Annotated in this window: 45 protein-coding genes (1 of these 45 cut by a window edge); 24 read left to right on the top strand and 21 right to left on the bottom strand. The window is 62.1% G+C overall.

Annotated elements, in window-relative coordinates:
- Nucleotides 1-631: 631 nt before the first annotated feature.
- From KUV45_RS03255 to KUV45_RS03235, 5 genes are all read right to left on the bottom strand, one after another.
- Complete coding sequence (locus KUV45_RS03255) at nt 632-3,502, bottom strand: FAD-binding and (Fe-S)-binding domain-containing protein (RefSeq protein ID WP_224851884.1); 2,871 nt, start codon at nt 3,500-3,502, stop codon at nt 632-634.
- A gap of 161 nt (nt 3,503-3,663) precedes the next feature.
- Nucleotides 3,664-5,757 carry a hypothetical protein gene (locus tag KUV45_RS03250; protein WP_206942554.1) on the bottom strand — a complete coding sequence of 698 codons (2,094 nt, stop codon included), beginning with the start codon at nt 5,755-5,757 and terminating at the stop codon, nt 3,664-3,666.
- Nucleotides 5,758-5,906: 149 nt separating this feature from the next.
- Entirely contained in the window at nt 5,907-6,563 is a 657-nt protein-coding gene (locus tag KUV45_RS03245) for a lactate utilization protein (RefSeq protein ID WP_222162123.1), read from the bottom strand.
- Nucleotides 6,560-7,990 (bottom strand): LutB/LldF family L-lactate oxidation iron-sulfur protein, encoded by a 1,431-nt coding sequence (locus KUV45_RS03240; RefSeq protein ID WP_206942552.1) that lies wholly within the window; start codon nt 7,988-7,990, stop codon nt 6,560-6,562. Before KUV45_RS03240 ends, KUV45_RS03245 begins: the two co-directional genes overlap by 4 nt.
- Nucleotides 7,987-8,742: a (Fe-S)-binding protein gene (locus tag KUV45_RS03235; protein ID WP_206942551.1), complete on the bottom strand. Its 756-nt coding sequence runs from the start codon at nt 8,740-8,742 to the stop codon at nt 7,987-7,989. The genes KUV45_RS03240 and KUV45_RS03235 overlap by 4 nt, the downstream gene beginning before the upstream one ends.
- A 410-nt stretch (nt 8,743-9,152) precedes the next feature.
- On the opposite strand from KUV45_RS03235, the gene KUV45_RS03230 reads away from it, so the two are divergent.
- The 3 genes from KUV45_RS03230 to KUV45_RS03220 are packed head-to-tail and all read left to right on the top strand — an operon-like array spanning nt 9,153 to nt 13,236.
- Complete coding sequence (locus tag KUV45_RS03230; RefSeq protein WP_206942550.1) at nt 9,153-9,929, top strand: GntR family transcriptional regulator; 777 nt, start codon at nt 9,153-9,155, stop codon at nt 9,927-9,929.
- Nucleotides 9,930-9,932: 3 nt separating this feature from the next.
- Nucleotides 9,933-11,855: an ATP-binding protein gene (locus KUV45_RS03225; RefSeq protein ID WP_224851885.1), complete on the top strand. Its 1,923-nt coding sequence runs from the start codon at nt 9,933-9,935 to the stop codon at nt 11,853-11,855.
- A complete protein-coding gene (locus KUV45_RS03220; RefSeq protein ID WP_206942549.1) occupies nt 11,848-13,236 on the top strand; it encodes a sigma-54 dependent transcriptional regulator in 1,389 nt (462 codons plus the stop codon). Before KUV45_RS03225 ends, KUV45_RS03220 begins: the two co-directional genes overlap by 8 nt.
- On the opposite strand, the gene KUV45_RS03215 is transcribed toward KUV45_RS03220, so the two are convergent.
- From KUV45_RS03215 to KUV45_RS03205, 3 genes are all read right to left on the bottom strand, one after another.
- Nucleotides 13,200-13,883, bottom strand: a complete 684-nt coding sequence (locus KUV45_RS03215; protein ID WP_206942548.1) for a metal-dependent hydrolase — start codon at nt 13,881-13,883, stop codon at nt 13,200-13,202. The two genes, KUV45_RS03220 and KUV45_RS03215, sit on opposite strands and share 37 nt — an antisense overlap.
- Before the next feature lie 154 nt (nt 13,884-14,037).
- Nucleotides 14,038-14,643 (bottom strand): gamma carbonic anhydrase family protein, encoded by a 606-nt coding sequence (locus KUV45_RS03210; protein ID WP_224851886.1) that lies wholly within the window; start codon nt 14,641-14,643, stop codon nt 14,038-14,040.
- 66 nt (nt 14,644-14,709) lie between these two features.
- Nucleotides 14,710-16,050: a sodium-dependent transporter gene (locus KUV45_RS03205; protein ID WP_206942546.1), complete on the bottom strand. Its 1,341-nt coding sequence runs from the start codon at nt 16,048-16,050 to the stop codon at nt 14,710-14,712.
- 109 nt (nt 16,051-16,159) lie between these two features.
- On the opposite strand from KUV45_RS03205, the gene prlC reads away from it, so the two are divergent.
- From prlC to KUV45_RS03185, 4 genes are all read left to right on the top strand, one after another.
- A complete protein-coding gene (gene prlC / locus KUV45_RS03200) occupies nt 16,160-18,208 on the top strand; it encodes an oligopeptidase A (RefSeq protein WP_222162124.1) in 2,049 nt (682 codons plus the stop codon).
- 60 nt (nt 18,209-18,268) lie between these two features.
- Nucleotides 18,269-18,517 (top strand): YheV family putative zinc ribbon protein, encoded by a 249-nt coding sequence (locus tag KUV45_RS03195; RefSeq protein WP_206942541.1) that lies wholly within the window; start codon nt 18,269-18,271, stop codon nt 18,515-18,517.
- Nucleotides 18,518-18,910: 393 nt separating this feature from the next.
- On the top strand, nt 18,911-19,903 hold the full coding sequence (locus tag KUV45_RS03190; protein WP_206942540.1) for a TAXI family TRAP transporter solute-binding subunit: 993 nt from the start codon (nt 18,911-18,913) through the stop codon (nt 19,901-19,903).
- Between the two features lie 72 nt (nt 19,904-19,975).
- Nucleotides 19,976-22,162, top strand: coding sequence for a TRAP transporter permease (locus KUV45_RS03185; RefSeq protein WP_206942539.1), 2,187 nt, complete (start codon nt 19,976-19,978; stop codon nt 22,160-22,162).
- A 210-nt stretch (nt 22,163-22,372) separates the two neighbouring features.
- On the opposite strand, the gene metF is transcribed toward KUV45_RS03185, so the two are convergent.
- On the bottom strand, nt 22,373-23,218 hold the full coding sequence (gene metF, locus KUV45_RS03180; protein ID WP_206942538.1) for a methylenetetrahydrofolate reductase [NAD(P)H]: 846 nt from the start codon (nt 23,216-23,218) through the stop codon (nt 22,373-22,375).
- A 260-nt stretch (nt 23,219-23,478) separates the two neighbouring features.
- Here metF and KUV45_RS03175 point away from each other — a divergent pair, with 260 nt between their 5' ends.
- On the top strand, nt 23,479-24,414 hold the full coding sequence (locus tag KUV45_RS03175) for an AEC family transporter (protein WP_222162125.1): 936 nt from the start codon (nt 23,479-23,481) through the stop codon (nt 24,412-24,414).
- Here KUV45_RS03175 and KUV45_RS03170 read toward each other — a convergent pair.
- On the bottom strand, nt 24,411-25,076 hold the full coding sequence (locus KUV45_RS03170; RefSeq protein WP_222162126.1) for a glutathione S-transferase family protein: 666 nt from the start codon (nt 25,074-25,076) through the stop codon (nt 24,411-24,413). The genes KUV45_RS03175 and KUV45_RS03170 overlap by 4 nt on opposite strands.
- A gap of 137 nt (nt 25,077-25,213) precedes the next feature.
- On the opposite strand from KUV45_RS03170, the gene KUV45_RS03165 reads away from it, so the two are divergent.
- On the top strand, nt 25,214-25,798 hold the full coding sequence (locus KUV45_RS03165; protein WP_222162127.1) for a TetR/AcrR family transcriptional regulator: 585 nt from the start codon (nt 25,214-25,216) through the stop codon (nt 25,796-25,798).
- Nucleotides 25,799-25,898: 100 nt separating this feature from the next.
- Here the strand turns inward: KUV45_RS03165 and KUV45_RS03160 are convergent, their stop codons facing one another.
- The 5 genes from KUV45_RS03160 to metK all read right to left on the bottom strand — a co-directional run bounded on the left by KUV45_RS03160 (nt 25,899) and on the right by metK (nt 31,228).
- Nucleotides 25,899-26,702, bottom strand: a complete 804-nt coding sequence (locus KUV45_RS03160; protein WP_222162128.1) for a UDP-2,3-diacylglucosamine diphosphatase — start codon at nt 26,700-26,702, stop codon at nt 25,899-25,901.
- Nucleotides 26,703-26,791: 89 nt separating this feature from the next.
- Nucleotides 26,792-28,789 (bottom strand): NAD-dependent DNA ligase LigB, encoded by a 1,998-nt coding sequence (gene ligB, locus KUV45_RS03155; RefSeq protein ID WP_222162129.1) that lies wholly within the window; start codon nt 28,787-28,789, stop codon nt 26,792-26,794.
- Between the two features lie 260 nt (nt 28,790-29,049).
- Nucleotides 29,050-29,172 carry a hypothetical protein gene (locus KUV45_RS20265; protein WP_261315831.1) on the bottom strand — a complete coding sequence of 41 codons (123 nt, stop codon included), beginning with the start codon at nt 29,170-29,172 and terminating at the stop codon, nt 29,050-29,052.
- Nucleotides 29,169-29,390 carry a hypothetical protein gene (locus KUV45_RS03150; protein ID WP_206942530.1) on the bottom strand — a complete coding sequence of 74 codons (222 nt, stop codon included), beginning with the start codon at nt 29,388-29,390 and terminating at the stop codon, nt 29,169-29,171. Before KUV45_RS03150 ends, KUV45_RS20265 begins: the two co-directional genes overlap by 4 nt.
- 617 nt (nt 29,391-30,007) lie before the next feature.
- Nucleotides 30,008-31,228 (bottom strand): methionine adenosyltransferase, encoded by a 1,221-nt coding sequence (gene metK, locus KUV45_RS03145; protein WP_206942528.1) that lies wholly within the window; start codon nt 31,226-31,228, stop codon nt 30,008-30,010.
- Between the two features lie 368 nt (nt 31,229-31,596).
- Here metK and tkt point away from each other — a divergent pair, with 368 nt between their 5' ends.
- Entirely contained in the window at nt 31,597-33,588 is a 1,992-nt protein-coding gene (gene tkt / locus KUV45_RS03140; protein WP_206942526.1) for a transketolase, read from the top strand.
- 193 nt (nt 33,589-33,781) lie between these two features.
- Here the strand turns inward: tkt and KUV45_RS03135 are convergent, their stop codons facing one another.
- The 3 genes from KUV45_RS03135 to KUV45_RS03125 form a co-directional block, all read right to left on the bottom strand.
- The gene (locus KUV45_RS03135) at nt 33,782-34,204 is read right to left on the bottom strand and encodes an Hsp20/alpha crystallin family protein (RefSeq protein WP_222162130.1); all 423 of its coding nucleotides are present in this window, start codon (nt 34,202-34,204) and stop codon (nt 33,782-33,784) included.
- Nucleotides 34,205-34,229: 25 nt separating this feature from the next.
- Complete coding sequence (locus KUV45_RS03130) at nt 34,230-34,727, bottom strand: Hsp20/alpha crystallin family protein (protein WP_222162131.1); 498 nt, start codon at nt 34,725-34,727, stop codon at nt 34,230-34,232.
- 187 nt (nt 34,728-34,914) lie between these two features.
- On the bottom strand, nt 34,915-35,967 hold the full coding sequence (locus tag KUV45_RS03125; protein WP_206942525.1) for a class I fructose-bisphosphate aldolase: 1,053 nt from the start codon (nt 35,965-35,967) through the stop codon (nt 34,915-34,917).
- A gap of 177 nt (nt 35,968-36,144) precedes the next feature.
- Here KUV45_RS03125 and KUV45_RS03120 point away from each other — a divergent pair, with 177 nt between their 5' ends.
- The 5 genes from KUV45_RS03120 (at nt 36,145) to fba (ending at nt 40,767) form a co-directional block, all read left to right on the top strand.
- Complete coding sequence (locus KUV45_RS03120) at nt 36,145-36,534, top strand: CidA/LrgA family protein (RefSeq protein WP_222162132.1); 390 nt, start codon at nt 36,145-36,147, stop codon at nt 36,532-36,534.
- Nucleotides 36,531-37,247: an LrgB family protein gene (locus KUV45_RS03115; protein ID WP_206942521.1), complete on the top strand. Its 717-nt coding sequence runs from the start codon at nt 36,531-36,533 to the stop codon at nt 37,245-37,247. The genes KUV45_RS03120 and KUV45_RS03115 overlap by 4 nt, the downstream gene beginning before the upstream one ends.
- Nucleotides 37,248-37,361: 114 nt before the next feature.
- Nucleotides 37,362-38,387 (top strand): type I glyceraldehyde-3-phosphate dehydrogenase, encoded by a 1,026-nt coding sequence (locus KUV45_RS03110; RefSeq protein ID WP_206942519.1) that lies wholly within the window; start codon nt 37,362-37,364, stop codon nt 38,385-38,387.
- 70 nt (nt 38,388-38,457) lie between these two features.
- A complete protein-coding gene (locus KUV45_RS03105; protein ID WP_206942517.1) occupies nt 38,458-39,636 on the top strand; it encodes a phosphoglycerate kinase in 1,179 nt (392 codons plus the stop codon).
- Nucleotides 39,637-39,702: 66 nt separating this feature from the next.
- The gene (gene fba / locus KUV45_RS03100; RefSeq protein WP_206942515.1) at nt 39,703-40,767 is read left to right on the top strand and encodes a class II fructose-bisphosphate aldolase; all 1,065 of its coding nucleotides are present in this window, start codon (nt 39,703-39,705) and stop codon (nt 40,765-40,767) included.
- 148 nt (nt 40,768-40,915) lie between these two features.
- Here the strand turns inward: fba and KUV45_RS03095 are convergent, their stop codons facing one another.
- Both KUV45_RS03095 and KUV45_RS03090 read right to left on the bottom strand, forming a co-directional pair.
- Nucleotides 40,916-42,001, bottom strand: coding sequence for a hypothetical protein (locus tag KUV45_RS03095; RefSeq protein ID WP_222162133.1), 1,086 nt, complete (start codon nt 41,999-42,001; stop codon nt 40,916-40,918).
- Between the two features lie 588 nt (nt 42,002-42,589).
- Nucleotides 42,590-42,871 carry a DUF4235 domain-containing protein gene (locus KUV45_RS03090; protein WP_222162134.1) on the bottom strand — a complete coding sequence of 94 codons (282 nt, stop codon included), beginning with the start codon at nt 42,869-42,871 and terminating at the stop codon, nt 42,590-42,592.
- A gap of 282 nt (nt 42,872-43,153) precedes the next feature.
- Here KUV45_RS03090 and KUV45_RS03085 point away from each other — a divergent pair, with 282 nt between their 5' ends.
- The 9 genes from KUV45_RS03085 (at nt 43,154) to KUV45_RS03045 (ending at nt 52,524) form a co-directional block, all read left to right on the top strand.
- Nucleotides 43,154-43,846, top strand: a complete 693-nt coding sequence (locus KUV45_RS03085; RefSeq protein WP_222162135.1) for an HAD family phosphatase — start codon at nt 43,154-43,156, stop codon at nt 43,844-43,846.
- 379 nt (nt 43,847-44,225) lie between these two features.
- Entirely contained in the window at nt 44,226-45,272 is a 1,047-nt protein-coding gene (locus KUV45_RS03080; RefSeq protein WP_206942509.1) for a LacI family DNA-binding transcriptional regulator, read from the top strand.
- Nucleotides 45,269-46,240, top strand: a complete 972-nt coding sequence (locus KUV45_RS03075) for a sugar kinase (RefSeq protein WP_222162136.1) — start codon at nt 45,269-45,271, stop codon at nt 46,238-46,240. Before KUV45_RS03080 ends, KUV45_RS03075 begins: the two co-directional genes overlap by 4 nt.
- A gap of 117 nt (nt 46,241-46,357) precedes the next feature.
- Nucleotides 46,358-47,338 (top strand): D-glycerate dehydrogenase, encoded by a 981-nt coding sequence (locus tag KUV45_RS03070; protein WP_206942507.1) that lies wholly within the window; start codon nt 46,358-46,360, stop codon nt 47,336-47,338.
- Nucleotides 47,339-47,425: 87 nt separating this feature from the next.
- Nucleotides 47,426-48,439, top strand: a complete 1,014-nt coding sequence (locus tag KUV45_RS03065; RefSeq protein WP_206942506.1) for a TRAP transporter substrate-binding protein — start codon at nt 47,426-47,428, stop codon at nt 48,437-48,439.
- Nucleotides 48,440-48,496: 57 nt separating this feature from the next.
- Nucleotides 48,497-49,102, top strand: a complete 606-nt coding sequence (locus KUV45_RS03060) for a TRAP transporter small permease (RefSeq protein ID WP_222162137.1) — start codon at nt 48,497-48,499, stop codon at nt 49,100-49,102.
- Entirely contained in the window at nt 49,099-50,406 is a 1,308-nt protein-coding gene (locus tag KUV45_RS03055; protein WP_222162138.1) for a TRAP transporter large permease, read from the top strand. The genes KUV45_RS03060 and KUV45_RS03055 overlap by 4 nt, the downstream gene beginning before the upstream one ends.
- A 52-nt stretch (nt 50,407-50,458) precedes the next feature.
- Nucleotides 50,459-51,139: an HAD-IA family hydrolase gene (locus tag KUV45_RS03050; RefSeq protein ID WP_222162139.1), complete on the top strand. Its 681-nt coding sequence runs from the start codon at nt 50,459-50,461 to the stop codon at nt 51,137-51,139.
- A gap of 209 nt (nt 51,140-51,348) precedes the next feature.
- Nucleotides 51,349-52,524: an acetyl-CoA C-acetyltransferase gene (locus KUV45_RS03045; RefSeq protein ID WP_222162140.1), complete on the top strand. Its 1,176-nt coding sequence runs from the start codon at nt 51,349-51,351 to the stop codon at nt 52,522-52,524.
- Nucleotides 52,525-52,612: 88 nt separating this feature from the next.
- Here KUV45_RS03045 and KUV45_RS03040 read toward each other — a convergent pair whose 3' ends face one another.
- Nucleotides 52,613-54,052, bottom strand: the 3' portion of a protein-coding gene (locus tag KUV45_RS03040; protein WP_222162141.1) for a sodium:solute symporter. The gene runs 60 nt beyond the window's last position; only the last 1,440 of its 1,500 coding nucleotides appear in the window; its start codon lies off the right edge, out of view; its stop codon occupies nt 52,613-52,615.

Below are 54,052 nucleotides of genomic sequence, written 5' to 3'. Positions count from 1 at the left end.
TCAAACGTCTCGTTTGACGAGTCGCTTGCCTTGATATTTCAGTGACATTGTCACTGACTCATCGGCAAGCGCCCACATGAATTACCTGATCAATTTTTAAAGAGCGTGCTCTTGACTCTGGTGAGCTCAATGAGCGCCTCACTGTTGCCGAGCGCTTTGCTCAGCGCCCTGCGAGGAAGACGTATTCTACAGAATCGAAGCGTTTCGTCAAGCGCTTTCTTTTGCGTCCTGCAAGCGATGCTTTCAGACTTCAAAAGAGAGCGAAGCGTGCCTCAGCGCATCCAACGATGCCCTGTCGGCGGCTCCGATCAAGTGGCGAGCATTTTACCGATTTCTCGTTGCTCGTCAAGCAGTGATTTTTCCGAGAAGCTTAAAAAAGCCTTTTCAAATCAACTACTTTCACCACTCTTCACCGCCTGTGACGTTTGCTCGTCGCCGGCAGCGGATACGTACTTTACGGATCTCGAGGCAGCTTGGCAATAGCCTGAATCAAAAAAGTTCATCGCCCTGTCTCTTGTTTGTCACACACCCGGTCATACGCTCCTGCACACGCGCTCTATCTACACCCCATTGGCGCCTTCTATCCGGGCGCCAAGCCGCACCTCTACCCATGAAGGCGCGCAGCAGTGTGCTATGAGTTGACGCCCCTCGGCTGGCTGGCACGATCAAGCAGCTCAAGGATTGAGTGGTACGTCAGGCCTGAGTGCTCGGTCATCCCCATTTCACAGGTTCGCGAATTGGAGACACCAAATTCGCAGCCCACCACTTGCCCCGCAAGGTCCTGCAGGGACGATGCGGTCAGCTCTGGCACCCGTAAACCCTTGTCACCGGCAAAACCACAGCAGCTGATGCCCTCTGGAACGACAACGTCCTTGGCACACGCACGAGCCAGCGCGATAAACGCCTCAGTCAGGCCTTTGCGATGACTGGAGCAGGTCACATGAACGGCGACCTTGCTTTCCACCGGGGCGATGTCCAGGCGAGGCAGCAGATAGTCATGGGCAAACGCGACCGGCTCCTGAATCTTCAAACGCGCATCAAGGTGCTGCTCCACCTGCTGACTGCAGGGGCTGGTATCAAAGAGGATCGGCACCCTGCCGTTATGGCTTGCGGCCAAGAGCTCTCGGTTCAACTCCCTCGCCTTGTGCATGGCCTCATTCGCCATCCCCTTCGAGGAAAAGGGCATGCCACAGCACAGATGACCCGGCATTTCAGGAATGATCACGTCATAGCCGGCCTTGTCCAGAAGCGCCAGTACCACTTCCATTACCGCCCGCGCACTGCTGTCGCGCTTGTCTGCGCCGAAGACTCGCGTAGCACAGGAGGGAAAGTACACCACTGGGTCGCGCCCCTCGCCCACCTGGGCCACGGATGACAACACGCGAATGGGGGCGGCCGCGGGAATCGACGGAATCCACTGGGGAATCCTCTTGTTGCTGACCTGGTGCAAGCCCTGGCTTGCCGTCGCCATCAGCCTGTCGCCGATCACCGCCCTTGCGACGCTTGCCCCTCGCAGGCCACTTCGTGCGACTCGGGTCACACCGGAAAAATGCCGTCCGATGCGTCTCGCCAACTGCTGCTTGCCGACATGCCGCTCTTCACGCATGGCAAGCACCAGCTCGCCGGTATTGATGCCGACGGGACAGCGGGTACCACACATACCATCTGCCGCACAGGACGTATCGATGTCATAAAGTGCTGTCCGACCAAAGGCTTCCGACCGCTCCCTGTCTGCATCGGTGGGTTGCTCAAGGTTGGCCAGCCTGGCCTGCTCACGCGTCAGCACGATGCGCTGGCGGGGTGTCAGCGTCAGTTCCCGGGAGGGGCACACCGCTTCGCAGAAGCCACATTCGATGCAGCGATCGACGATGGCGTCAGCCTCGGGTAGAGGCTTCAAGTTCTCGAGGTGCAAGGTTGGATTTCGGGTCAGCATGACCTCGGGATTCAACAGATGGTCCGCGTCGAACAGCGCCTTGATCTGCCACATCAGGTCATACGCTTCCTTGCCCCATTCCAGCTCGACAAAGGGGGCCATGTTGCGGCCTGTGCCATGCTCCGCCTTCAGGGAGCCACCGAACTCAACCGCCACCAGTTGGGCGACGTCAGCCATCAAGGCCTGATAACGCTCTTTTTCGCCCGCGCGCTCGAAACCCTGTGGGAAAACAAAATGCAGGTTGCCCTCAAGCGCGTGACCAAACAGCAGGGCATCGTCATAGCCATGGCGCTTGAACGCGGCGGTCAGCGCGGCAACGCCCTCCTCCAGCCGCTCGATCGGAAAGGCAACGTCTTCGATGATCACCGTCGTCCCCAGGTCGCGAACGGCACCCACCGCCGGGAACAACCCCTTGCGAACTTTCCAGTAGAGGGCGTAGCTGACGGGATCTTCAGTGAAGGTGACAGGCTCCAGCGTCATGATGCCCTCAAGGGCCTGATTGACGTCATCGATACGCGCAGCCAAGGTGTCGCCATCCTGCTCACGTACATCCACCAGCAGCGCGGTGGCACCTGACGGCAGATCACGAAGGTGCTCGGGCATCCCTGGCTGCCGCTCCACCGCGCGGAGTCCGGCACGATCCATCAGCTCTACTGCCGCAACCCCCGTACCCTTGAGCGCGATGGTCGCACGACAGGCACTGCCCAGGTCGGGGAAGAAGATCATGGCCGCTGCACGACGGGGTGGTTCTGGCACGGTGTGATACGTAATGCGCGTGATACAACCGAGAGTCCCTTCAGACCCGATCATCAGGTGGGCCAGGATGTCGACGCCATCACGGTAATCCAGCAGACTGTTCAGCGCGTAGCCGGTGGTATTCTTGAGCCGGTACTTGTGGCGAATACGCCTTGCCAGTTCGACATCGGTACGCACGCCGGCGGCCAGCCGCTCCAACCCGTCCAGCAGCACCGCGTGACTCTTGCGGAACGCCTCGACACTGGCCGTATCAGCGGTATCGAGCACAGCACCATCCAGCAGCACCACGCGGATACTGTCGAGCGTCATATAGGTATTCTGAGCGGTGCCGCAACACATGCCGGATGCGTTATTCGCCGCGATACCGCCGATCATGCAGCTGGCAATGGACGCAGGGTCAGGGCCGATCTTGCGATCGAAGGGCGCCAGCAACTCGTTGGCCCTGGCACCAATGACAGCGGGCTGCAGGTCGATGCGAGCCCCATTGTCGAGCACCTCGGCACCCCGCCAACCACGGCCGAGCTGAATCAATACACCGTCGGTGATGGCTTGCCCGGACAATGACGTGCCGGCCGCGCGAAAGGTCATCGGCCAGTGCCCCTCGCGGCAGGCCTCAATCACAGAGCGCAGCTCCTGCTCGGTCTGCGGCCGCACCACCAGGCTTGGCACCAACCGATAAAAGCTGGCATCCGTCCCATAGGCCAGGCGTCGCAATGGGTCGGTGACCAGGCGCGCTTCCGGCAGATGCTGCTTCAATCGCTCGACCAGCGAGTCCATGGAGATGCTGGGGGGTGTGGTGGAAATGGCCGTCATGATGCTCTCCCTGTCCGATGGCTAGTATTGCAGCTGTTCAGATGCAAAAACGCCACTCCTAAGAGTGGCGTTTGGCGCTTCGGGGTTAGTCAGCAGGCCTGTGTCGCGCAGAGGCGCAGCCCCGCCCTCCACAAGTAGGCCTGCTATCCTGGCACCGGTTATCAGGGCCTGACATCGACGCGAACAATGCCGCCATTGCCACCGTAGCCGGTGACCGAGACCTGGTACTCACCAGGCTCCAGCGTGGTCTCGATCAATGACCCGAGGTCGGTGCTGCCGCTGTCGTCATCCTGAAAGAAGACGCCATTACCCTCGAGCTCCAGCAGGGTATCCACGGCCTCCGACTGGGTCTCGACGCTGACCACACCAGCCTCCTCGACGACCAGGGTATAGGTCAGCTCGCCATTGACCTCAAGCTGGCCATACACCGTTTCGCCAGTGCGAATCTCACCACCGGTGCGGAAATCGCCGCTGAACGGCTGCTGTGTCAGCCTCAGTGAATAACTGCCGCTGCCACTGAAACTTTGCGCGTTCACCTGATACGTACCCGGCTCCAGTACGGCATGGATGCGCGAATTGGTGCCAGAACCGCCATCGTCGTCACTGGTGTCGACACTTCCTCCGCTCAAGCCCAGCAAGGCATCGAAAGCACTGGAGTTCAGTTCCAGCGTCACTTCAGCCGCCTCATCAAGCGTAAAGGTGTAGCCATTGCTGCCGCTGCTTCCCAGCATGCCTCGCACCGTCTCGCCTGACTGCAGTTCGCCGCTGTTTCGCAACTCACCGTCAAAGGCATTGACGCTGGACTCGAGCAGGAAGGTCCCGGCTGACGAACCCGAGTAGCTGCTGACTTCGACCCGGTAGCTGCCCGGCTCCAGCACGGTATCGATGCGGGAGTTGGTGCCACCACCGCCGTCATCATCGCTCAAGGCTACCCCGTTGCCCTCCAGATAGAGCTGGGTATCAAACGCCGAGGACGACACTCCGATCGATACTTCGGAGGCCTGTTCGATGGTCAGGGTGTAGGTATTGGGCTGCATACCACCCGCCATGCCCTGCACGGATTCGCCAGGCACGAGCTCGCCCTCGTTCTTCAACTCGCCATCAAACGGCGTCGTGTCGAGCTCAAGTGCATAGGCTCCGGACTCTCCGCCATAGCCAGTGACCACCACGCGGTAGTCGCCTGGCATGAGAACGCTTTCAAGCAGGGAATTGGTGCCGCTGCCAGTGTCATCGACATCGATGTTGGTCTGGCCGCCGCGCACCTGCAGAACCGTATCGAAGTCATCTGAGCTGAGCGACAGAGTGACGTTGGTGGGCTCTGCAATAGAAAGCTCGTAGGTGTTGCTGGAAGAGGCGTCATCCAGCGTGCCGGTAATGCTGTCACCAGAACGCAGCGGACCGCTGTTGCGCTCGCCACGCGACAGGTCAGCCTGTTCCATCGTCAGACGATAGCCGCCGCCCACGCTGACGAAGTCATCTTCACAGGCAACATCCACCCGCTCCTTCACCGGCTGACCGGGCACCAGACGCACCTCATAATCGCCAGGCGTCAGGAAGGCCTCCAGCGTCTGCTGATCATCGCCACAGCGGGCTGCCTTGTGGGATGCTTCGTTGCCTTCGAGTACCAGCGCGGCACTGGACGCGCCGGCCAGCGTCAGAGTGACCTGACGGGTGTCGTCCAGGCTGATGGGGTAACTGGCCGTCTCTTCGCCCAGAACGCCGACGACAGCCTCTCCATCCGTCAGCGACTCGGCGCCCTGTTGCTGGGAAGGTGTCAATGCGTAGGGGCCAAAGCCGGACATGTCGGTGCTGTTGACGACCACCAGCGAGCAACCTTCTGACGGCCCCAGCAGCAGCGATGCCGGCGCCTGCTCCGAGCTTTCCGCCCCGCCCTGCCAACGGCCACGTTCGTCATAGACCGAGAGCGTGGCGGCGAACGGCGAATCCAGCTGATATAGCTCACCCGCACCTTCGCTGCCGCAGACCCAGTGGCTTCCAAAGCGCGACCCGTTGTTGAGGTTGACGCCACTTTGCGATGTCAGCTCGCCTTCGATCGGTTCGCCGGCCGCACTTTCCGGTGCCTCGATAAAACGGCCCTGGGCAGATGAGCTGGCCTGGCCATCATTCGCGGACTCTCCGTCCGCTCCTTCCTGACAGCCCGCCAGCAACACTGCCAGCGACAATCCGCCGACCAGCACCACTGGGGAAAAGGAAAGGAATATCGGGCGCTTTTCGCCCAGCGGTTGTTTCGACATGCCTGCCTCCATGTAACGGGTTGCACTCCGTGCACCGACAACTATGCGATATCGGAAGCACAACACTATAGCCAACTTATATGACAAACGTCAGGGTCATCCGCGCAGGCCGACTCGGTAGTGTCGTACTTTCTTCGCGTATCGGTGCGTCAACCGTCGCGCAGAATAACTACCAACTCGCGAGGGCCGTGCACCCCGTAGGCCAGGGTCTGCTCGATGTCCGCCGTCTTGCTGGGACCAGAAATCAACAGAGCGTTGGTCGGCATGCCACTCGCCCACCCTTGATGAGTGATGACATCGAACAGCGTATCCTCGATGGCGTCGACATCCAGCACCGCAATATGCAGAGGTGGCACGAGGCTCAGCAGGCGCGGCTCGTCCGCGTCGGGCCATAGCCACAGGCTGCCCGTCTCAGCAATCCCGCCACGAGTTGACGTCAGCCCCGCGTCGACATGCTGAAACAGCTCCTCCTGCCAGGCCTCGATGTCGCGATCGGCATCGATCAGCTCCACCTGGTGGCTTGCCAGGGCATCGCGCGCGGCCAGGGCCACCGGATGCTGTCGCCCCAGCGCCAGCCGGCGAATCTGCTTTTCTGCCAGCACACCTGCAAGCGCATCGGTCCAATCCGCCGTGTTGCAGCGGACCACCTCGCCATGCACCGAGGTAATCCAGCGAGTGAACCGCTCCGCCCGCTCTTCACGGGACCAGCCCCGCCCTGTCACGACAGCGAAGTCACTTTCCGGTGCCACCAGAGCGCTGCCTTGGCGATCTCGCAGGCGAGCCAGGATACTGTCTCTTGCACTCATGAATCCTGCTCCTTGCGGTGACGCTTGATCAGCGTATGAAGCGACGACTTTGCTGGTTTGGGAGCCGTGCGGTACTCCGTCCATGGCCCCAGGTGAGACGGTGCCAGCCCCCTGAAACTACCGGCGATCAGACTGGCGCCGCGCCAGGCATTGGGATGCGTCGCCAGCCACTGCCAGCTTTTCCATGCGGCCACTTCCTTGCGCGACCGTTTGACGCCGGCTCCCGGCACATTACCAACTCCGTCACCGACCGCTTCACGACGCAACCGCACCAGCAGGTCGGGAATGGGGATCTTGACCGGGCAGACCTCACCACAGGCACCGCACAAACTCGATGCCGACGGCAGGTCCTTGGTGGCTTCCAGCCCCATCAGGTGAGGCATGAGGATGGCGCCAATCGGCCCTGGGTAGGTGGTGCCATAGGTATGCCCACCGACCCGAGTGTAGACCGGGCAGTGGTTCATGCAGGCCCCACAGCGGATGCAGCGCAACGTATCCAGCAGCTCGTCATCTTGATAGATCCGCGAACGTCCGCTGTCCACCAACACAAGGTGCACTTCCTTGGGCCCATCGTGCTCACCCGCCTTGCGCGGTGAACTGATCATGTTGAAGTAGGTGGTGACATGCTGACCGGTCGCCGAGCGGGTCAGCAATGCGTACAGCGGGGCAACATCCGCGAGATGCTCCACCACCTTTTCGATACCTGTCACCGCAATATGCACGGGCGGCGCCGTCGTCGTCATACGGCCATTGCCTTCGTTTTCCACGAGACACAATGTGCCTGTCTCGGCGACCGCAAAATTGACCCCGGATACCCCGACATCTGCCGCCATGAATCGCTCGCGCAGTTGGGCACGTGCCGCGGCCGTCATGGCATCGACATCCCGGGTGCGTTCCGTCCCGGTGCGGTCATGCATGATGTCGGAGATTTCATCGGTATTCAGGTGAATCGCCGGCATGATGATGTGCGAGGGCGTCTGCTCGTTGAGCTGGACCAGGTACTCTCCCAAATCGGATTCCAGCGCCTCGATACCGGCCTGCTCGAGGTGAGCATTGAGGTGCATTTCCTCGGACACCATGGACTTGCCCTTGATCACCGAAGAGGCGCCATGCTGCTGGCAGATCTCCGTGATCATTGCGCAGGCCTGCTCGCCATTCTCCGCCCAATGCACGCGAATACCGTTGGCTTCGCAGTTCGCCTCCAACTGCTCCAGCAGGTCCGGCAGCTTGGACAGGGCACGCAGGCGAATATTGGCGCCAAGCTGGCGCAAGGTCTCCAGATCCCAATCTGAAAACGCCTCGCGCCGCTTGCCCATCAGTCCATCCATGGCCTTGCGGAAATTGGCACGGATCTGAGGGTTCTCCAGCGCCGCATGGGCCTGCTGATGAAACGCCTGAGGAGTGAACGTCTGTACCGGCTGGTTCATGAGGTCCTCCGCCACAGATAGGAAGCGATATGCTCACCCTTGAGCGAGCTGTCGCGATGAGCCAGGCGGCCACCGATGTTCATCAAGCAGCCGCAGTCCGAGGTGACGAAGTGATCCGCGCCTGCGGCCTCCAGCGCACGACTCTTGTCCTCGACCATGGCGCCGGACACCTCTGGATGGCGCACCGCAAAGGTTCCACCAAATCCACAGCACTCGCTGGCTCGTTCCTGCTCTACCAACTCGACATGCCCCAGGCGCTGCAACAGAGCCGGCCCGGTGTCAGCCAGGCCCATCTCACGGCGCGCACTGCAAGAGGTATGCATCGCCACCTTTTCCGGGGCGCCCCTGTCGTCAAGCGTCAGGTGACAGACGTGCACCAGGAACTCGGTCAACTCGAAGACCCGGCTCGCCAACTCTGTGGCCTTCGCCTCGTCCTCGGTTCCCGCAAACAGGTCCGGGTAGTGCGTTCGCATCATGCCGCCACAGGAGCCGGACGGCACGATGATGGGCCAGGGCCCGGGAAACAGGTCCAGTTGAGCCCGCGCCACTTCGCGAGCCTCACTGTGATACCCCGAGGTATAGGCCGGCTGACCGCAGCACGTCTGGTCCTGGGGGTAGATGACCTCGATGCCTTCTCGCTCCAGCAGGCGCAGGCTATCCAGCCCAGCCTCGGGATACAGCATGTCGATCAGGCAGGTACCAAACAAGTAAACCTTGTCGGGTCGAGGAGGGTATAACTTGACGGCGGTCATGGTGGGGTCCTCAGGGTCAGGCACGGCAGGCGCTGTCGTTTATTGTTCCCCGCCCTAGCTTGACCCATGCTCCATAGCCAACAGAGAGCTGCCGAAAAGGCCTATCAAGTCAGGTACGGACGCTGGTGGCACAAGGCCTACCCCGCGAATTGGGTAAATTGGTAAAACCAATTGACAACGCCGAATAAAGGCACAGTAGAGTCGCGCCACTACAGTGTCAAACCTGTTGCCGGCTTTTGCCCAGCAATCCCTCTATACTTTGGTATTACAGGAAATTAACGGCGCGACAAGCTATTGAATTGCTAGCAAGTATCCACAGACTGTATGACGTCTCATCATGCTCATTTTTTGGTAATACCAATTTCTAAGCGGTACACTCTGGACACATCTCACAGACCAGTGACGCCCACATGGCTTACCAACCCGTGCGCCAGCCACGCCTGGCCGACGTGATTACCGAACGACTCGAGGCGCTGATTCTTGAAGGCAGCCTGACGCCAGGCCAGCGACTGCCTCCCGAGCGCGAGCTGGCTGAGCGCTTTGGCGTATCGCGTCCGTCTCTGCGAGAGGCCATCCAGAAACTGGCTGCCAGGGGGCTGCTGGTAAGTCGACAGGGTGGTGGCACCTACATCACGGAATCCTTGAACAGCGGCTACAGTGATCCGCTGCTGGAAATGTTGTCGCGACACGGTGAGTTCCACCTGGATCTTCTGGAATTCCGTGATGCCATGGAAGGCCTGTCCGCCTACTATGCGGCGCTGCGCTCCACACCCACGGACAAGGCACTGTTGATCCAACGCTTCGAGGAACTCGAGGTCGCCTTTCTCGGCGAGGACCCCAAGGGCGAAGCCAAGGCGGACGCGGCCTTTCACCTGGCGATCGCCGAATCCGCCCATAATGTCCTGCTGCTGCACACGATTCGCGGCATCTTCCACCTGCTGGAGCGCAGCATCGTGGACAACCTGGCCCACCTGTTCGAGAAGCCCGAGTCGCGCCCGCGGCTCATGACCCAGCACCGGGCGTTGCTCGACGCCATTCTCGAGGGCCGCGCAGAAGATGCCCAGGCACGCTCCCACGAACACCTGGTCTATGTCGAGGAAGGCCTGCTCGAGATGGAACGCGCCGAAACGCGGGCGCAGCGAGCGCTCAGACGGGCCCAGGTAATGCCTCCGAGACGGTCACTCTAGGCGATGATGAGCGGGCATAAGACACGCCACCGGCGTCCGCTGACCCTGGCCCTGCTGGCCGCGCTCATCCTCGGCCTGGCGCTGGTCATCTGGCAAAGTGCGGATATCGCCAGGGAGCGCGCCCTGACCACCCTGCAACGAGATGCGCAAACCGAATTGAGGCTATCGGCCACCGGCCTCACCGGCTACCTGTCCCGCCATGAATATCTGCCAGAACTTCTCGCCACGCGGGAGACGGTCAAGCGCTACCTGAGTGCACCCGACGACCAGAACGCCATGCCGCTCAACCGGTTGTTCAATCGTTTCAGAAGTACCACCGGGGTGTCGGACATTTACCTGCTCGATGCCGAAGGCACAACGCTGGCGGCCAGCAACTGGCACCGCGAAGATACCTTCATCGGCGAAAACTACCGCTTTCGCCCCTACTACCAGGATGCCATTGCCGGGCACTATGGCCGCTTCCACGGCCTCGGCGTAGTCTCCATGGATCGTGGCTACTACTTTTCGGCCCCGGTCTGGCTGGATGACACCGCACCGGACGCGACCCCCGCCGGCGTCATGGTGGTCAAGATTCGCGTCGACGCGCTGGAAGCCAGCTGGCAAGGCCCAAATTCCAGCCTGCTGGTGGTCGATCAGAACGGTATCGTGTTCATGTCCAGCCAGCCAGAACTGAGACTTACGTCGCTCGATCCTCTCAGCCCCGAGCGCCTTGACCAGCTGCGCTCATCCCGTCGCTACGCCGACGAGCCGCTGACCGCCAGCCACCTGTTCACCCACGACCAGCTGGACCAAGGGGCACGCCTGGTGGGCTTTACCCAAGGCCCGCTGGCCGACCAACGGTATCTGAGCGTTACCCGCGACTTTGCGACGCTTGGCTGGCAGATGCATATTCTCAAGCCCATGGGCCCGGTCAATGACGCCCAGTGGCAAGCCATGCTGATGGGCGGGGGGCTGTATGGCTTGCTGGCCTTGGCCTGCGGCGTTGGCTGGCAACGGCACCGACTTCGTCGCGAGCGCGAGGCCTTTGCTGAACGGGAACGCACCACCCTGGCCAAGGCCAGAGATGAACTGGAGCGCAACGTCGCCAGCCGCACCCAGGATCTGGTCGCCAGCAACCAGCGTCTGTCCGCGGAAATCGATGAGCGCCGGCGCACCGAAGCCACCCTGCGACAGACCCGCGACGAGCTGATCCAGGCGGCCAAGCTGGCCGTTCTCGGTCAGCTGGCTGCCGGTATCAATCATGAGCTGAACCAACCGCTGGCCGCGATTCGCGCCTACGCAGAGAATGCCCGAGGCTTTCTCGCCCGGGAACGTCTGGACACGGTCGACACCAATCTGGGCGAGATCATTGAACTCACTGGACGCATGGCCGACATCAGCGCCCAGCTGCGCCAATTCTCACGCAAGAGCGGGGAGCCACCGAGCCCAGTGTCCACCCGTGCCTGCATTGACTATGCGCTGCGGCTGTTCAAGACACGTCTGGACGAGCAGCATGTCGACGTCGTGTTCGACCTTCCCGACGAAGCGCCATGGGTGCTGGCTGACCTGGTCCGGCTGGAACAGGTGCTGGTCAACCTGATCGGCAATGCGCTGCAAGCCATGGCCCACGTCGCCGAGCCAAAGCTTGTCCTCGGTGTCGCGGCCACCGAGGACAGCATTACCATCAGAGTGGATGACAACGGCCCCGGCATTCCGGAACCACAACGACGCCAGGTCTTCGAACCCTTCTACACCACCAAGGCACCCGGTGCCGGACTTGGCTTGGGGCTGTCCATCTCTGCCCGAATCATTGATGATCTGGGGGGACGGCTGGCCGCCAGCGTCTCGCCACTCGGCGGTGCACGCTTTACCATCGACCTTCCGCGGGCCGCCAGCACCCCGGCTCCCGGTTCCATGCCCTACCAAGAGAAGCCGCCCCATGTCTGATGCGCCCCCCGTGATGATCATCGATGACGAGGAGCACCTGAGGGTCACCCTTGGCCAGACCCTGGAGCTGGCGGGCTACCACCCCGAGCCCTTCGCCAGTGCCGAACAGGCCCTGGCCACGTTAAACAAGGACTTCTCTGGCGTGGTGATCAGCGACATTCGCATGCCTGGCATGGACGGGATGGCCCTGCTCAAGGAAATTCGCCAGCGTGATCCCGACCTTCCCGTGGTGCTGATAACCGGCCATGGCGACGTGTCCACCGCGGTGGAAGCCATGCGCGAGGGGGCCTGGGACTTTCTCGAAAAGCCCTTCCCCAGTGAACGACTGAGTGAGGTGGTTCGGCGCGGCATCGACAAGCGCCGGTTGAGCCTGGAGAACCGCTATCTCAAGGCGGAGCTGGAGGCCCAGCAGACGGCACCCGGCCCCCGCCTGGTCGGGCGCACGCCGGCCATCAAACGGCTATCCTCCATGGTGCAACGCATCAGCCAAGTGGAAGCCGATGTGCTGTTGTTCGGCGAGACAGGCGCCGGCAAGGACCTGGTGGCAAGGGCGATTCATGAACGCAGCGCCCGGGGCGGCAGGCCCTTCGTCGCCATCAACTGCGGCGCTGTGCCGGAAAGCACCATCGAGTCGGAGCTGTTCGGACACGAGAAAGGCGCCTTTACCGGCGCCGTGGAAAGGCGTATTGGCAAGTTCGAGCACGCCGAGGGGGGCACTGTCTTCCTCGATGAAATTGAATCGATGCCGCTGGCTCTCCAGGTAAAGCTGCTGCGGGTGCTGCAGGAACGGCAGGTGGAGCGGCTTGGCAGCAACACGCCTGTGGCGCTGGATATCCGGGTCATTGCCGCGACCAAGATCGACCTGAGAGAGGCCGCCGAAGCGGGCGAATTCCGGGAAGATCTCTACTACCGCCTCAACGTCGTCACGCTGTCGATCCCGCCCCTGCGTGAGCGACGCGAAGACATTCCCCTGCTGTTTCAGCACTTCGCGGCGGTCGCGGCCAGCCGCAGCGGCATGGAAGCGCCTCCCCTGGACGCGCCTGGAGTCTCGGTGCTGCTGGCCCACGACTGGCCCGGCAACGCCCGCGAGCTGCGCAACCTGGCGGAGCGCTACGTGCTGCTCGGCAGTACCTGCGACTATCGCCTCGACGCCTTGATGGAAGGCGTCGGCAGTGACGGCGGCGAGCTTCCCCTGCCCCGCCAAGTCGAACTCTTCGAAAAGCAGCTGTTGAGTCAATCGCTGGCACGACATCATGGCCGGATCAACGACGTGTGTGAGCATCTGGGACTGCCGCGCAAGACGCTGTACGACAAGCTCAAGAAACATGAGCTCAAGCCGGATGACTATCGCCAGCGCGATGACACCAGTGCGACGCCCTGATCGAGCAACCCCTGCAGGACATCCCAGGAAGGCAGCCAAGGCGCAAGACTCAAGGTGACGCACAGCATCGCCACAGAATTGCCAGGGTCGCCCCAGTCGAACGGCTTGAAAGCGGTGCCGAAGGAACGTTTCAGGCGCGCCCCATCCAGGTCCACGCTGTACAGCTCGTCGAGCAACAGGTGGATGGCAAACCCCATGGTCAGCGCGGCCCCGTGGGCCCAGGCCATGGCATCAGGCGGGGCAAACAAGCGATGACTGATGGCACTCGTGGCCAACCCGCACATCGACGCTGCCAGCAGTGAATGCCACAGGCCACGATGAACCGTGAAGCGGGCGAATATCGCCCCCGCCAGATAGCGCACCGCCAGATAGATACCTCCGCAGACCAACAGCAGGGTGCCGTCGCTCAGCCGCTCCTGCAGCATCACCGCCCCGGCCACCACCGCAGGCACCGCCAGCAGGTTGAAGACCAGCCGGATGGCCTTGGAACTGTCCGAGTCGATATCCGGCAAAATCCCACCCAGGGTGGTCAGCGCCAGAATCGGCAGGCTATCGAGCGCCGACCATAGCCCCGCCTGCCAGCCTCCATGGGCCAGCACCGCGCCGCCGGCGGCGGCCACGCTGAGGTGGGTGCGGAAGTTGGCCATGCCGGGAAGGCTCCTCGAAAAACATACAGCACTGGATAAATGACCAGATTATCGCCCGGCAGTTCAATAGAAACAATTGGTTGGAATGAACATGAGCATAAAAAAACGCTGCCTTGGCAGCGTTTTCTGATGTGCTCTCGTTGCGGCACCGACGTCAACCGGCTGCATTTTTCTCAAGATACTGATCCTTGAGCTTCACGTAGTTGCCGGCGGTATAGGGGAAGAAGGCCCGCTCACTGTCCTTCAAGGGGCGCAATGCCTTGGCCGGGTTGCCGGCATAGACGTATCCGCTTTCCAGCCGCTTGCCGGGCGGCACCACGGCGCCGGCGGCGATGATCACCTCATCCTCGACCACCGCCCCGTCCATCACGATGGCCCCCATGCCAACCAGGATCCGGTTACCCAAGGTGCAGCCATGCAGCACGGCCTTGTGCCCGATGGTGACCTCATCACCGATGGTCAAGGGCCAGCCCCCCGCATTGAAATCGCTGGCATGGGTGATGTGCAGTACGCTGCCATCCTGCACGCTGGTGCGGGAGCCGATGCGGATGCGGTGCATGTCACCACGAATCACCGCCATCGGCCACACCGAGCAGTCATCTCCCAACACCACGTCACCCAGCACCATGCACTGGGGGTCGACGTAGACCCGCGCCCCCAGCACCGGCGCCTTGCCCTGCCAGGAGCGGATCACCGGAAAACCGGGAGCGGGCGACGACACGGGGGAGCCAGACGCTGCGTTGTCGTTACTATCGGTCATACTCGGCACTCCTTATCAGCTATTCGAGAAGCGTGGCTGGTACAAGGGCAACACGGTCAGCGGCGGCTACAGCAGGCTGCTGAACAGCACCACCAGCACCAGCGGAATCGAGACCCAGCGAACGACCGCGCGCCACACGCGAAAGCCGTTGGGACCAGCGTCCAGCGCCCGCAGCGCCTCGCGCTCAGGCATCACCCACGCGGCAAAGATGGCGATCAAGAGGCCGCCGAGGGGCAGGAAGATCTCGGGCGGGATGGTGCTGACCACGCCAAAGAAGTTCATGCTGCCAATCACGTGGACGTCACTCAAGGTAGAGAACGACAGCACACATAATAGCCCCACCAACCACACGCAGATGCCCACCGCCAATGCCGCCAGACGACGACTGAGACCCCATCCCACCAGGGTCGATACCATCGGTTCGGCCAGGTTGATCGACGACGTCCAGGTCGCCAGCAACAGCAACAGGAAGAACAACCCAAGCCAGAAGGCACCGCCAGGCAGATCCGCAAAGGCCACCGGCAGTGTGACAAAGACCAGGCCAGGGCCTTCGCCAGGATCCATGCCCTGGGTGAACACCACCGAGAAGATGGCGATACCGGCCAGCAGCGCGACCAGCACGTCCAGCACCGCCACTGCACCGGCGGCACCGGGCAGGCTTTGATGGTCAGGCATGTAAGCGCCGTAGGCCATCAAGGCACAGGCACCCACCGCCAGGGTGAAGAAGGCATGGCCCATGGCATGGACGAAGACCATCGGCGTCAGCGCCGAAAAATCCGGAGTGAACAGCCATGCCATGGCGGGACCAAAACCGTCCATGGTCACGGCGTGGCCAGCCAGCACGATCAATAACAGATACAGCGCAGGCATCAGCAGGTTATTGAGGCGCTCGAGCCCCTTGGCCACACCCGCGGCCACCACCACCATGGTCATGACCAAAAACAGGGTGTGGTTGAACGTCATGCGCAGGGGGTCTGCGAGAAAGGCGTCGAAGCCAGCGCCGATCTCCGGGCCACTCTTGCCGGCAAAGCCGCCGCTGAAGGCGTTGACCATGAAATCGATGGACCAGCCGGACACCACCGAGTAGAACGACAGAATACAGAAGACGGTAAAGGCCCCGAACAGACCAAGCCACTTCCAGTGAGTCGAGGTGCCACGCTGGCGTGCCAGCTCCGCCAACGACTGCATCGGGCTCCTGCGTCCGGCCCGGCCGATCATGATCTCGGCCATCATCACGGGCAGGCCCAGCACCACCACAAACCCTACATACAGCAAGAGGAAGGCAGCGCCCCCGTTTTCGCCGGTGATATAGGGGAAGCGCCATATGTTGCCGAGGCCCACGGCGGCCCCGGTCACGGCCAGGATAAAGGCGCGGCGCGAACTCCAGCGTTCCAGCGTCTGGTTCATGGTCTTTCGGTGTCCACATCGAGAAAAACGAAGGGCGCAAGACTAGCACATTGAAACAGGCGACAGTCGCCCGCATTTACTGAACCATTGTCGAATTCGAGAGGTGCACATGTCCCGCAACCCGCTGCTTGAACGCCACACCCTGCCGCCCTTCGGTGAGATTCGCCCTGAGCATGTCGCCCCGGCGGTCGACACCTTGCTTGAGGAGCTGCGCGACGGTGTCGAAGCACTGGTGGCTGAAGCCGAGCAAGCGACGCCCACCTGGGCCAGCCTGGCGGCGCCACTGGAGGAGTTGAGCGATCGCCTGGCACAGGCCTGGTCGCCGGTCTCCCACCTCAACTCGACCATGAGCACCCCTGAGCTGCGTGAGGCTCACGATGGCTGTCTCGAGAAGCTCTCCGCCTACAGCACCTGGATCAGCCAGCATGAAGGGCTGTTTCGTGCCTGGCAGGCGCTCAAGGATAGTCCAGACTTCGCGACCCTCAGTGACGCCCAGCAACGCGCCGTGAACAACGCACTGCGTGATTTTCGCCTGGCAGGCGTCGACCTGCCGGCCGACAAAAAGCAGCGCTCGGCGGAAATCCGCTCACGCCTCTCGAGCCTGTCCAGCACCTTCTCCAATCAGCTGCTGGATGCTACCCAGGCCTGGTCGCTGGACCTCGAGGACGACAGCCGTCTGGGGGGGCTGCCCCAGAGCGCCCTCGATACACTGGCAGCCAACGCTGAGTCCAAGGGCAAGAAGGGGTATCGCATCACCCTCGACTTCCCCAGTTTCTTCCCGGTGCTTTCCTATGCCGAGGACCGCGAACTGCGCCGAGAGGTGTACACCGCCTTCGTCACTCGTGCCTCGGACCAGGGGCCCAATGCCGGCGAATATGACAACGCCCCGATCATGGAAGAAACCCTCGCACTGCGTCGCGAGATGGCCGAACTGATGGGGTTTGCGACCTACGCCGACTACTCACTGGCCACCAAGATGGCCGACAGCCCCAGCCAGGTCGTCGGCTTCCTCGACGACCTGGCCGAGCGCGCGCTGGACCAGGGCCAGCAGGAATTCAGCGAGCTGGATGCCTTCGCCAAGGACACCTTGGGTCTGGAGGCTCTGGCCCCCTGGGACATCGGCTTTGCCAGCGAGAAGCTGCGTGAAGCGCGCTACGCCATTTCCCAGGAGCAGCTGCGTCCCTACTTTCCGGCCCCCAAGGCGGTTCAAGGCCTGTTCAGCGTGGTGGAAAGGCTCTACGGCGTGCAGGTCGAGCGCGACAGCGACGCTCCCACCTATCACCCAGATGTGGGCTTCTACCGGCTGTATGAAAACGGCGCCCCCATCGCCGGCTTCTACCTCGACCTTTATGCTCGCGAGGGCAAGCGAGGCGGGGCCTGGATGGATGAATGCCGTGTTCGCCGTCGCCGCGACGGTGAGCTGCAGCTGCCGGTGGCCTACCTGACTTGCAATTTCACCCGCCCGGTCGGCGACAAGCCGGCACTGCTGACCCACGATGAGGTCACCACGCTGTTCCATGAGTTCGGGCATGGTCTCCATCACATGCTGACCCGCCAGGACGTTGCCGATGTTTCCGGTATCAATGGGGTTGCCTGGGACGCCGTCGAGCTGCCTAGCCAATTCATGGAGAATTTCTGCTGGGAGCGTGAGGGGCTTGACCTGATCTCTGGACATGTCGAGACCGGCGAGCCGCTGCCTGACGAGCTGTTCGACAAGCTGATCGCAGCCAAGAATTTCCAGTCCGCCATGGGTCTGCTGCGCCAGGTAGAGCTGTCGCTGTTCGACTTCCGCCTGCATCTGGAACCAGCGGCGCCCAGCGCGGCGGAGATTCAGGCGCTGCTGGATGACGTGCGAGCGAAGGTATCGGTGGTCCCCAGAGTCGACTTCAACCGCTTCCAGAATAGCTTCGGTCACATCTTCGCCGGCGGATACGCGGCAGGTTACTACAGCTACAAGTGGGCAGAAGTGCTGTCCGCCGATGCCTGGAGTGCCTTCGAGGAAGCCGGCACCTTTGACGCCGAGACCGGTGCTCGCTTCCGCCGCGAAATCCTTGAGCAGGGTGGAGCCCGTGACGCCGCGGACCTGTTCAAGGCCTTCCGCGGTCGCGATCCCAGTATCGAACCGCTGCTACGCCACAGTGGTATTCGCGCCGCTTGATACCCGTGACCATCGACGCCTCCGCATCTTGCGGAGGCGTCGCCCTATACGGAGACAACGATGACCGTAAAGAAACGTTTCATCGCCGGCGTGGTCTGCCCACGCTGTGCTGAAATGGACCGCATCCGCGCCTGGGAGCAGAACGGCGTGCGCTACAGAGAATGCGTCAGCTGTGACTTCTTCGAGCAGCTGCCGATCGAAGACGACGTGCTCGAGGAGCTGGCGACACGGGTCAATCAGGAACACGACGCCCCAGCGGCAGAAGAGATTCAGCCAGTGCGCATTCTCGATCCCGGCAAGCGCCACTGACCCGGAAAGCGGTACTGACCCAGAAAGCGGAACTGAAAAGCACTGCAGGATACCCCGTCCCGACCCCTTGCCACCGTCCTGGTAGATCACTACGCCGCCAGGACGTGCCGGGCCTAGGCCAACATGCGGATTTCCGCACACCCACTTCGGCCATCCGTGCGAGATATCGGACATGAGGCGTCACAGCGTTTTCGACTATTGTCTAAATAAAAAATCATAAAAAACTGAATTTATTAGCCTTTTATTAAAAAGGCACACCCCTTGCGATGTTTATTGCGTTGACCGACTGACGGCCAACTGCCATCTCATTTCGTCATCTCTGACTACGCTTGAGATCGCAGCACCGTCATCACGACCCATAATCACAACGTCCATCGCATTGGGAGACATTGCATGAGCACCTCCACTCGCCTCCTCACCGGCGTCCTCGCCACCACGTTTGCCGGCACCCTGCTGGTCTCCGCTGCTGCTCAGGCAGATCGCGAAGACTGGCCTGAGAGCTTCACCGTTGGCACCGCGAGCCAAGGCGGCACCTACTTCGTCTACGGCTCCGGCTGGGCCAACCTGGTCGCTGACCAGCTCGGTCTGTCCGGTGGCGGCGAAGTCACCGGCGGCCCGACCCAGAACCTGGCTCTGGTACACGGTGGCGATGTCGCCTTCGGCCTGACCACCATGGGTCCGGCTTCCGACGCGGTGAACGGCAAGAGCCCGCTGGCCCCTGGCATCCAGATGGACAACGTCTGTGCCCTGTTCCCGATGTACGAGACTCCGTTCTCCATCACCGCCCTGTCCGACAGCGGCATCACCTCAATCTCCGAGATTCCCGACGGCGCCCGTATCGGCTTCGGCCCGGCAGCCTCCACCTCCGACACCTACTTCCCGGCCATTCTGGAAGAGCTGGGCGTCAACTTTGATCGCCGCAACGGAGGCTGGTCTGACCTTGGCGGTCAGCTGCAGGACGGCCTGCTCGACGTGATTGCCTTTGCCGCCGGCATTCCGATCCCTGCGGTCAGCCAGCTCGAAGTGCAGACGGACGTCAACATCATCGAATTCACCGAGGAAGAGCAGCAGCAGATCCTCGAGGCCTTCCCGGTCTCGGCCTTCCAGATCCCGGCCAGCACCTACACGACCCTCGAGGAAGATGCCCGTGCGGTGTCCATGTGGAACTTCGCCATCGCTGGCTGTGACCTGCCGGAAGACTTTGTCTACGAGGTCACCAAGGTAACCATGGAAAACAACGACAAGATGCTGGACGTACACCGCAGTGCCGCCACCACCATCCCTGACAACATTCAGTACAACACCGTGCTGCCGTTCCACCCCGGCGCCGCGCGCTGGTACGAAGAAAACGGCTACGAGATCGATCCGTCTCTGGTCAAGCAGTAACGCTGTTACCCGCCCGCAGCCTGGCTGCGGGCGGGGCACTGGCCGGTCGTTCGTTTCCCAAGGTATCGCTCCATGACTCACACCCCCGATTCTCCCCGCGACGAGCAGGCGACCGACACTCCGGTCGAACCCATCGTCGCCTCGGGCGTCGACGACGAAGCCGTCGAACCCAATCGTCGTCTGTTCGAAGGCGGCAAGTGGTGGCTATTCGGCATTCTGGCCGTGGCCTATACCGTCTTTCACCTGGTCTCCCTCAATATCTATCCCATCGAGACCTGGTCGTTCCGCATTATCCATATCGCCGGCGCCCTGATCCTCGGCTTTGGCCTGTATACCGGCTCCCGCTTCGTTGAGGAGGGCCAGGACGGCGCCCCCCGCTGGGCCAGCATTATTGCTCTGGTCCTGCTGGTGCCTGCCGCCTACGCATTGCTGCAGACGGTGCTGATGCAGCAGACCATGGCAGGCGGCGCCATGCGCATCGATCCTGCCATCGAAAACTGGCACTACGGCGCCCCCCTGATCATCGCCACCCTGGGGGCCATCGCGCTGTCATGGATTCCTCGCCAGGCGCGTCATCAGCTGTTGCTTGCTGACGTGGTGCTGATGGTCTGTGCCGCCGCCGTGGCAGGCTACCTGCTGGTGGTCTTCAACAGTCCGTTGCGCGCCTCGACCGGCACCTCATTTGCCCCCATGGGTATCAGCTGGGCAGCCATCGCCGGTTCGCTGCTGATCCTGGAGCTCACCCGCCGTGTCGCCGGTCTGGCCCTGGTCGTCATCTCGGCGATCTTCCTGGCCTACGTGTTCATGGGCCCGTGGCTGCCGGGCTTCCTCGGCTATCCCGGGCTGTCACTCGGACGTTTCTTCAGCCAGGTCTACACCGATGCTGGCATTCTGGGGCCGACGACCGCCGTGTCATCGACCTATATCATCCTGTTCATCATCTTTGCCGCCTTCCTGCAGGCGTCGAAGGTCGGCGACTACTTCGTCAACTTTGCCTTCGCCGGTGCCGGTCGTGCGCGCGGCGGCCCGGCCAAGGTCTCGATCTTTGCCTCTGGCCTGATGGGCATGATCAACGGCACCAGTGCCGGCAACGTGGTATCCACCGGCTCGCTTACGATTCCGCTGATGAAGAAGGTCGGCTACCCCGCACGAAGTGCCGGCGCCATCGAAGCCGCTGCTTCTACTGGCGGCCAGATCATGCCGCCGATCATGGGTGCAGGGGCCTTTATCATGGCCGAGATCACCGGGATTCCCTATACCGAGATCGCGGTGGCGGCGCTGATTCCTGCCATCCTGTACTTTGCCTCCGTCTACTTCATGGTTGACTTCGAGGCGGCCCGCAAGGGCATGCGTGGCATGCGCAAGGAAGAAATTCCCCAGTTCTCATCGCTGATCAAGCAGGTCTACCTGTTTGCTCCGATCATCATCTTGATCGTGGCCTTGTTCATGGGCTACTCGGTGATCCGTGCCGGCACCCTGGCCACCGCTTCCGCGGCTGTCGTCAGCTGGCTGTCGCCGCACAAGATGGGAATACGCTCCATCCTTCGCGCCTTGAGCCTGGCCGGCACCATGTCGATCCAGATCATCGCGGTGTGTGCCTGCGCCGGCCTCATCGTCGGGGTCATCGCGCTGACCGGTGTGGGTGCTCGCTTCTCCTCCCTGCTGCTTGGATTGGCCGGCGTCAGTCAGCTGCTGGCGCTGTTCTTTGCCATGTGCATCTCGATCCTGCTGGGCATGGGCATGCCCACCACGGCGGCCTATGCGGTGGCTGCATCGGTGGTCGCCCCCGGCCTGATCGATATCGGCATTCAGCCGCTGGTCGCCCACTTCTTCGTGTTCTACTTTGCCGTGGTGTCTGCCATCACGCCGCCCGTGGCCTTGGCTTCCTATGCCGCAGCAGGCATTTCCGGTGACAACGCCATGGGGACCTCGGTGGCCTCGTTCAAGATCGGCCTGGCGGCCTTCATCGTGCCGTTCATGTTCTTCTACAGCCCGGCCATGCTGATGGAAGGCGACTGGGCGCAGATCCTCAGGGTAGGTACCACTGCGACCATCGGTATCGTGCTGCTGGCAGCTACCGTGCAAGCCTGGTTCTTTGGTCCGGTCAAGGCCTGGCAACGCCTGGTGATGCTGGTGGGCGCCCTGTGCCTGATCTACGGCGGCATCGTCACCGACCTGGCGGGTCTTGCCATTGCCATCGGCCTGTTCTTCATGCAGCGCGCCAGCGGCGGTGGCGCCAGAAGTGCCACGACTGGCTGATACACGCGCAGTGCACCGATGTGACGTCAACTAACCCTCGCCCCGCCATCTGGCGGGGCGTTCTTTTGGCCACTCGCGACGGGCCATGAGGCCCACCAACGACGAAGGCCCCGCCAATGGCGAGGCCTTCGTTCTTGTTATCGTGGTGGCCCGCATCGGGCCAAGGGTCCAGCGTTGTTGTTATGTGAGCGCCGAAGGTCAACCCGACAGTCAATGACCGGCGAGATTATCAACGATCTTCAGCGTCGGCTCTGCCTGATTCAGGGTGTAGAAGTGCAGGCCGGGAGCGCCGCCATCCAGCAGCCGCTGTGCCAGGCGCGAGATCACCTCTTCCCCGAAGGCCGCGATAGACGCGCTATCGTCACCGTAGGCTTCCAGCTGCTTGCGAATCCAGCGCGGAATTTCCGCCCCGCAGGCGTCAGAAAAACGCGCCAACTTGGAGTAGTTGGTGATCGGCATGATGCCGGGAATGATCGGCGCTTCCACGCCCAGCTGGCGCGCTCGCTCGACGAAATGGAAATAGGCGTCCGCAGTGAAGAAGTACTGGGTAATCGCCAGGTTCGCTCCGGCGTTCATCTTGCGCGCAAAATTCTGGAGATCAGCCTCAAAGCTCGGGGCCTGAGGATGCGACTCGGGATAGGCGGCCACCGCGATCTCGAAGTGATCCCCGGTTTCCTGCCGGATGAACTCTACCAGTTCATTGGCATAGCGCAGCTCACCGATCCCCCCCATACCCGAAGGCAGATCACCGCGTAGCGCCACCAGGCTATTGATGCCCTGGGCCTTGTAGTCTGTCAGCAGGTCACGCAGCTGGGCTTTCTCGCTGCCGATGCACGACAGGTGCGGCGCAGTGGTGATACCGCTCTCACGCACGGCATTGACGGTCGCGATGGTACGGTTCTGCGTCGAGCCGCCGGCGCCGTAGGTGACTGAGAAGAACCGCGGGTTACGCTCGGCCAGAAGATCCCTGTTGCGCATCAATTTCTCCCGCCCGGCATCGGTGTTCGGAGGGAAAAATTCAAAGCTGATGCCCAACGGGTGCTCTTGTGCGCTCATAGCCAGTGGTCCTTATCGCGAGTGGCGGATCACCGCCACAGGGTGCCCGATCATGTGATGTCCGCCATTGTGACGACTCCACCGCGTGACCACCAATGAAAGTTTCGCGAGTGAACTTCAATTTCTTTCATATAAAAAAAGAGAAATTGATAACCATAAATTCTAAAGACTCCTGTGGCTGGCGTCATCAATGGTCTACTGACACCCTCACTGCCAACGGGCATCATGTTGGCTTCGCCACTCACTCAAGGATGATGTTCATGGCTGTCGACCCCAGCTCACTGATGGGCCCACTGTGGACGCTGCTCGCCTTCGTCGCATTAGGGGTACTGGCGGCCAGGATGTTGAGAGTGGATGCTCGCCCCGTGGCGACACTGCTGGTCTACCTGATCGCTCCGTTGACCTTCTTCAGAGCCCTGGTGCTGGGTGGGCCCACCCCCGCCTACCTGGCGCTGACAGCAGCCTTGTTCGTGATTGCAAGCCTGGTGGCAATGGGAGTCAACCTACTGGGCAAGCGTTGGCTTCCAGATGAAGAGGGATCGGTGCTTGCCTTCTCGGCGGGCACCGGCAATACCGGCTACTTCGGCCTGCCTGTAGCGCTGGTGCTGCTGCCGCCCTCGGGCGTCACGCTGTATCTGTTCTGCGCTCTCGGCGTCACCCTCTACGAGTTCACCGTGGGCTTTTACCTTAGTGCCAGAGGGCGTTTCTCAGTGCGCGACAGCCTGCTCAAGATTGTCCGACTGCCACTGGTCTACGCGTTTCTGGCAGCGCTGCTGGTGGAAGGCGTTGGCATTCACGTACCCGCCGAGGTCACCGATGCCATGGCGGTGTTTCCTGCCACCTACACCCTGCTCGGCATGATGATCATCGGTATGACGCTGGGCCGCGTATCGCCGCGCTCGCTGGACGGTCGTTTCATTGGCGCCTGTGTGGCAGTACGCTACGCCCTCTGGCCAGTGCTGATGCTGATAGCCGTTGTGCTGCTGCAGCTGACCATCGGGCTAACTAGGGATATGGCGCTGGCGTTATTGCTGGTCGGCGTCGTGCCCATGGCCGCCAACGTGGTGGTGGTGGCCATGGAGTTGGGTATCGCCCCAGAAAAAGGCGCGCTGGCGGTGCTCATCACCACCCTGGCTGCTCCCCTGGTCATCCCGCTATATCTCAGTGCCATGCTGGCAATGGTGGGACTGAGCTAGCCCGAGGCCCTACCCGGAAAAACGGGTTCTACCAGAACCGCCTGGCCTGAGGGGCGCGCCCTTAGCCGTTCCACGTACGCGCGGACGCGGGGGACCGCCTCGACCAGGGGCCGAGCAGGCGGCGTGGCCACCATGTAATCCAGCATGGGGGCCGCCAGCGCATCCGCCAGAGTGAAGTCATTCCCCGCCAGATAGTCTCTTCCCTCCAGCCGTGCGTCGATAATCCCCAGCATCTTCTGCGCGTCCGGGGTGGCTTCACCCAGTTTGTCTGCACGCACCTGGCCATTGGCGCCCCTGGGGAACACCAGTTCCAGCAAGTAGCGTCTGACGATGGCCTGGTCCACCTGGGTGGCCAATGCACTGCACCACTGGTCCACCACGGCACGCTCCCAGATATCCGTTGGCAGCAGCGCTGGGCCCTCAAAGGCGGCGTCCAGATAACGACAGATGGCAACACTTTCATAGAGGCGCCGCTCGCCATGCAGCAAGACCGGAATCTTGTCGAAGGGGTTGAGTGCAAGCAGCTCGGGCGTGTGCAGCCCCACGGAGATACCATCGGCCTCAAGGCCAACGCTGTGCTCTATGCCCTTCTCATGACACACCAGCATCACGCTACGCACGAAGTTCGAGAACGACGGACCTACTATGTAGACACTTGCCATGCCAACCTCCCCTATCTATCAGACACGGAACCGCCGGCAGTCGCCGACGTCTGCTGTGTGAGTCGTACTCACTCGTCTTGCAGCATGGCCGCTGGCACCATATGTTCAACAACATATTTTGTCGCCGGATACCGCCCATGCCCTGGAGCAACGAACGCAAGCGCGAGACCCGCCATCGCATTCTCGATGCAGCGGCCCGCTGCTTTACCCAACGAGGCTACGATGCCGTCAGCATCGACGAGGTGATGGCCGACGCCGGCCTGACCCGGGGTGCCTTCTACGCCCACTTCGACAGCAAATCATCGCTCTACGCCAATGCCATTCGTCATGCGGCCAGACGTGGGGCCATTGAGCTCGAGCAGCTCGAAAGTCGAGAAGCGCGTATCGATGCCTATCTGAGTCAGTCCCTCGACAAGGACGAGGTGGCCTGTCCGCTGGCCTGTCTAGTCAGCGATGTAGCACAGCGCGACGAGCAGGTACGCTCCACCTACACCGCCCTGCTGGAAGGCTTTCTGGAGCGCTTTCTCGGGACCTCAGAGATGGACAGCGACGCGCGAAAACGCGCGCTCGGTCAGATGATTGCGATGATCGGCAGTCTGGCCATGGCACGCACGGTCAATGACCCACGACTGGCAGAGGAATTGCTGGAGGCCGGCAGAACGCTGGCAAAGGCCAGCGAGCTAACCGGCGGCCGCGGTGCCACTGTCGGCCAAGAGGCCTGAACAACGAACGCTGAGTCAGGCCGGGCAAGCGAACGGGTGCCTCTCGATGGCGGGTAACAGCCCGCCCCTCTCGGCCCTTCTCAACCCTTCTCAACCCCTCTCAGGCCCCCGCCAGGGCACCCTCGGGGCAGGCACGTGGCATCGCGGGTTCGGCCTCGATCACACGCCCCTCCCAATCGATCAATGCCAAACTGCCATCGGGACGCTCAATGAGAGCCGTGCAGTGCTCTACCCAATCACCGTCATTGCAGTACAGCACGCCATTCTGGGCGCGAAAACCGGCCTTGTGGATATGCCCCCCCACATAGCCATCCAGACCTTCTCGGCTGGCCTGATGGATCGCGGCCTGCTCAAACTGCTGCACGTACCGCTGCGCGGCACCGATACGGCCTTTCACCGCGGCTGCCAGTGACCAGTATGGCAAGCCCAGCAGACTGCGCGCCTTGTTGCACCAACGGTTAAGCGAAAGCACGAACTGATGCATGCCATCACCCAAGGCCATCAACCATGGGGCCAGGCGTACGTGAGTATCAAACTCGTCGCCGTGACTGACCAGCAGACGACGCCCGTCGGCGGTTTCGTGGATCGCACGACGCTCGATACGCACCCTATGCATGCGCAAGCCACAGAGTTGGCGCAACGCAGCATCATGATTTCCGGGAATATAGATAATCTCGCATCCGCCCTTGGCCAAGCGCAGGATGCGCCCTACCAGCCGCTGCTGTTCGGCAGGCAGCGCAGCGCGTCGATGCATGGCGATCAGATCGATGACATCTCCGACCAGATACAAGCGCTCGGGGCGAACTCGGCGCAGTAACCGCGACAGCAGCGCTGCCTGACAGTCGCGAGTGCCAAGGTGAAGATCGGAAACAAACAGGGTACGGGCGGTCAGTGACGTGGCCATGAGCATCCTCCTGTGACGCCCTAAAGCCTGTCTCTTCTTGGTGACAGCGGCGTGGCGTGGCCGTGACGATCCGATGACCGCAGGGCGCACTACTGCGCCAATGTGCCTGCCACGTCGGTAGCGCCATCATCCACCGGGTGGGACTCAGCGAATCCCGCCACGCCGACCCCCGCCAGCTGCTGCGCCAACGCTTGCACCTCCGGGTGCATCACAAACCGGCGCCAGCGCGCCGCGCCCACGCTTCCAACCCCTTCACGAGCCAGCCAGTCCCGCTGCGTCATTGCGAACAGCCCGCTCCAGCTATCGCTCTCGTCTAGATCCCCCCTCGCGGGAGCCCCTAGCGCCCGGATCCAGCGGCTGAAGCTGCGATCAGGTGTACGGGAGAAAACGTCAAACAGACGCTGCGCGGTCACTGGCCCGATGCCATCGACCTGGGCCAGCTGCTGTGGCGTCAGCCGTTGCCAGGCGAGCAGGTCATCGATCAACCCCGCCTCCAGCAGTGCCCGCCAGGTACCCTCACCGACGCCATCCAGATCCAGCGCCGCCGCTTCGCTCAACCACTCCAGGCGAGCCAGAAACTGCTGGTAGCAGTCAGGCGTGGGATGCCAGCAGCTGAGAAAGTCATAGTCCGCCGGGTCTGGAAGCGTCAGTGGAGCACGTTGGGGGGCTCGCCAGGCAACGCTCTTCACCTGAGGAATGATCAAACCAGCAAGCTGAATGACGGCCTGGTCCCCAGGGCGCAGGTCCCACTGGCGCCAGCGCTCCAGGCTACCCAGACTGACCTGGCTCAGCGTGCGCCCGTCGATGGTCACCGGCACCAGCCGTGCCACCGGAGTGATCCTTCCACTACGCCCGATCCGGAAGTCGATGCCGGCGACCTCCGCCAGGGCTTCCCGTGGCGGATACTTCCATGCCAATGCCCAGGTTGGCGGCTGGTCCGTCCAGGTTGCTGCGCCAGGGCGCCGGCCGCGTTTCACCACCACCCCATCGGTGGCGAACGGCAACGGCGTGCGATGCCAGCGATCGCGCCAGTCGGCAACCTGAGATGGCATGGACACCAGATAGCTGTACTGAGCTACCAGGCCTAGGCCCAGCGCCTCAAGGCCTGCGAGGCGATCTTCCATGTCGTCAGGCCCGGCTGGCCAACCCCAGATGAACACTCCGATACGCTGCCCCTGTTCCTGTGTCAGCGCATCACGCGCCAGCCATCCGGCGATCCGGTTGCGCGCACCGCTGCCACCCTGGGTCCGCTGTACGTGCTGGGACAGTCGCTCGAACAGCTCTCCCTGAAACACCAGGGTGCCGTCATTGGCCCATGCAGACCAGGCGTCAGGTAGGTGCTTGGGGATGGCGTCTATCATGGCAGCGTGGTGAGTCCAGCGACGCCCTTCATGGCGGTTGCCACGGCTGACAAGACCCGCCAACTGACCGTCCCGATAGATCAACGTCATCGCGACGCCATCGACCTTGGGCTGTATCCAGATATCTCGTGTACAGCCGCTCGCCCTCGAGGTTGCCAACTCCACCGCGGCGGTAATCGAGAGAGCGTCAACGGTACCGGCGTCAAACAACGGGTCGCGAGACAATGCCTGGTCCTCGCTGGCAACAAGTCTGGCGCTGGCAGTCGCCGGAGGCTCCGCGCATACTCTATCCAGCCACTGCTCCACCTGGCGGATATCCTCGGCCTTGCGCAAGCCTCCATGAGCCACCGGATGTGCCAGCCGCTGGTCAGACAGCGTCTCATCAACAGACAGCGTCTCGTCAACAGACAACGAGGCGCCTGCCTCTGCAGCGTCGGGAACGGCGAGCGGAAAGCAGACACCTAACTCCTGATAACGCTGCCAGGCTTGGTCGAACACATCGTCACTGACCGGTGAGCTACCATCTTGCCGATAGGCAAGCTCCCAGGCATCGAGCCGCTGCTTTCTCTCGGCAAGTTGCTCGCTGGCAATAGCGTGGGACCACGCGGGACATTCGGCCATGGCCGCCCCGGACAGCGGCCACCACATCAGCAGTAGTATCCATGGGAGCAGAGCGCGCCACCTAGGGATGACGGCGCCGATGACGCGGATATCCTTGCTGCGCATCACTGGCCCTCCGTGGCCACTAACACCAGACCTGCTGGCTCGCACGACATCTTCACGACAGCTATTGCAGACAGCGACTACAAGCCGAGACAGGGCTTAGAGACCGGGATTCGAGACAGGCACTCGCTGGCCTTTGTCACCTGTGGCCTTTACCAGCAGGTCCTGAACGATCGCCCACTATTGCCCCACTATTGCCCCACTATCGCCTCACCAACCGCCCCACCAACCGCCCCACCATCGCCCCCGCGCTACACGCAGACTCAGATGTCGCCGTGCTGGCGGCTCCGAAGGTGCCGGTCACTCCGCTTTACCGCCCACCACGTCAACCCCAGCAGCGGAGACGCAATGGCGATACCCAGCAATATCTGCTGTGCGATCGTCATAGCGAGGCCTCCCCGGCTGGCCGGTGGGTCGGCATGACAACATTGCCGGCAAGCCGCGACAGCCGCTGGGTCGCCAGCACGAATGCTGGAACACTCAAGGCAATCACGATGACGGCCGTGAGCAAGCCCTGCTGCTGCAACAACATCATCATGATGGCGGCGGCGGTCACCAGGAATGTCGCCAAGGCCGCCGCGACTTCAAGCGCCAGCTTGGTCAAGAACAACTCGCGGTACTGCAGATAGGCATCGCCTTCCAGGCAGCCGTCCTGAGGCTCGCGAGATGACCTTGCTGCACATGGCTCTGAACATGTGTCTGACCATGGCTCTGAACCTGTGTCTGACCATGACGTGACTGATGATGTCATTGTTGGGGGATAGCGCGTATCGACCCTCTGCTGCTCCTGGTATCGGCTCATTTGTTCGATTCCCCTGTCGTATCGCTGTGGGCAACCAGGCAGCACATTTGCCTGACGGGGCCTCTTGGATGGCGGTTCCTCTGTCCTGGAGGACGCTGGCACCTGGCCGGATACTGGTCAGTTTAGTCGGCGGCTGCGAAGGCTACTGTGGACATGCTTGCTAAGGAATAGAACCGGGACCAAATCACACTCTGCCCCCCATCTTGTCGTCACAAAAGGGGAGAAACGCTCACATGAATACGCAAGAAAGTAAGCATCTTCTTCGCAGTCAGTAGCTATTCACCCAGCCCTGGAGATATCGCCCCTTGCCGATCGCTGGCAGAGCAAAAAAGACCCGCCCAGCTTGGCTGGGCGGGTCTTGGTATGACGGACACCAGGCGGGAGGCTAGCGTGTCGTCAATCTATCACCAGCGGGCACATTACAGCCCTGCTGCACTCCGCAGCGCATCGGCACGATCCACCTTCTCCCACGGGAAGGCGGTGAAGGTCTCGGTGTGAGTCTTGCCCTCGGTATCGGTCCAGCTATAGCTGGCCTCGAAGGGTTCACGGCCGAAGTGGCCGTAGGCCGCTGTCAGCTGATACATGGGGTGCAGCAGGTCGAGCATGCGGGTAATCGCATTGGGGCGGAGGTCGAAGTGTTCACGCACCAGCTCGACGATACGCTCATCGTCGATACGGCCTGTACCAAAGGTATTGATGGAAACAGAGGTAGGCTCTGCCACCCCGATCGCGTAGGACACCTGAATCTCACAGCGCTCTGCCAGCCCCGCTGCCACGATGTTCTTGGCCACATAGCGGCCTGCATAGGCGGCGCTGCGGTCGACCTTGGACGGGTCCTTGCCGGAGAAGGCGCCGCCACCATGGCGCGCCATGCCACCGTAGGTGTCCACAATGATCTTGCGCCCGGTCAGTCCACAGTCTCCTACCGGACCACCAATCACGAACTTGCCGGTCGGATTGATGTGGTAGCGGGTATTGTCCGACAGCCACTCCGCCGGCAGCACATGTTCGATGATCTCGCGCTGAACCATCTGACGCAGCTGTTCCTGATCGATCTCCGGATCATGCTGGGTCGATAGCACCACCGCGTCGACGGCACAGGGCTTGCCCGTATCGTCGTAGCGCATGGTCAGCTGGCTCTTGGCATCTGGACGCAACCAGGGCAGCAAGCCCTGCTTGCGCAGCTCGGCCTGACGCTCGACCAGACGATGGCTGTAATGAATCGGCGCCGGCATGTACGACTCGGTCTCGTTGGTGGCGTAACCGAACATCAGGCCCTGATCGCCAGCCCCCTGATCCTCCGGCTTGTCGCGATCCACGCCTTGGGCGATCTCGACACTCTGCTTGCCGATCAGGTTCATCACCCCGCAGGTTTCCCCGTCGAAGCCTACGTCGGAGGAGGTGTAGCCAATATCCATGATCACCTTGCGCACCAGATCTTCGAGATCGACCCAAGCGGAGGTGGTGATCTCACCGGCCACGATGGCGACACCAGTCTTGACCAGCGTTTCGCAGGCCACGCGGGCATTCTTGTCCCGCGCGATGAGCGCATCGAGCACGGCATCGGAAATCTGGTCAGCAATCTTGTCCGGGTGTCCTTCGGACACGGACTCGGAGGTAAACAGGGAGTATTCGCTCATGGCGTCCTCGACCCTCTGTAGGATAATCGGCAGGCGGGCCTGGCAGGTGGAAACAGAAGCGTCCGCTGGAGCGGGCGCAATGTGCAGATTCCGCGCGGACCTGGCGGAGCAGAATTCTACACGCTCGACCGCTCTGTTCCTAGCGATCCGGCTGCCTGCGGGCCGCCGCTACGGCCAGGGTCAAGGCTGCGTGCATTTGATGGATCGCCCTTTTCCGGCGACAATATGTCCCCGACCGATCTGCGCCGCCCCTTCGCCCTCGCTGTCCGCGGGCTTGACTGGCGGCGCTCAGCCTTGACGCCGCTGCGCCGCCCACACCGGGCACGCCAACGTCAGATTGACACTTTGCCCCAGGCGAGGAGCCCTCAATGCCGTCCCGTTTCGAACTGGCCAACGCCATTCGCGCCCTTTCCATGGATGCTGTCCAGAAAGCCAACTCCGGCCACCCCGGAGCCCCGATGGGCATGGCCGATATCGCTGAGGTACTGTGGAACGACTATCTCGTCCACAACCCCGACGATCCCAAGTGGGCCGATCGCGACCGTTTCGTGTTGTCCAACGGCCACGGCTCCATGCTGCTCTACTCCCTGTTACACCTGTCCGGCTATGACCTGGGCCTGGAAGAGCTGCAGAACTTCCGTCAACTGCACGCCAAGACCGCCGGCCATCCGGAATACGGCTACGCGCCAGGCGTCGAGACCACCACTGGACCGCTTGGTCAGGGGCTGGCCAACGCGGTGGGCATGGCCATGGCGGAGCGCACGCTCGCGGCGCAATTCAACCGTCCGGGTCATGAGGTCGTCGATCATCACACCTACTGCTTCCTGGGTGACGGCTGCCTGATGGAAGGCATCTCCCACGAGGTCGCGTCCCTCGCCGGAACTCACAAGCTGGGCAAGCTGGTCGCCTTCTACGACGACAACGGTATCTCCATCGACGGCGAGGTCGAAGGCTGGTTCACCGACGATACTGCCAAGCGCTTCGAGGCCTACGGCTGGCACGTGGTGCCCAATGTCGACGGCCACAAGCCCGAAGAGATCAAAGCGGCCATCGAGATGGCCCGCGCCCAGGATGATCGTCCCAGCCTGATCATCTGCAAGACCATCATCGGTTTCGGCTCCCCGAACAAGCAGGGCAAGGAAGAGTGTCACGGCGCTGCGTTGGGCGAGGAAGAAGTCGCCGCAGCCCGCAAGCAGCTTGACTGGCCCCATGCGCCGTTCCACATCCCCGAAGAGGTGTATCAGGGCTGGGATGCCTGCGAGCGCGGCAAGCAGCACCAGGCGGACTGGCAAGCACGCTTCGAACGCTACCAGGAGGCACACCCGGAACTGGCGCGTGAATTCCTGCGGCGTCAGAAGGGCGAGCTGCCTAGCGAACTGAACAGCGAAGCACTGGTTGAGGCGGCACAGCAAAAAGGCGACACCATCGCCTCACGCAAGGCGTCCCTTGGCTGTCTGAACGAGCTTGGCCCTCAGCTGCCAGAATTGCTTGGCGGCAGCGCCGACCTGGCACCGTCCAACCTGACCTTCTGGAAGGGCGCTGAAGCCATCACCCCGGAAGCCCCTGGCGGCAACTACCTGCACTACGGGGTGCGTGAGTTCGGTATGGGCGCCATCATGAACGGCATCGCGCTGCATGGTGGTTTCGTTCCCTACGGTGCCACCTTCCTGATCTTCATGGAATATATGCGCAATGCCGTGCGCATGGCGGCGCTGATGAACCAGCAGGCGATCTTCGTCTACACCCACGACTCCATTGGCCTGGGTGAAGACGGACCGACCCACCAGCCCATCGAGCAGCTGACCAGCCTGCGCACCACCCCCAACCTGTGCACCTGGCGTCCTGCGGATGCGGTCGAGACGGCAGCAGCCTGGGCCCATGCCATCAAGCGCAGCGCCGGCCCCACTGCGCTGGTCCTGTCACGCCAGAACCTGCCCCACCAGGACCGCAGCAAGAGCCAGCTGGCCAATATCCAGCGCGGCGGCTACGTGTTGAAGGACAGTGAAGGCACCCCTGAGCTGATCCTGATCGCCACCGGTTCCGAGCTGACCCTGGCCATGCAAGCCGCCGAGTCACTTGAGGCCGACGGCAAGCAGGTGCGCGTAGTGTCGATGCCGGCCACCGATGTGTTCGACAGCCAGGACGCTGACTACCGAGAGTCGGTCCTGCCGCGCAATGTGCGTGCACGCCTGGCCATCGAGGCGGGACACCGCGACTACTGGACCAAGTATGTGGGCTTGGACGGCGACGTCATCGGCATGTCCAGCTTCGGTGAATCGGCACCTGCCGGCGATCTGTTCAAGCACTTCGGCTTCACCGTGGACAACCTGGTGGCCCGCGCCAAGGCTTTGCTCGACTAGGCCATCAGCGCTTAGCTCAGCCAGTCCGGCTACAGGTTCCACACTCAGCGTGTGGCTGCTGACAGCGCGTACTGGTGGTGAGCGAAAAATGAAAGGGGCACGGCGAACGCCGTGCCCCTTTTTATTGAACCGCACCGAGCTGACTCACGGCAGCGAGAGAGACGGGCCTGAGTCGCTGCACAGGCGCTCTGACCTAGGCCGCCTCGACCTCGATGCGGCGCGGTTGATGACTCGCCCTTCGCGGTAGTCTGATGGTCAACTGGCCATGCTCCATGTTCGCCACGATAGCATCCGTGTCGAGTTCAGGACTCAGAGTAAAACGCCGAGCGTAGCCACTGGCCTTGTACTCTGCATACAGGGAGGCCATCCCATCAGGGATAGACAGTGCCATTTCGCCCTCAATGGACAGCACCCCGTCATGTACCTCGATACTCACGCCGTCCCTGGACACCCCAGGCATATCGGCTACGAGCACGACGGCCTCCCCGTCCTCACGAATATCCACCCTTGGCATCAGGTGTTCTTTGTCGCGCGCCGGCAGCGGTGTCTGTTGTGATGCATGGGGAGAGCCACTCTGGGAAACCGGCGCAGGTTCATGGCGTGCTACGTCGTTCATCGCTATGTCCTCCTGTCGAGTCGTTTCAGTGCAAAGCGTCGACCTGGATGCGCCGCGGCTTCAGCTCCTCGCGCTTGGGCAACACGACTTCGCAGACGCCGTGACGGTGAGACGCCCGAGCGCGGTCCACATCGACTCCTTCCGGCAACGCGATGCTGCGCTTGAAGTCGCCGCTAAAGCGCTCCTGTCGGTATCGCGTCGGGGGCGCATCCGCAGGTTCTGCTGCGTCTTCGCGCCGACCACTGATCGTCAGCAGGTTGCCCTGCACACTCAGCTCCAGTGAGGCGGGGTCCATGCCGGGCACAAACAGATATACGTGCACGGCGTCATCGGTACGACCAATGTTGATGGCAGGAAAGCTATCCGCTGCCACCGAGCGAATATCCGCTGCCCCGTACGGGGTGGAAAGATGGTGAGGCGAGAACGCTCTGGAAGAGAAGGGTGACGCCTGGTCCAGCCACTGTTGCATCCAGCGGAATGGAGCATCCATTTCTGCATCGAAACGCCTGAGATCTCCAAACATGGTGAACACCTCCGACAGTAACGTTGTGACAGGGGGTTTCCCCTAAACGCTACATAGGTGTCAAAAGACGAAAATCAAGCCCTCCAAAAAAAATCCCGCCAGTCCCTGTTGGAACTGGCGGGTTCTCGAGGCGCCGCTAGAGACGCCCGTTAGGAGATCAATGTCTGCCTGACACTCTCAGTCGCCGTCAGGCGATTGTCACGTCCGGGGCGAGATAGACGTCCTGAATCGCATTAAGCAGGGCAACGCCCTCGCGCATCGGCTTCTGAAACGCCTTGCGGCCGGATATCAGCCCCATGCCCCCGGCACGCTTGTTGATGACAGCGGTGCGCACGGCCTGGGTCAGGTCCCCCTCCCCGCTCGAAGCGCCCCCGGAGTTGATCAGCCCGGCACGCCCCATGTAGGCGTTGGCCACCTGATAACGGGCCAGGTCGATGGGGTGATCGCTGGTCAACTCGCTGTAGACCTTTTCATGGGTGTTACCAAAGCCGATCTTGCGGTAGCCGTCGTTGTTCTCAGGCAGCTTCTGTTTGACGATATCCGCCTTGAGCGTTGCCGCCAGGTGGACCGCCTGGCTGGTGAGGTCGGAGGCAACGTGATAATCCGTTCCCTCATGCTTGAAGCCCGGGTTACGCAGGTAGGCCCACAGCACGGTAACCATCCCCAGCTCGTGCGCACGCTCAAAGGCGGCACTGATCTCTTCGATCTGACGACGGCTTTCCGGTGAGCCAAAGTAGATCGTCGCACCGACCGCTACGCAGCCCATGTCAAAGGCCTGGTCGACCTCAGCGAACAGCGTCTGGTCATACAGGGCGGGATAGGTCAGCGTCTCGTTATGGTTGAGCTTGAGCATCATCGGAATGCGATGAGCGTAGCGACGCGCGACCGACGACAGACCACCAAGGGTAGAGGCCACGGCATTGCAGCCCCCTTCAATGGCCAATTCGACAATGTTGGCGGGATCAAAGTAGATGGGGTTGGGCGCAAAGGATGCCCCGGCGGAGTGCTCGATCCCCTGATCCACTGGCAGGATACTCAGATATCCTGTGCCGCCCAGCCGGCCGTGATCGAACAGCGTCTGCATGCCCCGCAGCACCGCCGGGGTCCTATCGGAGTCCATCATGACGCGGTCGACAAAGTCGGCACCGGGCAGGTGCAGCTGCTCCTTGGCAATTCCACGACACTCGTGCGTCAACAGATCCTCTGCCTCGGCGCCCAGCCAGCTGGCAATATCACTCATCATGCATCTCCCTGTCGTGCCCGAATCCGTCGGGCGGTCGGTAAAGGTCAACGTCAACAGGGTAGCGGAAGAGCATCACGAACGAGAGCCCCCAAAGCTGACCCGGGTGTCAGTTATCGGCACAATGGCTCATTTCCATTGGCCCCAGTCAGTGACATGACGCACTTGAGGAATGATATGGCGGCGCTCAATACATCGGTTCTACGAGGTTTCCTGTGGCTTTGCCTGTTCTGGCTGGCTGGCGACCTGGCAACAGGCGTCGGACAGCTGCCACTATCCCCCGGCGTCGTGGGGTTGATGCTGATGACGGGCTTCCTGCTGGCGCGTGGCAGAATGCACGCCGACATTGCTGCGGCGGCACAACCTTTGATCATGCTGCTGGCGATGCTGATCATGCCCGGCGTGGTCGGCGTCTTCTGGGTCTTCGACCAGCTGGCCGGTTACTGGCTGGCGGTCGGCCTGGCGCTGACGCTGGGTACCCTGCTTAGCGTGGCCAGCACCTTGTGGCTGATGCAGCGCCTGCTTCCCCAAGACACGCCGTCTGCTCCCTTCAGGAATACCCCATGAGCCTGTCCATCACGGATTACCTGAGCATGCCCATGCTGGCCATCGTGCTGTCGATTGGCGCTTATCTCGCGGGTATGGCCCTGTTCAAACGCCTGGGCTCGCCGGGATGGTGTCCCCCGGTATTGCTGGCTTCGCTGCTGCTTGCTGCCTTGCTGAAAGGGGGCTCCATCGACTACGCGGACTATCGCGAAGGAGCACAGTGGCTGATGCTCCTACTGGGCCCCGCCACCGTCGCCTTGGCCGTGCCGCTCTATCAGCAGATGCACCACGTGCGCGCGCTGTGGAAACCACTGCTGGTGTGCTTGCCCATCTCTACGGTGCTGGCCGCCTTCTATGCGCTGGCCATCGCCTGGTCGCTGGGGGCGCCACCGGAGCTTTTGGCCTCGCTGGCCCCCAAGTCCGTGACCGCCCCTATTGCCATGGGGGTGACAGAGCGCCTGGGAGGCTCCGTGTCGATCTTGATGGGGGGCCTGCTGATCACCGGCGTCGCCGCAACGGCCTGTGTCAGCTTGCTGGGCAAGGTGTTCAGGATCACCGATCAGCGTCTGCTGGGCCTGGCGCTGGGTATCAACGGCCATGCCATCGGTACGGTGCGTGCCTTTGAACTGGGCCCCACCGCCGGCGCCTTTGCATCGCTCGGCATGACCTTGACCGGCGTACTGACGGCCTTGCTGATGCCATTGGCCTGGGAGCTGACAGGCCTTGCTGGCTGAAACGATTCACTACCTCAGGGTACGCCACAAGCGGCCAGTAGCCGCGACGTGGGGGCCGATTTGAGATAGACTCTCGCGCCTGTGTCCATCCCACTCAGGAGAGTGTCGAGCCCCATGGCCCAGCGTATTGCCATCAATGGCTACGGTCGCATTGGCCAGTGCGTCCTGCGAGCCCTCATCGAGCGCAATGACCCTTCCCTGGAAGTGGTCGCCATCAATGAGCTATCGGGCCTCGATACCATTACCTACCTCACTCGCTACGATACGACCCATGGTCGCTTTCCTGGCAGTGTGGAAAGCCGCGATGGCCACCTGCTCATCAATGGGCACCCCATCCGCGTGCTGTCAGAGGCAGAGCCCGACCGACTGCCCTGGAAAGCGCTGGATATCGACCTGGTGCTGGAGTGCTCGGGCAGCTTCAAGGACCGCGCTACCGCCGAGCGACATCTGGCTGCCGGCGCCCGGCGTCTGCTGTTCTCACAGCCCGCAGAGAGCGATGTCGACGCCACCATCGTCACCGGCATCAATGACAGCGACCTGACTGCCTCCGCCAGGGTGATCTCGGCAGCATCGTGCACCACCAACTGTCTGGTGCCGATCCTGACCATTCTGGATGAAGCCTTGGGCATCGAGCACGGTGTCACGACCACCATTCACTCGGCCATGAACGACCAGCCCGTGATCGATGCCTACCACCAGACCGATCTGCGCCTGACTCGCTCGGCCATGCAGTCTATCGTGCCGGTGGATACCGGCCTGGCGCGGGGGATCAACCGCCTGATGCCGCACCTGGCAGAGCGCTTCGAGTGCCTGCATGTGCGGGTGCCGACCATCAATGTCTCGGCCATGGACCTGTCGATCTGTGTGCAGCGCGATACCTCGGCCCAGGCTGTCAATCGCCTGCTGCAGGAGGCCAGCAACTCCAGGCTTGCTGGCCTGTTGGGGTACACCGAGGAGCCCATGGCATCCATCGACTTCAACCACGATCCGCGCTCCGGTATCGTAGACGCCACCCAGACGCGGGTGGCCGGTGGTCGCCTGCTGAAGCTGCTGTGCTGGTTCGACAATGAATGGGGCTTCGCCAACCGCATGCTCGACGTGGCCACGCGCCTGAACCAGTTGCCCCGAGCGTTACCGTGATGCCTCTTCCCCTGGCCATTCTTTCCTACTCGATGTCTCTCTCAGACCGTTCAGACGAGGATCTGCCGACATGAACGTGCGCAAGATGACCGATCTCGACCTCAAGGGTCAGCGGGTGCTGATTCGTGAAGACCTCAACGTACCCGTCAAGCATGGTCAGGTGACCAGTGATGCCCGACTGCGCGCCAGTCTGCCGACGATCAAGGCCGCCCGGGATGCTGGCGCCAAGGTCCTGCTGATGAGCCACCTGGGGCGCCCCACCGAAGGTGAGCCCGCCGATGAGTTCACGCTTGCACCGGTGGCCGCCTACCTGGGCGACCTGTTGGACTGTCCGGTACGACTGGTCACCGACTATCTGGACCAGGCCCCGGAACTGGAAGACGGCGACGTTGTACTGCTCGAGAACGTGCGCTTCAACAAGGGTGAGAAAAAGGACGACGATGCCCTGGCCCAGCGCTATGCGTCACTCTGCGACGTGTTCGTGATGGATGCATTCGGCACCGCCCACCGCGCCCAGGCATCGACCCACGGCGTCGCGCGCTTTGCTCCCACTGCCTGCGCCGGCCCGCTGCTCGCCGCCGAACTCGACGCCCTGGAAAAAGCCCTGGCCACGCCCAGACGGCCGATGACGGCCATTGTCGGTGGCTCCAAGGTTTCCACCAAGCTTGAGGTGCTCAACGCCCTGTCCGAGAAGTGCGATCAACTGATCGTTGGCGGAGGCATCGCCAATACCTTCATCGCAGCGGCGGGACATAACGTCGGCAAGTCGCTGTACGAAGCCGATCTGGTGGGCAAAGCCAAGGCCTTGATGGCCAAGGTCGAGATCCCGCTGCCTACCGATGTGGTCGTGGCGACCGAGTTTTCCGACTCGGCAGAGGCGGTCACCAAGCCAGTCGACCAGGTTGCGGACAATGAAATGATTCTGGACATTGGTCCAGAGAGCGCCGCGCGCCTGGGCGATATGCTGAAAAGCGCCGGCACGATCCTGTGGAACGGCCCAGTGGGCGTGTTCGAGATCGACCAATTCGGCGGTGGCACCGAGGCCCTGTCCCACGCGATTGCCCAGAGCGACGGTTTTTCCATCGCCGGCGGTGGTGACACCCTGGCCGCCATCGACAAGTACGGCATCGCCGACCAGGTGTCCTACATCTCTACCGGTGGCGGCGCTTTCCTTGAGTATGTCGAAGGCAAGGAACTGCCCGCGGTCGCTGCCCTGGAAGCAGCGGCACGTCAGGCCACTGACGCCTAACCACCCGATTACGTCATGGGCGTGCCTGCGGCACGCCCCTTACCCCTAATAGACTCAGGTATCTCCATGGCACTCGTCAGCATGCGCCAACTGCTGGATCACGCCGCCGAACACGGCTACGGCGTCCCGGCCTTCAACGTCAACAACCTTGAGCAAGTCCGCGCCATTATGGAAGCGGCCGATGCCACCGACTCACCGGTCATCCTGCAGGCCTCCGCAGGGGCGCGTAAATACGCCGGCGCTCCCTTCCTGCGCCACCTGATCCTCGCCGCCGTTGAAGAGTTTCCGCATATCCCGGTGGTCATGCACCAGGATCACGGCACCAGTCCTGCGGTGTGCCAACGCTCCATCCAGCTCGGTTTCTCTTCCGTCATGATGGACGGCTCACTCGGCGAAGATGGCAAGACGCCTACCGACTACGCCTACAACGTCGACGTCACTCGCCGTACGGTCGATATGGCCCATGCCTGCGGCGTGTCCGTGGAAGGCGAGCTGGGTTGCCTGGGCAGCCTGGAAACCGGCATGGCCGGCGAAGAAGACGGTATCGGCGCGGAAGGCAAGCTCAGCCATGACCAACTGCTGACGGATCCGGAAGAAGCGGCTGACTTCGTCAAGTCCACCGGTGTCGATGCCCTGGCAATCGCCATCGGCACCAGCCACGGTGCCTACAAGTTCACTCGCCCGCCGACCGGCGACACGCTGTCAATCCAGCGCATCAAGGAAATCCACGAGCGTATTCCGGACACCCACCTGGTCATGCATGGCTCTTCCAGCGTGCCCCAGGAATGGCTCCAGGTCATCAACGCCCACGGCGGGGCGATTCCCGAGACCTACGGTGTACCGGTTGAGGAAATTGTCGAAGGCATCAAGCACGGTGTGCGCAAGGTCAACATCGATACCGACCTGCGTCTCGCCTCCACGGGTGCCGTGCGCCGCTTCCTGGCTGAAAACCCGGCAGAGTTCGATCCGCGCAAGTTCCTCAAGCTGACCGTGACGGCCATGAAGGATATCTGCATCGCCCGCTATGAGGCCTTCGGCACTGCCGGCAATGCCAGCAAGATCAAGCCGATCAGCCTGGACGACATGTTCGAGCGTTATGCCCGCGGAGAGCTGGACCCCAAGGTGAAGTAACACCACCGCGAGCAGCCCGCTGGATCGATACGCCCTCGCCTCCCAAGGAGGCGAGGGCGTTGTAGTATCGGCTGCGGGGCAGGCGCTGACTCATCAGAGCGCAGACGGTACCTTACTGATCCGCAGCCCACAGCCATCATCCTGTGGCTTAGTCGGTAGCGTCTTCCAGGCGCCGCCTCAACGGAATGTTGCTGTCCGCTCTGTGCGTGGCGAGTGACAGGTCTGCACGAATATCCGCAATGGCGTCCAACACCGGCTCCAGCGCTGTCAGCTGGCGCGGAGCACGCAGTCGGCGCTCCAGAGACCGATAGACTTCATCGGGATCCTCACCCGGTGCATGGCTGGCGGTGAAGGGCGCCAGGGACGGACCATTGGCGGCGACAGGCTCGAACAGACGCGCATAGGGGTCTTCTCCCGACCAAGACAGACACAGCAAGTGATCCCGTGTCACCTGCACATTGAGGTCCGGCAGGCTTCGCGCCAGCCGCACCAGCGTATCGATCACATCGCCGGAGAGAAACGCCGCCAGTGCCTCGCTCTCTTCCGTACAGGCGACGAAGTAACGGGCGAAGTCACCTTCTCCCCACACCTCACCTGTACTGCCATGGTGCAGCGGGCGCCATTTCCCCTCTCGCAGGTTGCAAAGATCCACCGCCGCGACATGTTGCAGATCGCAGATCAAACCATTGCGATAGTAGGTGCGGCGGTCCTTGTCCGTACCCTCGTCATAGGCAAACCGGTAAACCCAGTACTCACCCGCAACACGCTCATCGATCGCCTTGCGACAATAGAGCAGCTCGCCATTGTCTGAGTATGTCCGCTGAAAATCGGTGATCTTGCCGCGCAGCGTCGCCAGCATGGCGCCAAGATCCACGTCCGGCTCGGCCAGGCGAAAGTCCAGCTCTGCCGCGCGCTGCACCAGCTGACGCAGAAAGGCGGCGACATTTTCGGTGGCATGGAAGTCAAACCCAAGCAGAGCCACCCCGATCACCGCCAGGGGCAACAGCCACGGCCAGGAAAGCCCCCCCGCCAGCGTAATGACAAAGCCCAACGTCCCGAGCAACAAGCACAGCAAGCCTAGCGCCGTCATGCCGGCGGAGGGTCGCGGGTTCAGAGAGATTCCCCGGTCCCGGGCACGGTCCAGCACGTCGATCAACGCCTCCCGAGACAAGGCCGCCTCGGCAGTGCGTTTTTCGCGGCGCACGAACCGGTATGCCTTCCAAAGCGGCGTCATCGTCGCGGCCCTCGTCTACTCATGTCTTTCTACTCATGTCGATAAATGATCTCGTCCACTCGGGGAAGCGCGCGGTGCCAGCCGTCTAGGTCATGACACGATCTTGACCCTACGGCGGGGGGCGCATTCGTTCAGGGCAACTCGAAGGCACGCCCTTCTTGCCGGACGCTGGAGCTCTCCGCGAGTGAAACACATCTCATCATTTCCCCTGAGACATAGCTGTGCCCAAGCGATAGACATGGCGCACTACAGCGCAGTGACGAGCGAGGGCTCTCAGGAGGGGAGGCCATTGACTGACAGGGGCATCGACCCGGGCAAGCGCTACTGAGACAGGAAAATAAGGGCTCACCCGGAACGTCTCTGCGGATGATGCGTTATCCGCCTCCCGGGAGACTTGGGGCTGGGGCTTGGGCTGGGGCTTGGGCTGGGACAGCCGCCATCGCCCAAGGCTTTTGCATGCGCGGCGCGAAAGCGGTGGAGCTGGTGGGCCAGGCCCAGAGGAAGGTCACGTCATGAGGGGCACCGCCAGGCATCATGGAGGTGTCTGGCGCCCTGAGCGCCAGACACACAGCCACACCCGCGAAACGTCTACTTGCCGGGTCGAGGCAGACGGTGCCGCGAGCGCCGGCGCTGAGCGAGGGCCTTGTTGCCGGCGCTGCGCCCGACTACCCGCGCTACGCCCACCAGGACTCCCGTGGCAGCGCCCCAAAGCAGCGCGTCTCGCCAGCGCACGTCGTCCCGCTCAGGATTATCCGGCGGCTCGGCATCCGCCACCTTGCGATACGTCTTCTCGGCTGCCTGTCTCGACATCAGGCTGGCCCCTACCGCGGCGACGGATCCGACAATGGACCACAGTGTCTCTTCCTTCACATTTACCTCCTTGAACTTTGACGATGCCCGCTTCACTGGCGGGCAAATCAAACGGGTACTCCTTCCCCGAATGTGAGATGTCGAACATCACGCCAAATCAGCATAGCCAAGACCGCCCCCTCCCCTCAAACCGGTCATTCATGCACCGCAATAGTGCACAATGCGCAGCGTGAGAAAACAGTGTTCAAAAATTATGGTTTTCGCCTACGAACACAGGCAGACTCCGCGGAAATCTGCAACACTGTTCGATAACGCTATTGCACGACTCGCGAGGTCGCTCCCATGCCCCGCCCTCTATGCCTTCTATTTGACTGTGACGGCACGCTGGTAGACAGCGAGCCACTGCTGGCGGCAGAAATGGCCGTCAGCCTGACTGCAGCCGGCCTTCCCTTCAGGGCCGAAGATTACATGGGCGATTTTCGCGGGGCGCGGTTTCGCAATATCGTAGCGGCGCTCGAGGCTCAGCATGGCCGTGTCGACCCCGACCATTTAGAGTCTCTCGAAGCCAGCATGCGTGCCAACCTCAACCGCCGACTGGCTACCGACCTGACGCCAATTGCCGGCGCCACCGAAGCGCTGGCTGCGCTATCCCACTACTCCATGGGCGTGGTCTCGAATGGGCCTGAAAACAAGGTCCGCACGTCCCTGGCTACCGTCGGCTTGACGGAGGTCTTTGGCAACCGGCTCTTCAGCGGCTACACCGCCAATTGCTGGAAGCCTGATCCCTGCCTGTATCTTCACGCGGCAAGCATCATGGGTTTCGCCGCCGAGGACTGCGTGGCCATCGACGATGCCATCGTTGGTGTCCAGGCGGCCCTAGCCGCCGGCATGACGGTGATACACCTCAATCGCTTTGCCGATGCAGAGGAGACCCCTGAGGGCGCCCACATGATCACCAGCATGTTTCAACTGCCCACCGTCATCGGCCGCCTCCAGCGCGACCGCAACCGCCACTCGATGATATCCAGCGGCTAAGAAAACACCGCATAAAGGCCTGCGACCACGATTCATTGGGTTGCGCGCTGCTCGAACTTCTCAGCTATACCGCATAGGCTTCGGATCTGCGCGGCGGTCGCCTTGGGCCGCTCGGCTGATGACTTCAACGCTGCCCTAAGCTCGCTCACTTCTGCTTTTCATGGCCCGGCTGGCTGCCGGGCCTTTTCATTGATGCGCGTCACACCCGACCTTTGTCTAAGCCCTGACTCCTTGCCCGACGCCCGCCTTGACGCCTAAGCTTTGCACCATATGGGAACGTTCCCATTTTGACCCAGAGTGGCGTGACGCCGCCGCCATGGATACCTCTTGAACCCATATCTTTTCGCGCCATCAACCCCGCCTGAGACTCTGCCAGAGCATGAACCAACGACAACACCGCGCCACGATTCTGGAAGTTGCCCGCGAAGCCGGGGTCTCCAAGACCAGTGTGTCCCGCTACTACAGCGGTGAGCGCGAGCGCCTGTCTACGGCCATGCAGGAGCGTATCGTGGCGGCGGCAACGGCCTTGGGCTATCAACCGAACCCCATGGCCAGAGGACTCAAAGGAGGTCCCTCAGGCTTGATCGGCATGCTGGTTGCCGATATCCACAATCCGTACTCCGTCGCCATCATGCACGGCGTGGAAAAGGCCTGCCGACAGGCCGGGCTGTCGCTCATGCTATGCAACAGCGACAACGACCTTGATCAGGAGCGCCAGCAGCTGGCGTTACTGTCCTCCTATCGTATCGAAGGGCTGGTGGTGAATGCGGCGGGCCGCCACAGCGATGCGCTCGCACAGCTGGCGGCGAGCGGAACTCCGATGGTGCTGCTGGACCGTTCGCTCAAGGGAGTCGATGTCGATGAGGTGGGCCTGGATAACGCCACCGCCATCGATATGGCCATCGACCATTTGGTCGAGCAGGGTTACACCCGCCTGCTGTTTGTGTCTGAGCCCCCAGCTCAGGCGAGCTCACGCCAGGCCCGCCTGGAGCGTTTTGAGACGCAATGTCGTGCACGCGCTCTCGATGCACAGACGCTGGCGCTCGAGCTGAAAGACCACCAGGCGCTGGACGCGGCGCTTGCCCGTCATGTGGATCACCCTCATCCGTCCTGCGCCGTTCTCTGTGCCAACGGCCAGGTCACCCTGGCCGTGGCACGACGGATGAAATACCTCGGCTACCCCCTGGGAGAGATCGGGTTGATGGGTATCGACGAGCTAGAGTGGTGCGACCTGACCGATCCCGGCATCACCACGCTGGAGCAGCCTACCGACCTGATCGGCCAGGCTGCTGTTGACTGTCTGAAGCAGCGCAGCAGCCATCAGGCGACGGCAGCGCGTCGCCACATGTTCGCCCCTACCCTTGTTCCGAGAGGATCGACCCAGCGGCCACTGGCCACCTCTTCATCACCCGAGATTCCATCATGAACCACGATACTCCCGACATTCTCTCCTTCGGCGAGGCCATGGCCCTGTTCGTTGCCGACGTGCCTGGCGATCTGGCCGACGTCGAAAGCTTCTCACGCGGCTGCGCGGGGGCCGATACCAACGTCGCCATCGGCCTGTCGAGACTGGGGTTCAACGTCGGCTGGATGAGTCGTGTCGGCAACGACAGCTTTGGTCGCTATCTGCGCTCGACGCTGGAAAAAGAAGGTCTCGACTGCCGCTATCTGACCACCGACCCGGACCATGCCACCGGCCTGGTGTTCAAGGAACGCGCCGAGGGAGGCGCCGACCCGAGGGTCGAGTACCTGCGCAAGAACAGCGCCGCCAGCCAGATGTCGGTGGCGGACGCAGCCCAGATCGACATTCCATCGCTGCGGCACCTCCATGCAACCGGCATCACGCCCGCCGTATCGGCGAGTTGTCTGGAGCTATCGCGCCATCTACTGGGCCAGGCCCGCCAGCACGGGGTCAGCGTATCGTTCGACCCCAACCTCCGCCCCACCCTGTGGGCCAGCGAGCAGCAGATGCGCACCACCCTCAATGAGCTTGCTGCCCATGCCAACTGGGTCTTGCCTGGCCTTGCCGAGGGCAGGTTGTTGACCGGCCAAGACACGGCCCATGACATCGCAGGCTTCTACCTGGACCAGGGTGCCGAGGCGGTGGTGATCAAGCTGGGGCCTGAAGGCAGTTTCTACCGCGGCCGTCTCACAGGTCAGGATGAGGCTTTCACCGTACCCGGCGTGCCGGTCGCCAAGGTGGTGGATACGGTCGGTGCTGGCGACGGCTTCGCGGTAGGTTTCGTCAGCGCCATGCTGGACGGCCTGGCCCCCCGTGAGGCGCTCAAGCGCGCCAACCTGATCGGTGCCGCGCAGGTGCAAGTCCTGGGCGACATGGAAGGCTTGCCGAGTCGTGCTCGGCTGGGCCAGCTGGAAGCCGCGCTGCCTGCCTGAGCCGTGGCGTTGCCGCCAGGGACATCCTCGCGGCAACACCCCCACTGGCAGCCACGATCCGACCGCTATCCGACCACGACAGTAACAACAACCGCGACAACGACAAGAGAGTCCCCCATGACCCGACGTATTCTGGTGTTTCGCGAGATCAGCGCCGATCAGCTCGACAGCCTTCGCGCTGACTTCGAGGTCGACTACCTGCCTCACGTGACCCATGCCGATGACCCTGAGTTCATGGACGCCCTGTCACGGGCCCACGGACTGGTCGGCGCCAGCCTCAAGATCACTCCAGCCCTGCTCGATCAGGCCCCGCAGCTCGAGGCCATCGCCAGTATCTCGGTGGGCTATGACAATTACCCTGTCGAGGAGCTGACCCGTCGCGGCATCTTGCTGTGTAACACGCCGGATGTGCTGACCGAGACCACCGCCGACACCGGCTTCTTGTTGATCATGAGTACCGCCCGGCGCGCCATCGAGCTGGCCGAGCTGATCAAACAAGGCAAGTGGACAGAAAGCATCGGCAAATCTCACTTCGGCACCGACGTGCACGGCAAGACCTTAGGCATGGTCGGCATGGGGCGTATCGGTGCCGCCATCGCCCGTCGCGGTGCGCTGGGCTTCGGCATGAAGATTCTCTACGCCAAGGCCTCGCCCAAGCCGGCACTGGACGCAGAACTGGGTGCACAGCACCGAGAGCTCGATCAATTGCTGGAAGAAGCGGACATCGTCTGTGTCACGGTGCCACTGACCGAAGAAACGGAAAAGCTGATCGGCGCCGCCGAGTTCGCCCGCATGAAGGCCGGAGCGATCTTCGTCAACGTGGCCCGGGGCAAGGTGGTCGATGAAGCCGCCATGATTGCAGCGCTCAAGGACGGCACCCTGCATGCAGCCGGTCTCGACGTATTCGAGAAGGAACCCTTGCCCGCCGACTCTCCGTTGCCGCACATGGCCAACGTGGTGGCGCTGCCCCACATTGGCTCCGCCACTCACGAAACCCGCACGGCCATGGCACAGCGCGCTATCGACAATATTCGGCTGGCGCTCAGCGGCCAACGCCCACTGAGTCCGGTCAATGCAGACGATCTGAACGACGGATAGACGCCGGGCGACAGCTTCGGCAGGTCGCCCGTTTCACCGGCTCCACCTGTAACACCCCAGGTACATACCACAATAAATGAGGTAATCATGGCACACGCCCTCGCCCCCTCCCGCCGCACTACCCTGACTCGCCTCGGCCAGAGCCTGCTGGCCGGCGCCACGCTGGTCGCAGGACTGAGTCTTACTGCCCCGGTTCACGCCTACGACCTGCGCTTTGGTCATGGCGGCACGGAAGACACCGCCTATCACCTTGGCGCCACCCGGTTCAAGGAACTGCTGGAAGAGCAGGACGTCGATCTTGGCGTCCAGATCATGGGAAATTCCGTGCTTGGCCACGAGACCGAGATGTTTGAGCAGCTGATGGCTGGCGCCCTGGATATGTCCATCGTCAACCCCGGCTTGATCACCGACTTCTCTGACACGGCCAATGTCTTCTCCATTCCCTTCCTGTATCGCGATCAGGAGCACTGGCAGACCGTCCTGGACGGCGACGTGGGCCGGGAAATCGCCGACCAGATCACCGCCGAAACCGGCGTGAAAGTGCTGGCGTTCTTTGGTGGCGGCAAGCGCCAGATCGTCTCCAGCCGGCCGCTGGAAAGTCTCGATGATCTCGATGGCATGAAACTGCGCACCAATCCTACCAAGCCCCTCATCACCGCCTGGTCGGCGCTGGGGACAGACCCGACCGTCATGGCATGGAAAGAGATCTACACCGGTCTGCAACTGGGTGCCATTGATGGCCTGCTCAATGAAGCCGAGTGGATCCACCGCATGCGCTTCCACGAGGTAGCGCCCCATATCGGTCTGTCCGAGCATGACATCACCGTGCGCTTGCTGACCATGTCGGAACTGACCTGGGACCGGCTGGACGATGCCCAGCAGGAAGCGGTCATGGCAGCCGCCAGCCAGGCCGCCAGCTACGCCCGCGGCGTGCAGCTCGAACAAGATGCCGAAGCACTTGAGCTGCTGGTGGAAGAAGGGGCCACCCTGCATGAGCTCGACCGCGAGCAGATGCAGCAGATCGTACGTGAACCGCTCGCCGAAGTGATTGACGAAATGGGGCTGAGCGAGCTCCACCAGATGATCGTCAACGCCGAGTAATGATCCTTCAAGCACCGGGGCCTGCCCCGGTGCCCACCGTCTCAAGAGGATGAAGCCATGAGGCTCTTCCTGGATCTTCTTGCGCGCATCAATCGCGCCCTGGAGAAACTGCTGCACTGGGTATTGCTGGCCCTGCTGTTCGGCTTTATCGCCCTGATCATCTATCAAATCGTCAGCCGCAACCTGCCTTTGCTGCCTCGCCTGTACTGGACAGAAGAGTTCAGCCGGTTTGCGTTCCAGTGGATGATCATGCTCGGCACCGCCATTGGCGTGCTGCATGCGGATCACTTCGTGCTGGAAGCCTTTCCGCGAGGTTCCCGCGCCGATCGACTGACCCGCTGGATACGCGATCTTGCCTGTCTTGCCGTCGGCACGATCTTCGTCGTGCACGGCCAGGAGTTCGCCCTCTCGGGTCTTCGTCGCAGCGCCACGGCCTCCGGCATGTCGATGATCTTCGTCTACGCCACCTTCATGGTCTGCGGCGTGTTCATCATGTTGTTCGCCATCGAACGTCTGCTCCGTGCCGCACTCGACGGCCTCGATAGCATGGAAGCTGCCATGAACACTCCGGATCCCGTACAGGAATCCATCGATGCGCAGCAAGGTCACCAGGTGACCTTGGAGACGCCCTCTCAGGACGCTAGTGACGGGAGGCCCTCATGATCTCCATGGATGCACTCTTTATCCTGCCGTGGCTGCTGTTCGGCCTGCTTGGCGTGCTGATTGTGGTGGGCGTGCCGATTGCCATGGCGCTGGTACTGACGGCGGTCGGCATGGTGATACTCGACCCCCGCCTGACCTACTGGGTCATGTTCCAGCGCATGTACAACGGCATGGACTCCTTCGTGTTGCTCGCCGTGCCGCTGTTTCTGCTGGCTGGCAATCTGATGAACGCTGCGCGTATCACGGATCGCCTGATCACCCTGTGCATGCGCCTGGTGGGTCATGTCAAAGGCGCCCTGGCCCACGTCAATGTCATGGTCAGCATGCTGTTTGCCGGCGTATCGGGTTCGTCTACTGCCGATAGCGCAGGCGTCGGCACCGTGCTGATTCCAGCCATGCAGCGAGAGGGCTACCCCACTCACTTTGCCGTTGCCGTGACGGCAGCATCATCGGTGATGGGCATCATCATTCCCCCGTCGATCAACATGATCGTCTGGGGAGCGCTGACCAACACCTCCATTGCGGGTCTGTTTCTCGGTGGTATCTTGCCAGGGGTGATGATCGGCATCGCACAGCTGCTGATGAACGTCGGCTATGTGCGACGCTACCAGGTGCCCGTGCGTCCCCGCGCCAGCTGGCGACAACTGGCCAGTTCCGGCAAGGACGGGCTGCTGGCTGCCGGCATCCCGGTGGTCATCATTGGCGGCATCACGCTGGGTATCGTCACTCCGACAGAGGCCGCCGTGATCGCCGTGCTGTACGCCCTGGCCCTGGGCTTCATCGTCTATCGGGAGCTCAGCTTCCGCCAAGTACTGGATGCGTCCACCGACACGGTACGGCTGTGCTCGCTGTCGCTCTTCAGCCTCGTCGGCGCGGCCATCTTCGGCTACCTGATCAGCTTCTACCAGATACCTCCCAAGCTGATGCAAGGCGTCAACATCACCGACCCGATCACCTTGCTCATCATCATGACGGTGGTCATGCTGGTCATCGGTACCTTCATGGACTCACTGCCGGCAATGGCCATCATGGCACCAATCTTCCACCCCCTGGCCATGCAGGCGGGCGTTCATCCCGTGCAGTTCGGCGTCATCGCCGTCATGGCCCTCGGCCTAGGGCTGATCACTCCCCCCTATGGACTGTGCTTGATGATATCCGCCAAGATCGGGGGAATTCCCCTGCTCAAGGCGCTTGGCACGACCATGCTGTACCTGTCGATCATGCTGGCGGTCATTTTGCTGCTGATTGTCTTCCCCGACATCGTGCTGACCATACCCCGTCTGATTGCACCGGATTTTGTCTGACCATCCTGGTGGCGACCGTCGACGCGGTCGCCGCTCCATCAATGAGGAACCCATGTCCCAGACTCAGCCGCCCCTTTGCCTGCTGTTCGATTCCGACGGCACCCTGGTAGACAGCGAGCCGTTGCTGGCGCGTGCCATGGCCGACACCTTTCCGCCCTTTGGCCTGCCGTTTTCCGCCGAACAGTACATGGAGGAATTTCGCGGCGTCCGCTTTCTCGACATCGTGCAGGAGCTGGAAAGACGTTTCGGCTCGCTGGCTGACGACCAGCGTCAGATCATGGAAGATCGCCTGCGCGCCAACATGGCCGAGCGCATGGAGCAGGAACTCGTGCCGATAGCGGGTATCCCGCAGGCGCTGGACGCCCTGGCCGACCACCCCAAGGCGGTAGCCTCCAACGGCCCTATCGCCAAGATTCGACTGGCCATGGCAACCACCGGACTGGCCCCGCACTTCGGCGATCACCTCTTCAGCGCTTACGAGCTGGGTGTATGGAAGCCGGACCCGGGGCTCTACCTAGCCGCTGCAGAGGCCATGGGCGTATCCCCCGAGCACTGCGTCGTCATCGATGATGCCGCCGTCGGTGTCGAAGCAGGCCTTAAGGCAGGAATGCAGGTGATTCACATCAACCACTTCCCGGAAGAAGAAGACACCCCGGAAGGGGCGGTGGGTATTACCCATGCAGACCAGCTGGTCGACACCATCGAGCGCCTCGCCGCCAAGTCCACGATGTAAGTCACCGCGGGGCGGCTCCCCTCGCCATACATCCGTATTGGCTTGATGAGAGGAGCCTTGCCTCTATGCGCGATTGGCCACAACGCCTCCAAAACCAGACCCGGTAGCTATACTAAAGTCCCCCGTAGAAACCCGGCATCCGGGGATTGCCGCGCTGCACAAGGCTCCCTATGCTGACGGGACAGCCCCTACAAGTCAGGAGACACTCCATGCAAGAAGTGGTGATCGTTGCTGCACGTCGTACCGCCGTTGGTTCCTTCGGAGGCTCGCTCGCCGGCATTCCCGCCAGCGACCTGGGAGCCGCCGTGATCAAGGACGTGATAGCGCAGACCGGCATCAAGCCGGAAGAGGTCGACGAAGTTCTGTTGGGGCAAGTACTCACCGCGGGAGTAGGCCAGAATCCAGCACGCCAAGCCTCGATCAAGGCAGGCCTGCCCGACGCCGTACCTGCCATGACCATCAACAAGGTCTGCGGTTCCGGCCTCAAGGCGCTGCACCTGGGTGCTCAGGCGATCATGCTGGGTGACGCCGAGGTGATCATCGCCGGTGGCCAGGAGAACATGTCTCTGGCACCCCACGTGCTGCCAAATTCGCGCACCGGCCAGCGCATGGGCGACTGGAAAGCGGTCGACTCCATGGTCAATGACGGCCTGTGGGACGCCTTCAACAACTACCACATGGGCATCACCGCCGAAAACCTGGCAGAAAAATACGGTATCACTCGCGAAGACATGGATGAGTTTGCCGCTGCCTCTCAGCAGAAGGCGGCCGCAGCCATAAAGGAAGGCCGCTTCAAGGGTCAGATCGTCCCTATCGAGATCCCGCAGCGCAAGGGTGACCCGGTCGTCTTTGACACCGACGAAAACCCGCGCGAGGTCACCGCGGAAAAGCTTAGTGGCATGCGCCCCGCCTTCAAGAAAGATGGCACCGTGACCGCTGGCAATGCGTCCTCCATCAACGATGGCGCCGCCGTCGTCATGCTCTGTTCCGCTGCCAAGGCAGAAGCACTCGGATTGACGCCGCTGGCCCGTATCAAGGCCTACGCCAACGCTGGTGTTGACCCCGCCATCATGGGCATCGGACCGGCACCGGCCACTCGCCGCTGTCTGGAAAAGGCCGGCTGGACCCATGAAGAGCTGGATCTTATCGAGTCCAATGAAGCCTTCGCCGCCCAGTCACTTTCCGTCAACAAGGAACTGGGCTGGGACACCTCCAAGATCAACGTCAACGGTGGCGCTATCGCTATCGGTCACCCGATCGGAGCCTCCGGCTGCCGTATCCTGGTCAGCCTGGTCCACGAGATGATCGCCCGTGACGCCAAGAAAGGCCTGGCCACCCTGTGTATCGGCGGTGGTCAGGGCGTGGCGCTTGCCATCGAGCGCTGATCGACAGGTCGACCACAGTGGAAGCACAGCAAAACCCCCGCCAACGGCGGGGGTTTTGCATGTCTGGGTAACGCGCCATCAGGCGTGATCACGCTTCTGCCTGCACGCCACGCGTCGTCCACCAGGGGGCCGCAAGGCGGAAGAAGCGGTCGACCACCGCCGGGTCGGTGGGCGAGGTCATCAGTGTCACGCCGACGAACACCGGCAGATTGATCATCATCCCCCAGAACCCAGCGTGGATACCCAGCGGATGCGGCCACAGCGTGATGCAGGTCACTGTCACGATAAACCCGGCGAGGATACCCGCGATGACCCCTGGCGCGTTCGCTCTGGGCCAGAAGAACATGCCAATAAATGCCGGTACCACCTGAGAGGCGAACCCCAGACCAATCAGCAGGATCATGACCAGGCTACCTGGCTCAGCAATGGCCAGAGGGGCAATGATCAAAGCCATCAGAGCGACCACCAGGCGCTTCGCCCATTGCCCCGCCCGCTCATCTGACCACCCGGCCCAGGGCGCGATCACATCGCGACTCAGGCTCAGTGCCACGGAATGGATAAAGGGCTCCGAAGACGACATGGACGCCGCCAGAGTCCCGGCACCCAACAGCCCCACCAGCACCACAGGCAGATGCGTCATCGCATATTCGAGTACCACCGTGTCCGCTCGATCCAGACCAGGAAGGGCAAATACGCCGATAAAGCCCACCGTCACCAACGGCAGGATCACCAGGTAGTAGCTAGGCAGCCAGGTGGCAGCGAGACGCAGGGAGCGCGCTGAAGTGGCACTCATCCACTGGGTCCATACCGGCGGCATGAAAGACAGCATGGATACGATGATCGATGTGGTCCAGAAGGCAAAACTCATGTCGCCTCCGGCGCCGGGCAGCGTCAGGTACTCGGGACGCTGTTCAAGGACCTGCTGATAGACATCGGCAAACTGCCAGCCACCGGTAAAGACATGGGTGGCCCACAGGCCTACTATCCAGGCCACCACGAACATCAGCACCCCCTGAAACACATTGGTGCGGCCGATGGCACGCTGACCACGCAGGGTGAGATACACAGCAATGGCGCCAAGGACGACCACAACCCCCGCCCATACCGGTATCAGGCCGCCACTCATCACGTGCAGAATGTAAGCCGAGCCGACCGTCTGCAGCACCGCATAGGCCAATGACCCCACCGCCATCACCAGCGCAGCGAGAGCACCAAGCGCTCGACTCTGATAGCGATCGGCGATGGCGCTGGCTTGGGTAACGTGGCCAAAGTGGGCGCCAAAGGCCCATACCTTGGGCCCGAAGTACCACGCTACCAGCGCGAGATACCCCAGATAGACCACCACATAGAACACCGGAATGCCCTTGGCATAGGCCCAACCCGGTGCCCCCATGAAGGTGTAGGCACTGACGCTACCGGCGGCAATCAACAGATACAGTGTGACCGGCCCCATGCTGCGCCCGGCGACTCCCCATTCCTCCAGGGTTGACGCCGAGCGGGATCCGCGACGATGCCCACCCAGACCAAT

Source organism: Halomonas sp. DP3Y7-2 (assembly GCF_019800795.1).
In the GTDB taxonomy this organism is placed as follows: Bacteria; Pseudomonadota; Gammaproteobacteria; order Pseudomonadales; family Halomonadaceae; genus Halomonas; species Halomonas litopenaei_A.
Note: the sequence above shows the minus strand (reverse complement) of the source record. Positions and strands in the feature narration are given on the sequence as shown.

Bases quoted from the DNA above. Each gene is read 5' to 3' on its own strand.
- KUV45_RS03085 (WP_222162135.1), top strand. From the start codon at position 43,154: ATGCCCCGCCCTCTATGCCTTCTATTTGACTGTGACGGCACGCTGGTA.
- KUV45_RS03070 (WP_206942507.1), top strand. From the start codon at position 46,358: ATGACCCGACGTATTCTGGTGTTTCGCGAGATCAGCGCCGATCAGCTC.
- KUV45_RS03065 (WP_206942506.1), top strand. From the start codon at position 47,426: ATGGCACACGCCCTCGCCCCCTCCCGCCGCACTACCCTGACTCGCCTC.
- KUV45_RS03255 (WP_224851884.1), bottom strand. From the start codon at position 3,502: ATGACGGCCATTTCCACCACACCCCCCAGCATCTCCATGGACTCGCTG.
- KUV45_RS03205 (WP_206942546.1), bottom strand. From the start codon at position 16,050: ATGAACCAGACGCTGGAACGCTGGAGTTCGCGCCGCGCCTTTATCCTG.
- KUV45_RS03185 (WP_206942539.1), top strand. From the start codon at position 19,976: ATGACTCACACCCCCGATTCTCCCCGCGACGAGCAGGCGACCGACACT.
- prlC (WP_222162124.1), top strand. From the start codon at position 16,160: ATGTCCCGCAACCCGCTGCTTGAACGCCACACCCTGCCGCCCTTCGGT.
- KUV45_RS03225 (WP_224851885.1), top strand. From the start codon at position 9,933: ATGATGAGCGGGCATAAGACACGCCACCGGCGTCCGCTGACCCTGGCC.
- KUV45_RS03045 (WP_222162140.1), top strand. From the start codon at position 51,349: ATGCAAGAAGTGGTGATCGTTGCTGCACGTCGTACCGCCGTTGGTTCC.
- KUV45_RS03110 (WP_206942519.1), top strand. From the start codon at position 37,362: ATGGCCCAGCGTATTGCCATCAATGGCTACGGTCGCATTGGCCAGTGC.
- KUV45_RS03125 (WP_206942525.1), bottom strand. From the start codon at position 35,967: ATGAGTGATATTGCCAGCTGGCTGGGCGCCGAGGCAGAGGATCTGTTG.
- KUV45_RS03235 (WP_206942551.1), bottom strand. From the start codon at position 8,742: ATGACCGCCGTCAAGTTATACCCTCCTCGACCCGACAAGGTTTACTTG.
- ligB (WP_222162129.1), bottom strand. From the start codon at position 28,789: ATGCGCAGCAAGGATATCCGCGTCATCGGCGCCGTCATCCCTAGGTGG.
- KUV45_RS03210 (WP_224851886.1), bottom strand. From the start codon at position 14,643: ATGACCGATAGTAACGACAACGCAGCGTCTGGCTCCCCCGTGTCGTCG.
- KUV45_RS03120 (WP_222162132.1), top strand. From the start codon at position 36,145: ATGGCGGCGCTCAATACATCGGTTCTACGAGGTTTCCTGTGGCTTTGC.
- KUV45_RS03170 (WP_222162126.1), bottom strand. From the start codon at position 25,076: ATGGCAAGTGTCTACATAGTAGGTCCGTCGTTCTCGAACTTCGTGCGT.
- fba (WP_206942515.1), top strand. From the start codon at position 39,703: ATGGCACTCGTCAGCATGCGCCAACTGCTGGATCACGCCGCCGAACAC.
- KUV45_RS03190 (WP_206942540.1), top strand. From the start codon at position 18,911: ATGAGCACCTCCACTCGCCTCCTCACCGGCGTCCTCGCCACCACGTTT.
- KUV45_RS03215 (WP_206942548.1), bottom strand. From the start codon at position 13,883: ATGGCCAACTTCCGCACCCACCTCAGCGTGGCCGCCGCCGGCGGCGCG.
- tkt (WP_206942526.1), top strand. From the start codon at position 31,597: ATGCCGTCCCGTTTCGAACTGGCCAACGCCATTCGCGCCCTTTCCATG.
- KUV45_RS03050 (WP_222162139.1), top strand. From the start codon at position 50,459: ATGTCCCAGACTCAGCCGCCCCTTTGCCTGCTGTTCGATTCCGACGGC.
- KUV45_RS03115 (WP_206942521.1), top strand. From the start codon at position 36,531: ATGAGCCTGTCCATCACGGATTACCTGAGCATGCCCATGCTGGCCATC.
- KUV45_RS03175 (WP_222162125.1), top strand. From the start codon at position 23,479: ATGGCTGTCGACCCCAGCTCACTGATGGGCCCACTGTGGACGCTGCTC.
- KUV45_RS03220 (WP_206942549.1), top strand. From the start codon at position 11,848: ATGTCTGATGCGCCCCCCGTGATGATCATCGATGACGAGGAGCACCTG.
- KUV45_RS03060 (WP_222162137.1), top strand. From the start codon at position 48,497: ATGAGGCTCTTCCTGGATCTTCTTGCGCGCATCAATCGCGCCCTGGAG.
- KUV45_RS03230 (WP_206942550.1), top strand. From the start codon at position 9,153: ATGGCTTACCAACCCGTGCGCCAGCCACGCCTGGCCGACGTGATTACC.
- metK (WP_206942528.1), bottom strand. From the start codon at position 31,228: ATGAGCGAATACTCCCTGTTTACCTCCGAGTCCGTGTCCGAAGGACAC.
- KUV45_RS03080 (WP_206942509.1), top strand. From the start codon at position 44,226: ATGAACCAACGACAACACCGCGCCACGATTCTGGAAGTTGCCCGCGAA.
- KUV45_RS03105 (WP_206942517.1), top strand. From the start codon at position 38,458: ATGAACGTGCGCAAGATGACCGATCTCGACCTCAAGGGTCAGCGGGTG.
- KUV45_RS20265 (WP_261315831.1), bottom strand. From the start codon at position 29,172: ATGACGATCGCACAGCAGATATTGCTGGGTATCGCCATTGCGTCTCCG.
- KUV45_RS03245 (WP_222162123.1), bottom strand. From the start codon at position 6,563: ATGAGTGCAAGAGACAGTATCCTGGCTCGCCTGCGAGATCGCCAAGGC.
- KUV45_RS03240 (WP_206942552.1), bottom strand. From the start codon at position 7,990: ATGAACCAGCCGGTACAGACGTTCACTCCTCAGGCGTTTCATCAGCAG.
- KUV45_RS03195 (WP_206942541.1), top strand. From the start codon at position 18,269: ATGACCGTAAAGAAACGTTTCATCGCCGGCGTGGTCTGCCCACGCTGT.
- KUV45_RS03130 (WP_222162131.1), bottom strand. From the start codon at position 34,727: ATGTTTGGAGATCTCAGGCGTTTCGATGCAGAAATGGATGCTCCATTC.
- KUV45_RS03075 (WP_222162136.1), top strand. From the start codon at position 45,269: ATGAACCACGATACTCCCGACATTCTCTCCTTCGGCGAGGCCATGGCC.
- KUV45_RS03135 (WP_222162130.1), bottom strand. From the start codon at position 34,204: ATGAACGACGTAGCACGCCATGAACCTGCGCCGGTTTCCCAGAGTGGC.
- metF (WP_206942538.1), bottom strand. From the start codon at position 23,218: ATGAGCGCACAAGAGCACCCGTTGGGCATCAGCTTTGAATTTTTCCCT.
- KUV45_RS03160 (WP_222162128.1), bottom strand. From the start codon at position 26,702: ATGGCCACGTCACTGACCGCCCGTACCCTGTTTGTTTCCGATCTTCAC.
- KUV45_RS03165 (WP_222162127.1), top strand. From the start codon at position 25,214: ATGCCCTGGAGCAACGAACGCAAGCGCGAGACCCGCCATCGCATTCTC.
- KUV45_RS03250 (WP_206942554.1), bottom strand. From the start codon at position 5,757: ATGTCGAAACAACCGCTGGGCGAAAAGCGCCCGATATTCCTTTCCTTT.
- KUV45_RS03055 (WP_222162138.1), top strand. From the start codon at position 49,099: ATGATCTCCATGGATGCACTCTTTATCCTGCCGTGGCTGCTGTTCGGC.
- KUV45_RS03095 (WP_222162133.1), bottom strand. From the start codon at position 42,001: ATGACGCCGCTTTGGAAGGCATACCGGTTCGTGCGCCGCGAAAAACGC.